The sequence below is a fragment of the Erwinia mallotivora genome (assembly GCF_000590885.1).
Classification (GTDB): Bacteria; Pseudomonadota; Gammaproteobacteria; order Enterobacterales; family Enterobacteriaceae; genus Erwinia; species Erwinia mallotivora.
The window spans coordinates 1-42,362 of record NZ_JFHN01000060.1; the positions used below are offsets into that span (position 1 = coordinate 1).

General features: G+C 52.1%; 48 protein-coding genes, 4 tRNA genes and 1 pseudogene. 39 read left to right on the top strand and 14 right to left on the bottom strand.

The window, feature by feature from the left end:
• Nucleotides 1–88 precede the first annotated feature (88 nt).
• Nucleotides 89–340, top strand: coding sequence for a DUF1493 family protein (locus tag BG55_RS22000; protein WP_268745066.1), 252 nt, complete (start codon nucleotides 89–91; stop codon nucleotides 338–340).
• Nucleotides 341–666: 326 nt separating this feature from the next.
• Here BG55_RS22000 and BG55_RS23025 read toward each other — a convergent pair whose 3' ends face one another.
• A complete protein-coding gene (locus BG55_RS23025) occupies nucleotides 667–828 on the bottom strand; it encodes a hypothetical protein (RefSeq protein ID WP_200871631.1) in 162 nt (53 codons plus the stop codon).
• Nucleotides 829–865: 37 nt separating this feature from the next.
• Here BG55_RS23025 and BG55_RS23030 point away from each other — a divergent pair, with 37 nt between their 5' ends.
• From BG55_RS23030 to BG55_RS22020, 7 genes and pseudogenes are all read left to right on the top strand, one after another.
• Nucleotides 866–1,066: a hypothetical protein gene (locus tag BG55_RS23030; protein WP_200871632.1), complete on the top strand. Its 201-nt coding sequence runs from the start codon at nucleotides 866–868 to the stop codon at nucleotides 1,064–1,066.
• Nucleotides 1,067–1,190: 124 nt separating this feature from the next.
• A complete protein-coding gene (locus BG55_RS15735) occupies nucleotides 1,191–1,634 on the top strand; it encodes an STM2901 family protein (protein ID WP_034939472.1) in 444 nt (147 codons plus the stop codon).
• A 7-nt stretch (nucleotides 1,635–1,641) separates the two neighbouring features.
• On the top strand, nucleotides 1,642–1,953 hold the full coding sequence (locus BG55_RS15740) for a DUF1493 family protein (protein WP_034939474.1): 312 nt from the start codon (nucleotides 1,642–1,644) through the stop codon (nucleotides 1,951–1,953).
• Nucleotides 1,954–2,046: 93 nt separating this feature from the next.
• Nucleotides 2,047–2,190: a transposase gene (locus BG55_RS22005; RefSeq protein WP_420889623.1), complete on the top strand. Its 144-nt coding sequence runs from the start codon at nucleotides 2,047–2,049 to the stop codon at nucleotides 2,188–2,190.
• On the top strand, nucleotides 2,159–2,281 hold the full coding sequence (locus BG55_RS22010) for a transposase (protein WP_071995044.1): 123 nt from the start codon (nucleotides 2,159–2,161) through the stop codon (nucleotides 2,279–2,281). The genes BG55_RS22005 and BG55_RS22010 overlap by 32 nt, the downstream gene beginning before the upstream one ends.
• Nucleotides 2,250–3,404 (top strand): annotated as a pseudogene (locus tag BG55_RS23310) (IS3 family transposase). The gene BG55_RS22010 and the pseudogene BG55_RS23310 overlap by 32 nt, the downstream one beginning before the upstream one ends.
• Nucleotides 3,356–3,580 carry a helix-turn-helix domain-containing protein gene (locus tag BG55_RS22020; protein ID WP_071995039.1) on the top strand — a complete coding sequence of 75 codons (225 nt, stop codon included), beginning with the start codon at nucleotides 3,356–3,358 and terminating at the stop codon, nucleotides 3,578–3,580. The pseudogene BG55_RS23310 and the gene BG55_RS22020 overlap by 49 nt, the downstream one beginning before the upstream one ends.
• Before the next feature lie 67 nt (nucleotides 3,581–3,647).
• Here the strand turns inward: BG55_RS22020 and BG55_RS15755 are convergent, their stop codons facing one another.
• The 4 genes from BG55_RS15755 to BG55_RS15770 form a co-directional block, all read right to left on the bottom strand.
• Nucleotides 3,648–4,100: a lysozyme inhibitor LprI family protein gene (locus BG55_RS15755; RefSeq protein ID WP_034939476.1), complete on the bottom strand. Its 453-nt coding sequence runs from the start codon at nucleotides 4,098–4,100 to the stop codon at nucleotides 3,648–3,650.
• A complete protein-coding gene (locus tag BG55_RS15760) occupies nucleotides 4,097–5,026 on the bottom strand; it encodes a DUF8812 domain-containing protein (RefSeq protein WP_034939478.1) in 930 nt (309 codons plus the stop codon). Before BG55_RS15760 ends, BG55_RS15755 begins: the two co-directional genes overlap by 4 nt.
• A gap of 452 nt (nucleotides 5,027–5,478) precedes the next feature.
• Nucleotides 5,479–5,555, bottom strand: a tRNA-Ile gene (locus BG55_RS15765).
• A gap of 257 nt (nucleotides 5,556–5,812) precedes the next feature.
• The gene (locus BG55_RS15770; protein ID WP_034939481.1) at nucleotides 5,813–6,382 is read right to left on the bottom strand and encodes a histidine phosphatase family protein; all 570 of its coding nucleotides are present in this window, start codon (nucleotides 6,380–6,382) and stop codon (nucleotides 5,813–5,815) included.
• A gap of 710 nt (nucleotides 6,383–7,092) precedes the next feature.
• Between BG55_RS15770 and BG55_RS15780 the strand changes: the two genes are divergently transcribed.
• The 3 genes from BG55_RS15780 to BG55_RS15790 are packed head-to-tail and all read left to right on the top strand — an operon-like array spanning nucleotide 7,093 to nucleotide 10,557.
• Complete coding sequence (locus BG55_RS15780; RefSeq protein ID WP_034939487.1) at nucleotides 7,093–8,478, top strand: MFS transporter; 1,386 nt, start codon at nucleotides 7,093–7,095, stop codon at nucleotides 8,476–8,478.
• Between the two features lie 52 nt (nucleotides 8,479–8,530).
• A complete protein-coding gene (locus BG55_RS15785) occupies nucleotides 8,531–9,577 on the top strand; it encodes a LacI family DNA-binding transcriptional regulator (RefSeq protein ID WP_420842895.1) in 1,047 nt (348 codons plus the stop codon).
• Nucleotides 9,574–10,557, top strand: coding sequence for a nucleoside hydrolase (locus BG55_RS15790; RefSeq protein WP_034939489.1), 984 nt, complete (start codon nucleotides 9,574–9,576; stop codon nucleotides 10,555–10,557). Before BG55_RS15785 ends, BG55_RS15790 begins: the two co-directional genes overlap by 4 nt.
• A gap of 51 nt (nucleotides 10,558–10,608) precedes the next feature.
• Here the strand turns inward: BG55_RS15790 and BG55_RS15795 are convergent, their stop codons facing one another.
• Both BG55_RS15795 and BG55_RS15800 read right to left on the bottom strand, forming a co-directional pair.
• A complete protein-coding gene (locus BG55_RS15795; protein WP_034939491.1) occupies nucleotides 10,609–12,060 on the bottom strand; it encodes a PepSY-associated TM helix domain-containing protein in 1,452 nt (483 codons plus the stop codon).
• A gap of 56 nt (nucleotides 12,061–12,116) precedes the next feature.
• Nucleotides 12,117–12,602 carry a DUF2946 domain-containing protein gene (locus tag BG55_RS15800; RefSeq protein WP_235192778.1) on the bottom strand — a complete coding sequence of 162 codons (486 nt, stop codon included), beginning with the start codon at nucleotides 12,600–12,602 and terminating at the stop codon, nucleotides 12,117–12,119.
• Between the two features lie 168 nt (nucleotides 12,603–12,770).
• Here BG55_RS15800 and BG55_RS15805 point away from each other — a divergent pair, with 168 nt between their 5' ends.
• Nucleotides 12,771–13,997 (top strand): MFS transporter, encoded by a 1,227-nt coding sequence (locus tag BG55_RS15805; protein ID WP_034939494.1) that lies wholly within the window; start codon nucleotides 12,771–12,773, stop codon nucleotides 13,995–13,997.
• Between the two features lie 44 nt (nucleotides 13,998–14,041).
• Here BG55_RS15805 and BG55_RS15810 read toward each other — a convergent pair whose 3' ends face one another.
• Together BG55_RS15810 and fhuF are read right to left on the bottom strand one after the other, a co-directional pair.
• Nucleotides 14,042–14,509, bottom strand: a complete 468-nt coding sequence (locus tag BG55_RS15810) for a YbaK/EbsC family protein (protein ID WP_034939495.1) — start codon at nucleotides 14,507–14,509, stop codon at nucleotides 14,042–14,044.
• A 71-nt stretch (nucleotides 14,510–14,580) separates the two neighbouring features.
• Nucleotides 14,581–15,375, bottom strand: a complete 795-nt coding sequence (gene fhuF, locus BG55_RS15815; protein WP_034939498.1) for a siderophore-iron reductase FhuF — start codon at nucleotides 15,373–15,375, stop codon at nucleotides 14,581–14,583.
• Nucleotides 15,376–15,477: 102 nt separating this feature from the next.
• On the opposite strand from fhuF, the gene BG55_RS22640 reads away from it, so the two are divergent.
• Nucleotides 15,478–15,750: a hypothetical protein gene (locus tag BG55_RS22640; RefSeq protein ID WP_152542810.1), complete on the top strand. Its 273-nt coding sequence runs from the start codon at nucleotides 15,478–15,480 to the stop codon at nucleotides 15,748–15,750.
• A 42-nt stretch (nucleotides 15,751–15,792) separates the two neighbouring features.
• On the opposite strand, the gene BG55_RS15820 is transcribed toward BG55_RS22640, so the two are convergent.
• The gene (locus BG55_RS15820) at nucleotides 15,793–16,884 is read right to left on the bottom strand and encodes a GGDEF domain-containing protein (protein ID WP_034939501.1); all 1,092 of its coding nucleotides are present in this window, start codon (nucleotides 16,882–16,884) and stop codon (nucleotides 15,793–15,795) included.
• A gap of 261 nt (nucleotides 16,885–17,145) precedes the next feature.
• On the opposite strand from BG55_RS15820, the gene BG55_RS15825 reads away from it, so the two are divergent.
• A complete protein-coding gene (locus BG55_RS15825) occupies nucleotides 17,146–17,421 on the top strand; it encodes a DUF1435 domain-containing protein (RefSeq protein ID WP_052018904.1) in 276 nt (91 codons plus the stop codon).
• Between the two features lie 109 nt (nucleotides 17,422–17,530).
• On the opposite strand, the gene BG55_RS15830 is transcribed toward BG55_RS15825, so the two are convergent.
• From BG55_RS15830 to BG55_RS15840, 3 genes are all read right to left on the bottom strand, one after another.
• Nucleotides 17,531–17,617: transfer RNA gene (locus BG55_RS15830), tRNA-Leu, on the bottom strand.
• 29 nt (nucleotides 17,618–17,646) lie between these two features.
• Nucleotides 17,647–17,733, bottom strand: a tRNA-Leu gene (locus tag BG55_RS15835).
• A gap of 30 nt (nucleotides 17,734–17,763) precedes the next feature.
• Nucleotides 17,764–17,850, bottom strand: a tRNA-Leu gene (locus BG55_RS15840).
• Nucleotides 17,851–18,062: 212 nt separating this feature from the next.
• Between BG55_RS15840 and BG55_RS15845 the strand changes: the two genes are divergently transcribed.
• On the top strand, nucleotides 18,063–18,533 hold the full coding sequence (locus BG55_RS15845; protein WP_034939503.1) for a hypothetical protein: 471 nt from the start codon (nucleotides 18,063–18,065) through the stop codon (nucleotides 18,531–18,533).
• Nucleotides 18,534–18,746: 213 nt separating this feature from the next.
• On the opposite strand, the gene rsmC is transcribed toward BG55_RS15845, so the two are convergent.
• Nucleotides 18,747–19,775, bottom strand: a complete 1,029-nt coding sequence (gene rsmC / locus BG55_RS15850) for a 16S rRNA (guanine(1207)-N(2))-methyltransferase RsmC (RefSeq protein ID WP_034939505.1) — start codon at nucleotides 19,773–19,775, stop codon at nucleotides 18,747–18,749.
• Nucleotides 19,776–19,921: 146 nt separating this feature from the next.
• Here rsmC and BG55_RS15855 point away from each other — a divergent pair, with 146 nt between their 5' ends.
• The 24 genes from BG55_RS15855 to BG55_RS15980 all read left to right on the top strand — a co-directional run.
• Nucleotides 19,922–20,359: a DNA polymerase III subunit psi gene (locus tag BG55_RS15855; RefSeq protein WP_152542821.1), complete on the top strand. Its 438-nt coding sequence runs from the start codon at nucleotides 19,922–19,924 to the stop codon at nucleotides 20,357–20,359.
• On the top strand, nucleotides 20,304–20,744 hold the full coding sequence (gene rimI / locus BG55_RS15860; RefSeq protein ID WP_034939508.1) for a ribosomal protein S18-alanine N-acetyltransferase: 441 nt from the start codon (nucleotides 20,304–20,306) through the stop codon (nucleotides 20,742–20,744). Before BG55_RS15855 ends, rimI begins: the two co-directional genes overlap by 56 nt.
• A gap of 63 nt (nucleotides 20,745–20,807) precedes the next feature.
• Entirely contained in the window at nucleotides 20,808–21,488 is a 681-nt protein-coding gene (gene yjjG / locus BG55_RS15865) for a pyrimidine 5'-nucleotidase (protein WP_034939510.1), read from the top strand.
• 914 nt (nucleotides 21,489–22,402) lie between these two features.
• Entirely contained in the window at nucleotides 22,403–22,903 is a 501-nt protein-coding gene (locus BG55_RS15875; protein ID WP_071995042.1) for a hypothetical protein, read from the top strand.
• Between the two features lie 24 nt (nucleotides 22,904–22,927).
• Nucleotides 22,928–23,434, top strand: coding sequence for a type VI secretion system lipoprotein TssJ (gene tssJ, locus BG55_RS15880; protein ID WP_034939515.1), 507 nt, complete (start codon nucleotides 22,928–22,930; stop codon nucleotides 23,432–23,434).
• A gap of 25 nt (nucleotides 23,435–23,459) precedes the next feature.
• A complete protein-coding gene (gene tssK, locus BG55_RS15885; protein WP_034939518.1) occupies nucleotides 23,460–24,803 on the top strand; it encodes a type VI secretion system baseplate subunit TssK in 1,344 nt (447 codons plus the stop codon).
• Nucleotides 24,804–24,820: 17 nt separating this feature from the next.
• On the top strand, nucleotides 24,821–26,056 hold the full coding sequence (locus BG55_RS15890) for a DotU family type VI secretion system protein (RefSeq protein ID WP_034939520.1): 1,236 nt from the start codon (nucleotides 24,821–24,823) through the stop codon (nucleotides 26,054–26,056).
• A gap of 3 nt (nucleotides 26,057–26,059) precedes the next feature.
• A complete protein-coding gene (tssM, locus tag BG55_RS15895) occupies nucleotides 26,060–29,680 on the top strand; it encodes a type VI secretion system membrane subunit TssM (RefSeq protein ID WP_034939523.1) in 3,621 nt (1,206 codons plus the stop codon).
• 16 nt (nucleotides 29,681–29,696) lie between these two features.
• Entirely contained in the window at nucleotides 29,697–30,407 is a 711-nt protein-coding gene (gene tagF / locus BG55_RS15900; protein ID WP_034939525.1) for a type VI secretion system-associated protein TagF, read from the top strand.
• A gap of 15 nt (nucleotides 30,408–30,422) precedes the next feature.
• Nucleotides 30,423–31,442, top strand: coding sequence for a type VI secretion system protein TssA (tssA, locus tag BG55_RS15905; protein WP_034939527.1), 1,020 nt, complete (start codon nucleotides 30,423–30,425; stop codon nucleotides 31,440–31,442).
• Nucleotides 31,443–31,489: 47 nt separating this feature from the next.
• The gene (gene tssB, locus BG55_RS15910; RefSeq protein WP_034939529.1) at nucleotides 31,490–32,014 is read left to right on the top strand and encodes a type VI secretion system contractile sheath small subunit; all 525 of its coding nucleotides are present in this window, start codon (nucleotides 31,490–31,492) and stop codon (nucleotides 32,012–32,014) included.
• 3 nt (nucleotides 32,015–32,017) lie between these two features.
• Complete coding sequence (gene tssC / locus BG55_RS15915) at nucleotides 32,018–33,517, top strand: type VI secretion system contractile sheath large subunit (protein ID WP_034939531.1); 1,500 nt, start codon at nucleotides 32,018–32,020, stop codon at nucleotides 33,515–33,517.
• Between the two features lie 415 nt (nucleotides 33,518–33,932).
• Nucleotides 33,933–34,415, top strand: coding sequence for an Hcp family type VI secretion system effector (locus BG55_RS15920; protein ID WP_034939534.1), 483 nt, complete (start codon nucleotides 33,933–33,935; stop codon nucleotides 34,413–34,415).
• Between the two features lie 51 nt (nucleotides 34,416–34,466).
• On the top strand, nucleotides 34,467–34,958 hold the full coding sequence (locus BG55_RS15925; RefSeq protein ID WP_034939535.1) for a type VI secretion system amidase effector protein Tae4: 492 nt from the start codon (nucleotides 34,467–34,469) through the stop codon (nucleotides 34,956–34,958).
• Complete coding sequence (locus BG55_RS15930; protein ID WP_034939538.1) at nucleotides 34,955–35,311, top strand: T6SS amidase immunity protein Tai4 family protein; 357 nt, start codon at nucleotides 34,955–34,957, stop codon at nucleotides 35,309–35,311. Before BG55_RS15925 ends, BG55_RS15930 begins: the two co-directional genes overlap by 4 nt.
• A gap of 89 nt (nucleotides 35,312–35,400) precedes the next feature.
• Nucleotides 35,401–35,967, top strand: coding sequence for a hypothetical protein (locus BG55_RS15935; protein WP_034939539.1), 567 nt, complete (start codon nucleotides 35,401–35,403; stop codon nucleotides 35,965–35,967).
• 204 nt (nucleotides 35,968–36,171) lie between these two features.
• On the top strand, nucleotides 36,172–36,777 hold the full coding sequence (locus tag BG55_RS15940; RefSeq protein WP_034939542.1) for a hypothetical protein: 606 nt from the start codon (nucleotides 36,172–36,174) through the stop codon (nucleotides 36,775–36,777).
• A 197-nt stretch (nucleotides 36,778–36,974) separates the two neighbouring features.
• The gene (locus BG55_RS15945) at nucleotides 36,975–37,967 is read left to right on the top strand and encodes a hypothetical protein (protein ID WP_034939543.1); all 993 of its coding nucleotides are present in this window, start codon (nucleotides 36,975–36,977) and stop codon (nucleotides 37,965–37,967) included.
• A 614-nt stretch (nucleotides 37,968–38,581) separates the two neighbouring features.
• Entirely contained in the window at nucleotides 38,582–38,947 is a 366-nt protein-coding gene (locus BG55_RS15955; RefSeq protein ID WP_052018909.1) for a hypothetical protein, read from the top strand.
• Between the two features lie 204 nt (nucleotides 38,948–39,151).
• Entirely contained in the window at nucleotides 39,152–39,454 is a 303-nt protein-coding gene (locus BG55_RS15960) for a hypothetical protein (RefSeq protein ID WP_152542815.1), read from the top strand.
• Nucleotides 39,426–39,821: a hypothetical protein gene (locus BG55_RS15965; protein ID WP_152542817.1), complete on the top strand. Its 396-nt coding sequence runs from the start codon at nucleotides 39,426–39,428 to the stop codon at nucleotides 39,819–39,821. The genes BG55_RS15960 and BG55_RS15965 overlap by 29 nt, the downstream gene beginning before the upstream one ends.
• A gap of 264 nt (nucleotides 39,822–40,085) precedes the next feature.
• Nucleotides 40,086–40,454, top strand: a complete 369-nt coding sequence (locus tag BG55_RS15970) for a hypothetical protein (protein WP_034939551.1) — start codon at nucleotides 40,086–40,088, stop codon at nucleotides 40,452–40,454.
• A 168-nt stretch (nucleotides 40,455–40,622) separates the two neighbouring features.
• On the top strand, nucleotides 40,623–41,024 hold the full coding sequence (locus BG55_RS15975) for a lysozyme inhibitor LprI family protein (RefSeq protein WP_034939570.1): 402 nt from the start codon (nucleotides 40,623–40,625) through the stop codon (nucleotides 41,022–41,024).
• A 238-nt stretch (nucleotides 41,025–41,262) separates the two neighbouring features.
• A partial coding sequence (locus BG55_RS15980; protein ID WP_152542819.1) for an FHA domain-containing protein occupies nucleotides 41,263–42,362 on the top strand: 1,100 nt, incomplete at its 3' end.

Genomic DNA, 42,362 nt, shown 5'->3' on the forward strand with positions numbered 1-42,362 from the left:
CTCGTGTTTTGTATAAGGATTCGACACCCATATCAAAACCGGTAACTCTCAACCTTTCAAGGCTATATGTCAGATCAAGTCGCGACTAATACAACTCAGTACTGGAAAATATCTTACTGTTCGTGAGGATGTGTATGAGCTGGTCGATAAATACGTTGAAGTTTTTAGGGTTGATTGTAGCACTATAAACTGGCGGCGTTATTTTCCCATTCTTATATTGCCGTTTCTACCTAACTGTATAATGCCTGCCCGTTTGCGCTCAGACCGGCATAAACCGGAGCCGTTTACTGTCGGAATGCTTATAGAATCAGCCAAAGCAGGTCGCTGGCTTTATGACTGAGCAGCCGGGTAAATAACTTTTTAGATTATTCGTAGCTACGTTTACCCTGTCTTTTGGCAGGGGTTCTTTATGTTTGTCATCTGTATCCTGGACAATGGCACTTAGATGTAAGCCGCAATTGGTAGTTAGCTCCCCCTGACATGGCATTTTTTTCCTGACTGACTCCCTTTGAGCGCTGATTTCACGTTTCTACAATGATCGTTATGATAAACCATGACAGGAAAAAATTGCCTGAACACCGTAATGCGAAAGTCATCAGGGGAAAAAAACAACCTGAACCACGAGGATAATTCTTATCGTAGAACGTTTGTGTAGGCTCTTGGCTTTCATTCAAACCGTTGCTCCCTTTCGCTATCTTCCCGATGTTCACGCTCTTTTTGGTGTTCGACCCACTGACTCATTTTTTCACAAACTATTTTGGCATTCTCTGCGATATCCCGACGCTCGTGTTTACTGAGCGTACTGATGGCCCTTGCTCTGGCTTGCATTATGCTCGCCAGGCTACCACTCCAGGATGCTGGAGTGATGCGTTCAGCAAAAGACTCCAGTACAGCTAGTGGCTCAGGTGAGGCTTCTAACAGTTTTATTGCAGCTTCGTGTAAGTTCATTACAGTCTCTTCATTGTTCTTTGACCAAAGGGCTATGCCACCAGCAATAGCTGGCCACTACAACGCGCTGGATACCACTGAAGAAGATATTTTGCAGCCAAAAAAGTCTGAACTGTAGCCCTGACGTGATTAGTTTTTTTTATAAATAGTTCAGGTAACCTTCTCAATTTCATGGTTTATTCTGGACCGTTCAAGAGGCAGAAGTTAGGATAGCTTTCCTCATTTGCCAAAGGGAGAAAGGCATGGATACTATCGAGCAATTAAATGGAACGTATTTTTTTGACGGAATGAGTGTTGACGCCGAGGAGCTTCTGTTCTGGTTAATACTTGATGAATTTAGAAAACGATTCTGCGGGATAACTGATATTGTCGCCGTTGCTTCGATGTTAGCCAGTCTTCCGGTTATCCCTGTAAGAGGTAAGTTGGATGTACTGAAAACGACGCGCGGCACCAGTCCAATATCCCTCATAAGTCGGGTGCTAATACGTCAACGTTTTCAAAATAAGCACCGCACAATTACATGGAAAAAATTGCTGCGCGGTGAATGGTCATACACGACAAGCGTCGGAGCGTATGTTGGTCGTTGGGTGCCATGGATTGGTGCGGTAATAACTGCTTTTGACCTCTCTATCATTACTCATAATGTCATACTTCGTTATAAACTGATTACAGGCATAAAAGGATAATACTGGTATGAATAAAGCTGAAAGTGTTCGCCGCCTTATTGCTGAATATTTTTGGGATATGCCAGATGATGCCTCACTGAGTACGGGTAAAAATGGCGTTTTGCCTGAAGAAGCTAATGATTTTTTTGAAGAGTATGCAGAATCACTTCACGTTGATATGTCTGCCTTCTACTTCAGGAAATATTTCCCAAATGAAGGTGTTCGGTTTTTGCCCGGCGCGATTCTGCCAAAATACATGCAAACCGACCATCATCAACCTGCACCGTTAACCGTTGAGATGCTTATTGAGTCTGCTGTAGCAGGGCGCTGGCTTTACTGATAATGCTGTGTTGTGTTGTGCTGTGAACTGCTCCCCGTTGATTAACACACCGCCATGTTAGTAATGTCTTCATAAGCCACATGAGGACACCCCATCAAGAAGCGTTTTTCCGACGAACAGCTCATCAGTATTCTCCACGAGGCTGAAGCCGGGGTTTCTGCCCGTGAGCTCTGCCGCAGGCACGCCATTTCCGACGCCACCTTTTATACCTGGCGCAAGAAGTCTCCACGAGGCTGAAGCCGGGGTTTCTGCCCGTGAGCTCTGCCGCAGGCACGCCATTTCCGACGCCACCTTTTATACCTGGCGCAAGAAGTCTCCACGAGGCTGAAGCCGGGGTTTCTGCCCGTGAGCTCTGTCGCAGGCACGCCATTTTCGACGCCACCTTTTATACCTGGCGCAAGAAGTATGGCGGTATGGAGGTGCCCGAGGTTAAGCGCCTGAAGTCGCCTGAGGAAGAGAACGCCAGACTCAGGAAGCTGCCTGCCGAAGCTAAACTGGACAAGAAGGCACTTCAGGTGGCTCTGGGGCGAAAGTACTGACGACAGACCAGAAGCGGTAAGCCGTTGAGTTTATGTATGATGCGACCGGTCTGCCGCAACGTCGTGCCTGTCAACCTGCCGTTATTCGGTTTAGCGTCCGGCTGCTGACGCGCAGCTGTATATACGCATCACAGAGGGCACTTGAACGCTGCTGTTTTGGTTACCGGCGTATCTGGTAGCTTCTTCGGCGTGAAGGTCTTTGCGTTAACCACAAGCGGGTTTACCGCATCTATCAACTTAATGACCTGAGTATAAAACGCAGACGACGTCGTAGAGGGTTGGCAACAGAACGTCTGCCGCTGCTCCGCCCGGCGGCACCCAACCTGACCTGGTCGATGGATTTTGTCATGGACGCGCTCACCACCGGTCGCAGGGTCACGTCCCTGACCTGTGTGGACGACTTCACGTAGGAGTGCCTGATAATTACCATCGCATTCGGGATTTCAGGCGTTCAGGTCACGCGTATTGTGGACAGCATTGCACTGTTTCGAGGCCATCCGGCGACGATAAGAACTGACCAGGGGGCCGGAGTTCACCTGCCGCGCACTGGAGCAATGCGCTTTTGAGCATGGTGTTAGGTTGCGCTTAATCCAGCCGGGCAAGCCAACGCAGAACGGATTTATTCGGAGCTTAAACGGACGATTTCGCGATGAATGTCTGAATAAGCACTGGTTGAGCAATATCGTTCACGCCAGGAAAGTCATTAATGACTGGCGGCAGGATTATAATGAATGTCATCCACATTCAGCACTAAATTATCAGACGCGATCAGAGTTTGCAGCATGGTGGCGGAATGGAAAATGTGAAGGTAAACAAATCGACATTACTAACTCAAGGTTGTATCTAATACTGGGGGCAGGTGTGTGTCACAAGGCAAAGACTGGCACCCGTCTGAGGTTTCAGCCGAACTGAAGAAAAGAGGGCGTTCCGTATTACGGTTATCACGAGAATCGGGCCTGGCCGAATCCACGTTGGGTAATGCGCTCTATCGTCACTGGCTAAAGGGAGAGATTATCATTGCTGTAGCGCTGGGGGGCATCCCATCGGATATCTGGCCTTCCCGTTGCCCAAGGCGAAAGGAAACCTGATTAGGTGCGTACAAAGCTTTGCCATTGCAATAAACATTCTGAGGGAGACCTGGGTCTCCCTCAGAATTTAGTCGGTCATATTTGTATTTACAAAATTGATTTCTTCAATGCGACGTTCGTTCATGTTAAGAATGCAACTCGTTGTTACTTTTCCTAAATCATGTGTACTTTGGGCGCTGGTTACAGCAGCCTGACAAAAAGTATCCCTGTAATTTATCCAGGTTTTTTGACTGGCTTTGAATTTAGTAATCATTTGCTGTTTCTGTTCCTCGCTTCCCATCCACCACAGATTATAGTCAAAAGATTCGATATTCTTTAATTTCTGGTCATATACCTGCTTTAATGATAATTCTGATTTGTTACTTATCTCGCTTAGACATTCATCGTTATTATCGCCGAATTTCGATGAGCAGAGATCTACTTCTTTGTTTGAAAGAATGTCTGGTAATTTGGAAGATGCATAGGAAAATCCTGTACAGGTTACTAATGAACAGATAAGCAGAAATTTAATTTTTTTCATTTTAAATACCTTATTCTTATAAGATTTCTTCTGTGATCGAAAGGTAATAGATTTTCTTCAATGTACTTTATGATTTTCTGCCGATTATTGGATGATGCCATTATTTTGACCATTAAAGGGGCTGTTCGGTTGCCCATATAAAGTGTGTCAATAAACACGTCTCTGATTTTTGACTCAATTTCCCCCCAGGTCAATCGATTAGGTACATTCCGCGAATTACGGTTATAAACTCCAATCCCATAGTAACGTTTTTCACGATAAGCTATCTCAAAAAGATTAATTTGTTGCTGGTGTGTAATTTCACCAACAAGGGGGCCATATACTTTGACGAACTGCTCGGCCTGCCTGCTTTTGAGATGTGCTGCTTTTGAGCAAATTACCGCTTTGTATTCTTCAATACCCGCCTGCCTAAGTGTTGAGTGAATTTCTCCAGCACTTCGTTCCCGCATGTCATACCCGCGCCCTAATGTGACTCCGGAACGTGCCTCAGGCCAGTGTAAAATACGGGTAAAATTGGGATACCGGTTTTGCCTGAAGGGTTCAACGGCGGTGATATAATCTGATCCTTCTGCATCAAAGGTTATTTGTCCTTCGTGAACGCGGAGAGGGCCGCTGGTATTTTTGGGCCGCCAGTGAGGGGTTATCGCGTTGCTCAGGGCCTGAATAAAAAAAGAGTCAACCGGTGTTACCAGTCCAGAAGGCGACATATTCAACAGGCGTTGATACCAGCGAATAGCTTCAATCGTGCTCTGGCCGCACTGACCGTCAACCTTCAACGTTCGTCCGGTGGCCTGCCGGTAACCTGCACCGGAAACCATTTGCTGAAGTTTTTTTACTTCATCAGGTGCATTTGTGCCGCATGTGCCGACCGATGAGAAAAGGCGATCGGGATGCAAAATCACAGGGGTGTGAGAGCGTCCTTTCATGTGAGTAATTTCCCTTTAAGTATTAATCCAGTGGTGATTCATGGTGAATAATACTTCACCTGGGATTTAGAGCAATTACAGGATTTACTGATTTGTCGGCTGTCTAACAATCCTGCTTTTCTGGTAGTGATAGCTGGGATTGTCTCCGGCCATATAACGGGGTTAACTGCTCGCGGGTTTTCTCTAAAGAAACGAGCTTAATGTTTTTTCCACAGCCAAGCGGGCAGGGGCTGAAGATTTTCCAGGCACCACTACGCGCACGACTCATGGCTTTCGCTGAAGCTCGAACTCATTCGCGGCAAGGCGATTGCAGCTCCGGGCAGACACTTTCAGTACGTGTGATAGCTGCTCAATAAGCCGCCATGATGCATCATGCTTACCGTTTCAACATATCCACGGCATATCCCCGAAAAAACAAAAGGGCCTACGTTCTCACGTAAGCCCTTGATATTTGGTGGCCCCTGCTGGACTTGAACCAGCGACCAAGCGATTATGAGTCGCGTGCTCTAACCAACTGAGCTAAGGGGCCTGTGGCGCGGGATTATAAAGGAACTTGTCACAGCGATCCAGCGGTTCGCTACCGGTTGATTGTTTTTCAGGCAGTTGAGTTTTATTTGGAACTGATTGATTAACAATACTTTCTGGCTGTTCACACCTTTCTTCACATCTCATAACGCACAATCCCGAAAAGCAACTAAACAACGTGCCGTCTTTCAGGCGCGGGGGCTGAACAGCCGATGGTCGTCTGGGTTGCCATCTCAGGCGGCGTTTTTATTGATTATGAGGCTATTCAACCTGTGACGGAATCAATGGAGGGTGATAAATAGCCGTGCTCCAGTGGCGACTACTGGCGTGTTTCTCTGCCAGCCAGCCCTCTTTACGTAACTGGCGGGCGATCATTTTATTCATAATCCCATGCCCCACCAGCAGGACATTGCCGTGGCAGGACAATGCAATCAGTCGTTCGGCTGCCTGTTTCGCGCGCCGTTGTGCCTGTCGATAAGACTCCACCTGGCCTGAATAACCGCAAAACCATAGTGCCCTGAGCAGAGAAAGCCAGAAGGCTGCGGGAAAAGCGGGGCAGCTCAACGCCATCTCCGGCAGGGAGACTTCACGAAACATCCCATCCACCAGATTTGCCGCCAGCCCTAATTTCCGCATTGATGAACAGGCGCGAGGTAAAGGGCTGGAAACGATATAATCTGCGGCAGCGGCAATCCGTGCGCTTCTCTCCGGCGCAGCCTCTTCGACCACCGACAAATCATAGGATGCGCACCACTGCTTCATTGCCCGTGCAGGCAACCAGCCAGAGGAAAAATGAGCAGGTTTGCCATGCCGCATCAGGATGATGGTCATTACCTTTCTCCGTTAAGCCCGGTCTACGCCACGACGATAAAGTGCACTCAGAGCCTGGCCCATCAGGACTGGTTTACCTGCCATTCTGAACCCGGGCAGCGCCCGAAATCCTCACCGGTTCCGTGTGCGCTACGGTTTTTGCGCGCTGTCCGTCTTCGGACCGGCTGCGACAATAACGCCAGGTGGCACAGGCTCTTATGCTGCTGAAGCCATCACACGAGAAGACATCGTCATACTGCTGACACATTAAGCTGTTCAGATGATTGCCGCCAGAGCCAGTGTAAAGCTGATTAAAAAATCGGACCTGCATGACCAACAAAGACCGTATGGCGTTTTTCCCGGTTGTTACGGAATTAACTCTCTGTACGTAAAGGGTATTTAAATAATTTTATGCCGATAACGCAGCGCATCTTCAGGGCGGGTATGGCCGCTTATCGTTCTCCGGTTCATTTTCTACGCGCGTAGATTCTGCGGGTTCGAGATCAGATGCGGTTTTCTGTTGGTCAGCAGGCCGTCTTCGTTTCAGGTGATGAATACGACTGGTTATCAAACCAGCGAACGGGAAACGAGCAGAACACCCCAACACCAGGGAACCTGTTACCGATCTTTCAGCCTGGCATCAGCAAAAGAACGTTCTCAGCGGTGAAGTTTCCTGGCTGACCAGGCCCGCGCAGAGCGAAATAAGCACGCCTTTTACCATGGGATTTTTTATGTCCACACAACAATCAATCCAGCCGGACCTTTCACGCTCAGCAGCCGATGAGCGGTTTGCCACTCCTCAGGGACGCAGCGAATTCTGGCGGGCAACACTCTCCTGCTGGCTGGGTACGGCAATGGAGTATGCAGATTTCGCACTCTATGGTCTGGCCGCCGGCATTATCTTTGGCGATGTGTTCTTTCCCCAGGCCAGCCCGGCGATGGCACTGCTTGCAAGCTTTGCCACCTGGTCGGTCGGGTTTATCGCCCGACCGATTGGCGCTCTGTTCTTCGGCTGGCTGGGCGACCGTAAAGGCCGCAAGGTGGTGATGATCAGCACCATTATCCTGATGGGTGCGTCAACCACCCTGATTGGGCTGATCCCCAGCTATGCCTCGATTGGATTGTGGGCGCCTGCCTGTCTGGTGCTACTGCGATTCAGCCAGGGGTTTGGCGCAGGGGCGGAGCTGTCAGGTGGCACGGTGATGCTGGGCGAGTATGCGCCTGCCGAAAAACGCGGTCTGGTTTCATCAATCATTGCACTGGGTTCCAACAGCGGAACGCTGCTGGCCTCACTGGTCTGGCTGGCGGTGGTGCAAATGGACCCTCAGCAGTTGCAGGCGTGGGGCTGGCGTGTGCCCTTTCTGTGCAGCTCGCTGATTGCGCTGGTTGCGCTATGGATACGTCGCCATCTGCGCGAAACGCCGGTTTTTGAGCGCCAGAAAGCGGAGATCCTTGCCCAACGTAGCCAGCCAACAAGCCCTGCGCCACGGCAGCAAGCTGAACGCAGCCTGCTGCAACGCAGTCGGGCGTTTCTGATTATGGTGGGTTTGCGCATTGGTGAAAACGGTCCCTCTTATCTGGCGCAGGGATTTATCATTGGCTACGTGGTTAAAGTGCTGGCCGTGGACAAATCTGTGGCGACCAGCGCCGTGTTTATCGCCTCGGTGTTGGGCTTTCTGATAATTCCTTTTGCTGGCTGGCTTTCTGACCGCTTTGGTCGTCGTATCACCTACCGCTGGTTCTGCCTGCTGCTGATACTCTATGCCTTCCCGGCATTTATGCTGCTGGACTCGCGAGAGCCGCTGATTGTGATACCGACCATTGTGACGGGAATGGGGTTAGCCTCACTGGGGATCTATGGTGTGCAGGCCGCGTGGGGCGTGGAGATGTTCGGGGTGACTCACCGCTACACCAAAATGGCGACGGCAAAAGAGCTGGGCTCGATCCTCTCGGGCGGCACAGCGCCACTGGTGGCGGCCGCGCTGCTCTCCTGGAGCGGTCACTGGTGGCCGATTGCCTGCTACTTTGCGCTGATGGCATTGACGGGTTTTCTGACCACCTTTGTCGCGCCCGAAACCCGTGGCCGCGACCTTAATTTGCCGGAGGATGCCATTTGATTATCACCCGATCCCGCCAGCGGCTGTGCTGGATCACTGCTTTTCAGGTGGCATGTTGGCAAAAATAAGTCGTCATCGTGCCACCAGAGCCGATGTGGCCAGAGAAGCCGGGACGTCCGTTGCGGTGGTCAGCTACGTGATCAACCAGGGGCCGAGGCCGGTTGCTCAGGCAACGCGGCTTCGCGTGCTGGACGCTATTAAAAAAACAGGCTACCGGCCAAACCAGGTTGCCCGCGCGCTGGCTTCCGGAACCAGCAAAACCCTGGGGCTGGTGGTGCCAGATATCTCCAATGCGTTTATTGCCTCCTTTGCTCATGCATTGCAGCAGGAAGCGCTAAAAAATGGCATGGTGATGTTGTTGGGGGATGCCGGAGACAGCCGCCAGCGCGAACTTGAGCTGATCAATAACCTGCTCAGTCAGCAGGTGGATGGCCTGTTTTATAACAGCGTCGATCGCCATCCCTTTATAGAGGTGATCCAGGCCAGTGGCACCCCGCTGGTGATGCTGGAGCGTGTCGATCCGGCGCTGAACGTTCATATTCTGGGGGTTGATGAGCGGGCGGCGGCTTATCAGGTGAGCGCCCATCTGCTCAGCCACGGTTACCAGGATGTCGGAATTATCTGCGGGCCACTGGCGATGTTAAACACCCAGGATCGTCTTGCCGGCTGGCGTCAGGCGCTGGCTGAGTTCGGGATAACCGAGCGGCCACAGTGGATTTTCCCGACCCTGTACACGCGCGAAGGGGGCTACCAGGCGGCCAGAACCATGCTGGCCGGTGAAAAAATGCCTCGTGCGCTGTTTGTCAGCAATGAGGCGCAGGCGACAGGATGCATACGGGCGCTGGCAGAACAGGGTATCAGCGTACCGGGACAGGTTGCGCTGGTCTGTTTTAACGGCACGGAGCAATCAGCATTTTGTGTGCCTTCACTGACCACGGTGCGTCAGCCGGTAGAGGCGATGGCCCGCCAGGCGATTGCGATGCTGTCAGCGGGAGAAAGTGAAGGGCAACTGAGTGAGTTTGCTCATCAGTTTCAGCAGGGGGAGTCCTGCGGCTGCCTGTTACAGAACAATGAACCCGGAATACGAAAAACCAGATGAGAAGAGTGATTATTGATTGCGATCCCGGAAACGGTATCACCGGGGCGAATGTGGATGACGGGCTGGCACTGGCGCTGGCGCTGGGATCGCCTGATATCTCACTGGAGCTGATCACCACCGTGGCAGGCAACACCCCCAGTGACATCGGTTTCAACGTGGCAATGGCGCTGGTGACGCAGGGAAACCTGAAGGTGCCGGTGTATCAGGGGGCCGAACAGGCGCTGGTTGAACCCGCGCAGCCGTGGCGGGAGGCGCTGGATAATCGCGTTTATGCTGCAAATCTGGCCCATCTGTGGCGGGACGTGGCGTCGCCCCAGGTTCGTCAGGCTCCCTCTCTGGCGGCGGCAGATGCTATCGGTCAACTGATTTGTGCCAACCCGGGGGAGATAACCCTGGTGGCTATCGGGCCGTTGACCAACGTGGCGCTGGCGATGGCGCGCTATCCGGCGATGATCGCAGCGGTACAGGAGATCGTCATTATGGGCGGGGTGTTTACCCTGGATGACTATATCAAGGACACTAACTTCGGGCTTGATCCGGAGGCGGCGCAGCAGGTGCTGACCAGCGGAGCGCGGATTACGCTGGTGCCGATGGATGTCACTACGCAAACGATGCTGACCCGGCAGGATTTGCAGCGTTTTGCCAGCATTGACGGCTGGCTTGCCCGCTATGTCTGTGAAACTCTGCGACCCTGGCTCGAATACTCAATGCAGACCCGTAATATACCAGGTTGCTGGATCCACGATGCGCTGGTGGTCGCCTGGCTGATTAATCCGCAGGTGGCGACGGCGGCTGACTATTATGTTGATGTCGAAGTGCGGCCGGGGATGACACGCGGTAAAGCCTGGCGATTTCGACCACCGCTGCGCGTTGATGTGGCGGTAGGGGAGCCAACGGGGAGCCGGGTACAGGTGCTGAAGACGGTGGATAATCCGTTGCTGTTAACGATGCTGGAGCAGGCGCTGAAAAATCCGCCCTGATTGCTTGCCTGCGGGTTAAATTCGGGGGTGGCGTTGCCACCCCATTACGACTCAGGCGGCGACAGACTTCCTTGCCTGGTGCCAGCGCACGATATCCACCAGCAGCAATGCCAGCAGACTGATGCCCATCAACGGCAGGCTGACCGCGAGGGTTACGGTCAACACCAGTAGCAGGAAACGGGCGCTGAGCGAGAGCTGCTGCCAGCAGTAGCACAGCGTGTCTGCCGGGTGGAGAGTCTGTCCGCGGGTGGGGCGACGCAGCCACCACAGGCGATAACCCAGCACGATCATCACGCACAGCCCCACGCCAAAAAAAGCCAGCAGCAGCTGGTTAGCCAGGCCGAACAGCACCCCCATATGTGCATCAATCCCCCAGCGGGTGAGCTTTGCCAGCAGGCCATAGTGGGCGAACTCCACTTTATCCACCACCTGAAAACGTTGCGGATCAACCGCCACGCTATCCACATGGGTGGGCCAGCGACGATCGATTTCACTCACCGTCCAGGCTTTGTCTGGCTGCCATGCCGGGCGGATCTCAATTTTGGCGGCATTAATCCCGGCATCACGCGCCGCTTTCAGCACCCTGTCAAACTGCGCAGGCTGCACGCTGACCGCCGGGTTATGGGGCATCATCCCTGACATTTTGTGCTGCTGATGTTCATCTGCCGGGTGCGGTGCGGCCATCACCATACCCGGCATCGGGTCGGTAGCGGCAGGTTGTCCGGCGGTAAGTGCGGTATTGACTACCGGTGTCTGCCAGCCAAAATGCGCCCGCATGGCGGCGATATTATCTCCGGCCCAGCGTGACCAGGTCAGCCCGGTGGCGGAGAAAAAAATCAGCCCCAGTAGCAGTAATAAGCCCAGCGTACTGTGCCAGTAGCGGTGGCGAAGTATCTGCTGGCCACGTAAGGCTTTGCCGGATCTGACTCTGCGCGGCGAGCGGCTGGTGGCCCACAGCAGTACGCCCCCCACCGCAGCTACCCACAGCCAGCTGGCGGCCAGTTCGCTGTAATTTCTGCCGACATCGCCGAGCAGCAGATTGCGATGCAGATAGTCCAGCCAGGTACGTAACGGCAGAATGCCGCTGGTGCCATAAACATCCAGCTGCCCACGAACCTGCAAGGTATCCGGGGCGATAAAGACGGCGGTGGTTTCCGACGGGCCTGATGTTGCGGTGGTAAACATCACCCTGGTGGTTTCACCCGGGCCGGGAGCAGGTCGCACCGCGGCAATTTTTGCGTCGGGTCCGATAAATTGTTCAGCGACGGTAATCTGGTCAGCAAGAGGTCTGGCAGGCCCGCTGGCCGGGGTAAACAGCTGGTCAGCATAAAGCGCATTTTCCAGCTGCGGTGTGAGGACATACAGCGTACCGGTCAGCGCGGCGATAAAGATAAAAGGCGCGATAAACAGGCCAATATAGAAATGCAGACGGCGCAGCAGCGGCAACAGCGCGCTACCCGTCTGAGCGGCACGGGCAGGCCGCGCCAGGGTTTTTTCCGACATAATGGTTCCATCCGCCTGTGTTCAGGCATTGAGCAGGTGATAACAGCACTATTTTTTCAGATCACGCGGCTCGATGCGGGTGGTGCGCGGGGACGGAAGAAGGTGGGAATAAAGCGTCTGATAACCGGGCTGAACAGAGGAACCGCATGCAGGCTGGCGGCCTGTAGCACAGACCACAGCGGTGGCAGACTGGTCAGCGCCAGCGGCAGGTGTACCAGCAGCAGACAGTAACCGCAGGCGCTGTCATCCATCACTGACAGGGGAGGATGTGACGCCTTCTGCGTGTCTCCGGCGGCCATGGCATCGTCATCCGTGGTCATACCGGGCATATCGTGCATCGCCATACCGGGCATATTCATCATCATCGCCATATGCCGGGCAGGTGTCATCGCCAGTGATTTGGAAATAACCGGGGCGATAAAAATCAGCAGCATGGCCAGCAGACCGGCCCAGGCCGCGTAGCGGTTGGGGGAGCGGTGCAGGGCGAACAGCGACAAGTCCTGAAGATCCTCGTCAGCACAGAAAGAGCGCGATTGTAGCAAAAAAGGGGCCTGATTGTAGCGAGAGTTCAGAAACAGCTGCTTACAGGCTGAAGTGAAGGCTCACAAATCCACCAGGATAGCTTTCTGTAAGCATGCTATAAACAAATGGTTAACATTTTACTAACCCACCGCTGTGGCTCCCGCACGCTGTAAGACAGGATAATCCCTATGTTCAACTGGACTTCTACCCAGCGCAATGTGGCCTTCGCCAGTTTTGCCAGCTGGATGCTGGATGCGTTCGACTTTTTTATACTGGTTTTTGTTCTGAGTGATATTGCGGCAAATTTTCACACGGAAATTTCCGACGTCTCCATCGCCATTATGCTGACGCTGGCCGTCCGACCCATTGGCGCGCTGCTGTTTGGCCGTCTGGCTGAAAAATATGGCCGCAGGCCGATCCTGATGGTGAATATCGTAACGTTTTCCCTGTTTGAGCTGCTCTCGGCATGGTCGCCCACGCTGGGGACATTTCTGGCCTTCAGGGTTATCTACGGCATTGCCATGGGGGGCATCTGGGGCGTGGCCTCATCGCTGGCGATGGAAACCATTCCGGATCGTTCACGCGGGATGATGTCCGGCTTCTTCCAGGCAGGTTATCCGGCGGGCTATCTGCTGGCTTCGATCATTTTCGGCCTGTTCTACAGCACCGTGGGCTGGCGTGGGATGTTCCTGATCGGTGCACTGCCGATTTTCCTGTTGCCTTACATCTGGTTCAAGGTGCCGGAGTCTCCGGTATGGCTGGCGGCAATAGAGCGCAAAGAGAGCGTGGCGCTGATGCCGGTACTGCGCAGCCAGTGGAAATTGTGCCTCTTTCTGGTATTACTGATGGCCTGCTTTAACTTTTTCAGCCACGGTACTCAGGACCTCTATCCGACCTTCCTGAAGGTACAGCACGGTTTTACGCCACACACGGTGAGCATTATCGCCATCTGCTATAACGTGGCCGCCATGCTGGGCGGGGTATTCTTCGGCACGCTGTCGGAAAAAATTGGACGTAAAAAAGCGATAATGATTGCCGCGCTGCTGGCCCTGCCGGTGCTACCGGTGTGGGCGTTCTCCTCCGGCTCCTTCACTATCGGGCTGGGTGCATTTCTGATGCAGTTTATGGTGCAGGGCGCATGGGGCGTGGTGCCCACTTATCTGACCGAGCTGGTCCCGGCGAACACCCGTGCTGTGCTGCCTGGTTTTGTCTACCAGTTAGGAAACCTGATTGCTTCAGTGAATGCCTCGTTACAATCACACATTGCCGAAGCGCACGGCAATAACTACGGCCTGGCGATGGCGATCGTCGCCGGGACCGTGGCGATATTAATCACTCTGCTGGTGGCCTTCGGGCGTGAGACGAGGGGCGTGGCAATTTCATCTGGCAGTGCGGCAGAGAAAGCTTCTCACTGAGGGAATAACTGAAAGCGGATCGGGCGATCCGCTTTTCCTGTGCGTCAGCCCGGTAGCTGGCAGACATCCACCCAGCTGGCGGACGTCAGTTTCGCCATCTGTTCCGGTGAGATTCGCACCGCGCTGTTAATCGATCCGGCGGCGGGCAGCACTTCAGCAAAATCCCGCAGCGAGACGTCACAAAACACCTGCAATGGGTTTTCCAGACCGAACGGGCAAACGCCGCCAACGGGATGTCCGGTCCAGTTAACCACCTCATCGGTACTCAGCATCCTGGCTTTACAGCCCAGCATCTCTTTCAGCTTGCGGTTGTCGAGGCGGGCATCGCCACGGGTAACAATCAGGATGACGCGCTCTTTGACCTTCAACGATAACGTTTTGGCGATTTGCCCCGGTTTCACGTGATGCGCGCGGGCGGCAAGCTCGACGGTGGCGGTGCTTTCCGCCAGTTCAATAATGCCAATTTCAGGGGCGTGTTCGGCAAAGAACTGCCGTACTGACTCCAGGCTCATGCTTATCTCCCTTTTTCAGAACGGCTTAAGCTGCCACAGAGTCGGCTGACTGTAAACGGGAAGAGGTGGGATCAGAGTGGATTAAGGGTGCAATTGCCGCAACGCTGAACGTCGGGCAGGCGGTAACGCTGGCAGCAGGTGCGGCGTTGCATCTCGCCGTCACGGGGCAGCATGGTGCGAAAGAACGGATTGTCGGAACCATCCAGCAGGGTGCGCGAGAAGAAATAAGCCTGCTCCAGTTCCTGGCGCAGTGGCTCACCCGTGAGTGGAGCCAGTTCACCCAGAAACCAGTGGAGAGCAAAGCCGGTATTGCTCCAGATAAGTTTGCCGTTAATGCCGTCATGCTGTGCAATGCCATTGACCACCGGGATCAGATGGCGCTGAATCAGGCGGTCAACACGCTGTCGCGGTGACAGGTAACGTGCTGTTTCATCCTCGCGCACATCAAACCAGAAAACAGCAGGGCGGCCCGTCTCGCTGAACTCCACCTGACAATATTGCGGAGAGATATCCAGCGCACGTGTTTCCAGCAGCAGCGCCATGATCATTGGTGGCATCACCAGGCCCAGATACCACTGCGCCCAGAGTGACTGTAACGGCTTGTTTTCACGTTCCATCTGCGGCTGTTCGCGGTACATATAATCACCGTAGCGCGCGTTCAGCCTGGCGAAATTTTCCGTCGTGGACCAGGCGCTGAGAGTCATACTGCCAGCGGGAGGCTGTTCACCAAGCCTGATCGAATCAAGGAAATAAGCACGATGTTCACTGAATAACGCCCGCAACGAGGCTGCCAGCGGGCGGTTGCTGTGCATAAAAATCAGTGGGTGTGAACCATACTCAGATGCCTGACGAACAGTGGTGGTCATAGGGTATCCAGTTTGAATGGAAGTGCAAAAACAAATGATAATCGTTCTTGATTCTATCTGAGGGGGAGCAGACAGACAAGCGTCTGGCAGAGGGTATGGTCGATGGCCGCGAAAGCCTGCCGTTCTGACTTATTGTGGGGGCATCAGAACAGGATTATTTTTTTGATTGCTGCGAGCTGCCTTCCCGATGGAGAAAAAAGATTATCAGCTTCAGACGAAAATGAATTTACCCCGGATTTGACGCGCTTTAAGACGTGGAGAAATTATTTAAACGCTGCCGCAGGAGCATTTAATTCAGTAATGTCCGGCTCAGGTTTATTAGAAAAAATAATAGTTCGGGGCATTTCTGCGGTAATTTGGATTAAGTGTAAATAGTAAATTCATTTAATAATTCGGTCAGCTTCACCTGTTAATGGCTCAAAGGGTATCCGCTGGCTGACTCAACCCGCTTTTCACAATATCCCGGTAGGATAAAATAGTATTGCGCCCACGATTTTTTGCCAGATAAAGCGCCCGGTCGGCGTTAGCCAGCGCGCTGTCGAAATCCGTTGCTTTCATCTGTGCGTAACCCGCGCTGACCGTTACGTGGGTGGCAACCCGGTCATTAAAACGATGGGGAATTTCCAGATCGAGAACCGACTGGCGTATCCGTTCCGCCAGCTTGTGGGCTATTGATTCATTAATATTGGTCATCAGCACCAGAAACTCCTCACCGCCATAGCGCGTGACCACATCGCGCGAACGCACCGCATCACGGATAGCTGCTGACACTCTGGCCAGCGCCTGATCGCCCATCGCATGACCGTAATTATCGTTATAGGCTTTGAAATGATCGATATCCAACAGCAGCACAAAGTGATTGCCGGTGTCGGGAATATTTTCCAGCCGGTTCTTCAGTCCGCGACGGTTATACAGGCCGGTGAGAGGATCAATCATACTGAGTCCACTGTACTTTTCTTTATCTGCATACAGCTCGTGGACCAGGCGGCGGGTAAACGTATCGCCACGGTGTTGCATCAGCTGATGCAGCGTCACGCCGATTAATGGCAGAGCGATAGTAAACAGGATCATCAGGATATTCTGTCCGTGATCCAACCACAGCACCGCCACCGAAGAGGGCGCGATATGCAGACAAAAAGCGGGTAAATGATTACCCAGAGCGATAACGCTGATAAAGAATACACCAATCAGACTGAGCATCAGAAAACTGCTGTCAAAATAAAACACTAACTGGTACTTCGCGACAATTTGCCACACCCAAAGTAATCCGGTTAATAACGATACAATATTTAATACCGGAAATTCACCTTTAGGCCTTAAAAACATCCAGATCAATAATCCGGAACTGAACACGGCCAGGATCAGTGTAGGTGTAATATAGCTGAAGGCGATTTTTTTCATATCGCTGCATAAACAAAATAAAGAGGTTGCTGCATTTAAAAAAAGAAATAGCATCAGCGAGAGCCTGTGCCTGCTGTTAAGCAATTCATCATAGCTTTGTAATTTCATTATTCTCTACTCGTTACTGCCCTGAATAATGCACGGTGATTAACAGAATTACCGTTCTTTTTTATTCCTGTAATAGTTTAATGTAGTTATTATTTTAAATTTATTTAATTTCGGACTGACTCAATTTATCACTTAATAACTTTACTGTCACCAGAAGGTTTAATTTTTCAACAGCATGATAACGATTTTTGCTGCAAGATGAGAATTATTACATTATGATATTGGTAATCATTATCATTTAAAATGGTGTGGGATTGGCTGATGCTGACAACAAAAGTGATACTCTGGCGGGGATGTGAAAGTTTAGTAAAGCGGCTGGATAGCGCCTGGGGAGTGGTGCTTCCCTGTCTGATAGTACCGCCGATTCTGCTGCTGGATCTCTCTTTCACCGCGTGGCGTGCCATGATGGTATCTGCCCTGTTGATGACCATCGCTATGCTTTTCCACCAACGTTCGCGTCATTATCTGCTTCTGCCTTCCTGTCTGGCCGTGGCGTCGGGGATGGCGGCAATCTCAGTCAATTTTTCGGTGTTGTAAGTGCTTTATAGCAGGCCTGCGGCAAAGGGCAGAGTGACATGTCAGTCGTGGCGGAACAAAAGAATTCTACGGGGGCTGGCTCAAAAGAGAGTAGTGACGGCGATCAACATGGTGCGAAGAGAGGGACTTGAACCCTCACGTCCGTTAAGACACTAACACCTGAAGCTAGCGCGTCTACCAATTCCGCCACCTTCGCGTCTTGTTGATCTGCTCATATCACCGCATTGGTGCGAAGAGAGGGACTTGAACCCTCACGTCCGTTAAGACACTAACACCTGAAGCTAGCGCGTCTACCAATTCCGCCACCTTCGCGCAGTGCTGTGCGATATGAACAATGTGGTTTGGTGCGAAGAGAGGGACTTGAACCCTCACGTCCGTAAGGACACTAACACCTGAAGCTAGCGCGTCTACCAATTCCGCCACCTTCGCCCGCCGTCAGTACAACAGTGTTGTATGACTACCACGGAGGCGCATTCTAGAGATTTTCCCCAACAGGTCAACAGTTATTTAACGCTGGTGCGGCAATCGCTGCAAAAAGCGCCAGAGACAAAAAACGTTAACTCCCCGGGAAAAGCTTATTTTGATATAAAAAATATCTTCGCCTCGCTATGGTGGTTTTTTTCAATATATCGGGAGCGATTATGAATTTACTGGAGTGTATTGGGGGGCGTAATGCAGCCCTGTCCGCGGACCATAGATCTGAAGTTGTGGTTGCAAAAAAAGACAATAGTCTGAACCGAAGAGGTAGGAATTGTATTTTGCAAAAGATAATTAAATCATGCAATTCAGTTATTCATATGAAAAAAAGAGGTGTATATAAGGTTAATGAGATGAATATCTCGTCACCGATAAGCAGTTCTGTAACGGCAACAGTTTTCAAAACGGTGCCCGAGAAATTGAAACCATATTGTAAGAATCAGCTAATAGAGGTTGATTTCAATTACCTGATTAAAAACAAAATAGTTCTTGTCACTACCAGCGACTGTTCGAATACAGGGATGGCATTACCTGAAAATCTGCAGGGTGATCTTGAGTTAATGAAGGTGACATCAGGCAAAAAAGAGTACCGGATTAAAGACTGGGACATGACCCCTGTACATGCCTGGGATTAACAGGCTGATTTTACGGAAGGCCATTCCGTTGTGATCGGCTAAAGAAGCCATGCTTATGAGTCCGGAAAAGTGAATGCCTGTCAACTCTACCTGACAGGCATTGTTTCTCCTCCTGACCGCCCCTGAATCTCACTGCACGAGTGAAACAGTGCCGGAATCGGAAACACCAGTTGGTATCCCTTCAGCGGCGGCGTATTTCAGTAAAACAGACGTCTAACGTTTTGCCGCTCGCGACCAGACCGCGCGATACACCTTGAAGCGCCCATTCTGCACCAGCACTTCGTGGCTGCCGAAGGTTTCATCCAGCACCTGTGGATAAGGGAGGAAAGCGTTGGCGACAATGCGCAGTTCACCACCAATATTAAGATGCTTAGCCGCGCCACGAATCAACTGCTGAGCGGCTTCCAGGCTGGTTTGCATCCCATCATGAAACGGTGGGTTGGAGATAATCATGTCATAGCGACCGTTCACCCCGGAATAAACATTGCTGGCAAAAACCTCCCCCTCCAGACCATTGGCGGCCAGCGTGGCTTTACTGGCCTCAACGGCGGCGGCGCTGACATCGGTCATCGTCAGGCGAACTTTCGGGGAGAAACGTGCCAGCATGGCAGACAGCACGCCTGCGCCACAGCCGACATCCAGCACCTTCCCTTTAGTGTGCGGTTTCAGGGTGGAGAGTAGCAGCTGACTGCCAACATCCAGACCATCGCGACTGAACACGCCAGGCAGGGTTTTCACCGTCAGATCCCCCAGCGGATAGTCAGCCCACCATGCCTGCACATCAAACAGCGGTTTTTTATCAAGACGACCATAATAAAGGCCACAGCGGCGGGCGCTGTCGATTTTATTCAGCGTGCTCCATTCTGCAACCATCGGTTCTGCGCTGCGCACGCCGCTGCGATTTTCTCCCACCACGAACAGGTCGCAGCCAGTGGGCAGCAGGGCGAGCAAATTTTCCAGCTGGAACTGTGCTTCCGGCTTATTTTTGGGCCAGAAGTAGATCAGGGTATCGCACTCCGCGACCATTTCCGGCGTCGCCAGCAGGCCGTAGTGAGCATTTTCTCCCAGTGTGCGGCTCAGTAGCTGCCAGTGATGATACTGCTGGGTATGCACCCGACTCAGCGCGGTATCCAGTTGGGCGGGCAGGTCGTCCTGCAAATCGCCGGCAAAGAGTACGCGGCGTTGAATAAACTCATCACTGTGACGCAGTATGACTTCACTGGCCGGGGTAAAAGCAGACATCGGTGGCTCCTTCTGAATCAGAACGGGGAGTATACCTGAATTAACCGGCGTTGCAGCCGGAAGTCACTCCGACCCCGGGGTAGTTGGCGCAGAGGGATGAGGTTTGTTAGCATAGCGCCGCAATCAAGCGGCCCGACGGGAATATGATGTCTTCCAGACGTGACTGGTTATTACAGCAAATGGGCATAACGCAGTATACGCTGCGCCGTCCGCGTGCCTTACAGGGCGAGGTTTCCATCACCCTGAGTGAACAGACACGCCTGCTGATCGTGGCCGACAGGCCGCCGGCGCTGAACGACCCCTTTATCAGCGATGTGCTGAAGGCTATGCTGCTTGATGAGCATCAGGTGATGGTACTTACGCCGGAGCAACGGGCGATGCTGCCTGATGATACTGATTGTGTCAGCTGGTGCCTGGGGCTGTCTGCCCCGGTAACCGCCGATGGTTCCCACATTGCTTCGCCGCAACTGGCGGAGCTTTCTCACAACGCGAGTGCCAGGCGCGCACTCTGGCAACAAATTTGCAATTATGAATCAGATTTCTTTACTGACGCCGGGCGATCTGCAACGCGCTCTGGTGATTGAACAGCGCAGCCACGCCTTCCCGTGGAGTGAGAAAACACTGAGCAGCAATCAGGGTGAGCGTTATCTCAATTACCGGCTGGATGTGGGAGACAAAATGGCGGCCTTTGCCATCACCCAACTGGTGCTGGATGAAGCCACGCTGTTTAACCTGGCGGTGGATCCGGACTTTCAACGGCGCGGCATTGGCCGGGAGCTGTTGCAGTTTTTGATTAATGCCCTGACGGCACGCAATATTCAGACGCTGTGGCTGGAGGTGCGGGCCTCCAATCGTCCGGCCATTGCGCTTTACGAGCAGCTGGACTTTAATCAGGTCTCCGTACGCCGCAACTATTATCCTGCGGCGACGGGTAAAGAAGATGCCATCATTATGGCGCTCACCCTCTGAAATGATCGCGTTCAGTACAAGCGCGCCACCTGCACCCTGTGAACCGATAAAGGTATAGCAATAATGTTGCAAGACTGGGACTGGATTTTATTCGATGCTGACGACACGCTGTTCCATTTTGATGCGCTGGCCGGTTTACAGCTTCTTTTTCAGCAATATGGTGTGACCTTTTCCGGCCATGATTTCGAAGAGTACCAGGCAATTAATAAACCGCTGTGGGTGGAGTATCAGAACGGCACCATCACCGCGCAGCAGCTACAGACCCGGCGTTTTGTCCGCTGGGGAGAGAAACTGAATGTCACCCCTCACCAGCTGAATGCCGGTTATCTGGCGGCAATGGCAGAAATCTGTCTGCCGCTGGCTGGCGCGCCGGATTTACTCCATGCATTGAAGGGCAGGGTAAAAATGGGGATCATCACCAACGGCTTTACCGCACTGCAACAGGCCCGCCTGCAACGTACCGGTTTTCTGCACTATTTTGATTTGCTGGTCATCTCTGAAGAGCTGGGGTACGCCAAGCCGCATCCGGCCATTTTCGACCACGCGCTGGAGAAAATGGCGAATCCGCCACGGTCGAGAGTACTGATGGTGGGAGATAATCCGGATTCAGACATTCTTGGCGGGATAAGATCGGGGCTGGCCACCTGCTGGCTGAATGTGGACAACCGTCCGTTACCCGAAGGTGTTCAGCCCACCTGGCAGGTGCCTTCCCTGGCGGCGCTGCAAGAGATTCTCATTTCTTAAGTTTGCTCTTTTCAGCTTTTTATCTGTCAATATCGCAGCGGTTACATTTTGTGTATATCGCTGCACCAACAATCCTTCTCACCACGATATTTTATTCTGAAAATTCAGAACTCAAAAATATTGCCCAGGTTTTTCAGCTAATTCAGGTCCATTTTTGCCGGCAGGTATATAATATTTGGTTATTAAAGGTTAATAAGATTTACTTTAATAAGCATAAAAATTACAAAATTCAACGATAAAACTCAGAATGTTCCTGGATGCGCCGGGCCATTGCCGACTAATTTACCTTATTTCCTTAACATAAGAATATCTGAACAATTAAGGCACGAAGTGTGCATCGTTGAATAATTGGAGTGGTGTTGTAAAATTGCCGAAAATTTCATATTAAACTGTAACCTTAGTTACGGGTCGGGTGACTGAACTCAGGCTCGTGCGGTAGCTATGGTCAGATGTTCTGAAATAATGCATTGTTTATATTAAAGTTTTTTATTTAAATTGCTGTCTGTCCGGCATTCAGTTCTACTCTGGCGGCAGTCTGAACAGGATTGATTTTTTTGGTTCTTTTCAGATCTTATGGCGGCTGACAGCCAGGAACCGGCGGTGCGATTGCAGGCAGAGTTTTTAACTTTCTGCGGCGTTGCAGGTCGTGATTGCTGATTTTTCACCTGCTGAATCATCTCTGCCGGGTACTTTTTCTGTAGTAATAAATGGTTTAACGCATTATCCAGTGCTGAAGAATAGTGTGGGCGGCATGAGATTTTTGCTCTCTGTACCACACCAGCGCTGCCTGGCGCGTTTCAGTATTTCCTTCTGCTGTGCCTGACGGGCCAACCGACCAGGATATCTCTCTTTTTGTTAATAACTACTCTCCGGACCGTTTTGCGTCTTTTATTTGATAAAACTTCATGAGGATCATGGTGAAAATTCGAATCGCATTAAGCCTGCTGTTTGTTTTAACGGTTGCCGGATGTAAGGCACCCCCCAAGCCAATAACAGACGACACCATCGTCTCCAGCACCGTTGATGGCGTAAAACTGACCTATCGCCATGCGATACAGCCGCCAACGTCATTTACGCCGGTAAATGAAGAGTATCGCGCCTTGTATAACGCCTCGGTGATGACCCGTCCTGACTTCGGCGGCAAAGTGGTCAGCTACCTGGAAAACAGCAAGTCCTACACCGTGCTGGGTACGGTTGAGAACAACTGGTTCGCTATTGCAGACCAGGGACAGGAGCAGCTGCTGGGTTATGTACCAATGCGGGCGGTAGTGAAAAGCGACCTTTACGACAAAACCGTGAAAGCGGATTCACGTCGTAAACGCGTTCGTACCAGCGCGAAAAAAACCTGCGTTGCGGTCGATGGCGACAATAAAGCCTGCCAGAACAGCAACAACGGAACCTGGATCATCAACTGATAACGCGCTAATGGCCGCATCAATATGAACAGACAACGTTATTTGCGCCTGAGTATTCAGGCGCTTTTCCTGATGGCATTTGCTCTGCTGTCCGGTTGTGGATCTTCTTCACACAGTGTGCCTACGCACTACAGCCTGGTGTTCCGGGCTCATCCGCAGGTTAATGATGCCGCGCCGCTGAAGGTGCGGGTGTTATTGCTTAAGTCGGACGCCGATTTCATGTCTGCTGATTTCTATTCATTGCAGAACAACGCTGCCGGATTACTGGGTGGCAACCTGCTGAACAGCGATCAGTTCTTCCTGATGCCAGGACAGCTTAATAAAGCCCTGAAGGGACAAACCACCCCCGAGGCACGCTATATCGGGATTCTTGCAGAATATCAGTCTCTCGATGGTAAAAAGTGGCGACTTTCCCTGCCTCTGCCCGTCCCCGATGAAGGCCATTTTTATCAAATCTGGCAAAGCTCACCGGACGAACTGAAAGCCGACATCATTGCTGACATCAGCGGGTTACGCGCCGTCAACGAATGATTCCAGCCTGAAAACGGAAGCCATTATGAATAAAGCAGATAAAGTGGTCTGGACCGAGGGCATGTTTCTGCGCCCACACCATTTCCAGCAGTCAGAGAGCTATCAACAAAGTCTGCTGCGCAGCTGGGGAATGGCTATGCGCCCCTGGCTGTGGGGCTTTCTGGATTACGAAATAGACGAAGCGATGCTGCGCCAGGGCAAAATTGCCCTCAGCTCGGCCAGTGGCCTGCTGCCTGATGGCACCTTCTTCTCATTCCGCGATGCGCGTAACGGGCCGCCGCCGCTGGCAATCCCTGATAATCAGGGGGCGGAAAAAGTGGTGCTGGCGCTGCCTGCGCGGCGCAATGGCCGCGAAGATGTCATCTTCAGCGAAGCCGCTGACTCGCTGGCTCGCTACATCACCTTCGAGCAGGAAGTGGATGATTGCAACGCACTTTCTGTCGGCCAGGCGGCGGTGCAGTTCGGCAAGCTGCGCCTGCGCTTAATGCTGGAAAGCGACCTGTCTGCTGAATGGACCGCGATGGCGACCGTTAAGGTGCTGGAAAAACGCAGCGACAATCAGGTGCGTCTCGACGGCAGCTATATTCCGCCGATGCTGAACAGCGTCGCGCATCCTCAGCTGTATGAGTACCTCAGCGACATGCTGGGCCTGCTTGAGCAGCGCAGTCAGCAGATTGGTCAGCGCCTGCAACAGCCCGGACGCTTCAATACCGCCGATGTCACGGACTTTATGCTGCTGGCGCTGATTAACCATCATTTCGGCCAGGTCAGCCATCTGAAAAATGTGCCGTTGTTGCATCCTGAACAGCTGTTCGCCAGCTGGCTGGCCTTTGCCAGCGAACTTACCACCTGGACGCCGCAACGTTTTCCGGACGGCAGTCTGCCGGTCTATGACCATGACGAGCTGGCCTGGTGCTTTGGCAAACTGATGCTGATGCTGCGTCAGGGCCTGTCGCAGGTGCTGGAAGAGAATGCTATCCAGTTGCCGCTGACCGAACGTTCGCACGGCCTGAATGTGGCGACCGTGCCGGACAGCACAATGGTGCGCGAGTTTGGTTTTGTGCTGGCGGTGCGCGCCAATGTACCGGGTGAAGCCCTCCAGACTCACTTCCCGGCGCAGATGAAAGTGGCCCCGGTGACCAAAATCCGCGATCTGGTTCAGCTACAGCTGCCGGGGATGGTGCTGCGCGCCATGCCGGTCGCGCCGCCGCAAATCCCCTGGCATGCTGGTTACAGCTACTTCGAATTAGAGAAGGGCAGCGAGCTGTGGCAGGAGATGGAAAAGTCCGGCACCTTTGCGCTCCATCTGGCCGGTGATTTCCCCGGTCTGGCGATGGAGTTCTGGGCCATTCGTAGTCACTCAGCCTGACGCAGGGAGCAAGGATCATGCAGGAACGACAGGCCACCCCGCAGGGTGACATCTTTTCAGGCGCCAGCAGCAACAACCCGCTGGTTGCGGCGGCAAACGCCTTACTTAACGCCATTCCACAAATTCGCCACTCGGTGACCCATGCCGATCCGGGCGGCTTGCGTCAGCGGCTGATTGACGAAATGCGCCAGTTTGAAATGAACTGTCAGCGCGCCGGTCTGCCCTATGAAGTGATCATTGGCGCTCGCTACTGCCTGTGCACCGCACTGGATGAAGCGGCGGCGCTGACCCCGTGGGGCAGCCGTGGCGTCTGGCCGGGGCAGGGCCTGCTGGTCACCTTTCACAACGAAACCTGGGGCGGCGAGAAGTTCTTTCAGCTGCTGGCCCGCCTGTCACAAAACCCCCGCGAGCAGATTGTTCTGCTGGAGCTGATTAACTACTGCCTGCAACTGGGTTTTGAAGGTCGCTACCGGGTGCTGGACAACGGGCGTTCACAGCTGGAAACCATCAAGCAGCGCCTGCTACAGATGATCCGTTCGGTGCGTGGCGGCTATGCCCCGCCGCTCTCTCCCCATCCTGAAGACCACCCGGTTACCCGCAAGCTGTGGCGTCCGGTGGTGCCGCTGTGGGCCTGCGCCGCGCTGGTTGGCTTCCTTGCCTGCCTGTTTTACATCCTGCTCAACTGGCGACTGGGCGATGCCACCCGCCCGGTGCTGGCTTCGGTCTGGCAGATGCCTCTGCCGGAAGTGACCATCCAGAACCCCGCACCGCCAGCGCCAGCGGCACTGAATCTGAAAGGCTTCCTGCGCCCGGAAATCGAACAGGGACTGGTCTCGGTGAAAGACGAAGCGGATCAAAGCGTGGTGACGCTGAAAGGCGATGGCCTGTTCACCTCCGGCTCTACCGCCGTGCGTGGACGCTATGAAGAGGTGCTGGATCGCGTGGCTCAGGCGATGAACAACGTCAGTGGCCGCATTCTGGTGATTGGCTACAGCGATAATGTGCCGATTCGCAGCGCGCGCTTCGCCTCTAACTATGAGCTGTCGCTGGCCCGCGCCCAGTCTGTTCAGGAACGTCTGCAACAGCATCTCAGCCAGCCGCAACGGGTGAAAGCCGAAGGCCGGGGCGAAACCAATCCGCTGGTGCCAAACACCACGGCTGAAAATCGTGCCCGCAACCGCCGTGTGGATATCACGCTGCTGGTTTCGCCGCAGAACACCCGTGCAGAACTGAACGTGCAGCAAGGAAATTAACGGATGATGAATATTCTCTTTGCCATCATGACCAACCGGTTGCTGTGGGGCTTTGTTGGCATCACCGCGCTTTCGTTCATCATCTGGGTGATTGGGCCGGTCTTCTCGATTGTTGATTCCCGTCCGCTGGAGCCGGAAGTCAACCGCCAGATCAGTATCGCGCTGCTTTACATCGCCTGGGGGCTGAGCAATCTGGTGCCGCGCCTGTACAACGCCTGGCTTAACCGCAAACTGATGGGCAGCCTGAAAAATGCGCCGGAAGAGGGTGGCGATAACGATCGTAAGCGGCTGACCAATGAAGACAGGGTGCTGGCCGAGCGCTTTACCGAAGCGGCAGAGATGCTGAAAAAGGCGCACTTCAGCCGCGCCGGTAACCGTCGCTGGACCCAGCGCTTCAGCCGTCAGTACCTCTACCAGCTGCCCTGGTACGTCATTATCGGTGCGCCGGGCGCAGGGAAAACCACCGCGCTGGTTAATTCCGGATTGCAGTTCCCGTTGGCGGAACGCTTTGGTAAAGCGGCGCTGAGAGGTATTGGCGGCACGCGCAACTGCGACTGGTGGTTTACCAACGAAGCGGTGCTGCTGGATACGGCTGGTCGCTACACCACCCAGGAAAGCGAACAGCAGCAGGACGCCAGCGAGTGGAACAACTTCATCGGGCTGCTGCGTAAATACCGTGGTCGCCAGCCGATTAACGGCGTGATTGTCACCGTCAGTGTCTCCGACCTGCTGAGCCAGTCGGCGGAAGCATCGCGCCAGCAGGCGCTGTTGCTGCGTCAACGTCTGATGGAGCTGCACGAGCAGTTAGGCATCCGTTTCCCGGTTTATGTACTGGTCACCAAAACCGACCTGCTGAAAGGCTTCCGGGCTTACTTCGCGAAATTCGACAAGGCGCAGCGCGACCAGGTGTGGGGATTTACCTTCCCGTGGGAGCGGTCTAAACATGCCGATTTCGATCTGCAAAGCGCCTTCACCCAGGAGTACGCGCTGCTTCAGCAGCGGCTGGATGCCGGACTGCCTGACACCCTGTTGCAGGAAAGCGATGGTAAAGCCCGTGCGGAAAGCTTCCTGTTTCCTCAGGAGTTCGCCGCGCTGCGCACCCTGCTGGCTGACTATCTGGAGACGGTATTTGCCCGTTCCAACTTTGAAACGCAGTTCTCACCGCGTGGCATTTACTTTGCCAGCGGCACGCAGGAAGGGCTGCCGTTCGACCGGGTAATGGGCGAACTGAGCCGTGCGCTGCAACTGCCGCAGGATGAAGGCAGTCACAGCGAAGCCTGGGACAACGTCAATCAAGCGTCCCCCATCCCGGCAAATAAAGGGCAGAGTTTCTTCCTGAAGGATCTGCTGCAAAACGTCATCTTTCAGGAAGCTGGCCTGGCAGGCAGTAACCGCTGGTGGGAGCTGCGCAACCGTGCGGTGCTCTGGTCGGGCTATCTGGCGCTGCTTGCCGCGCTGGTGATTGCCGGTCTGCTGTGGGTGACCAGCTTTGGCAACAACAAAAGCTACCTGGCCGAAGTCGAGGGCAAAGTGCCCAAAGTCACCGGGTTAAGCAAGGCGTTGCAGGCTAACAGTCTGACCGATCTTTACGCGCTGTTGCCGTTCCTCAACGGTGTGCTTGCCCTGCCGGAGAGCGAAGATTTTGACCTTAACGACCCGCCGATAACCCGCCGTATGGGGCTGTATCGCGGCACTGAAGTCAGCGACGCCAGCATGACGCTGTACCAGAAATCGTTAAAGCAGCTGCTGATGCCGCAGGTGGCGCAGTTAATCACCACCTGGCTGCGCAATGACAACGGCAGCGACGCCGATTACAGCTATGAGGCGCTGAAGGCGTATCAGATGCTCTATCAGCCGAAGCACTACGACGGTAAATTTCTGCATGCCTGGGTGATGCTCAACATTCAACGTAATCAGCCGCAGAACATCACCTCGGCGCAGATCAAACAGCTGGACTGGCACCTGATGCAACTGCTGGAAACCCAGATCCAGGCCTCGCCGTATGCCAGGGACGACAACCTGGTAAAGCGCGAGCAGGCGCTGATTAATCAGATGCCGCTGTCGCAGCGCGTTTACGGACGCCTGAAGCGCCTGCTGGAACACGACGACAGCCTGAAGTCGGTGTCGCTGGCGTCACTGGGTGGCCCGCAAAGCGAACTGGTGTTCTCCCGTAAAAGCGGTAAATCCATCGGTGACGGCATTCCGGGATTATTCACGCCGGAGGGCTACTGGGGCAGCTTTGACAAAAACATCGCGGCGGTAACCGCCTCGCTGCATGACGATGACCAGTGGGTGCTGGGCGGCCAGGTGCAGGGTGAGAACAAGCAGCAGACCGACCTTGCGGTGCGCCAGCTGTATATGGCGGATTACATGCGGCAGTGGGACAGCCTGTTGCAGGATATCACCCTGAACAGCAGCGCCGATCTCTCCCAGCGCATCAACGCGGCGCGGCTGCTTTCCAGTACCAATTCGCCGCTGCGTAGGCTGGTGATTAATCTCAGCCACTATCTGGTGCTGGATAAAGCGGTGCCGGTGGATGACAAAGCGCAGAAAAAAGAGAGCGCCTCTGACAGCAGCGCCAGCAGCACGCTGGCGGCACTGTTCCACTCCAGCCAGGCGGCAACCGCCGCCAGCCAGCAGCAGCAAACGCCGGAGCAGTCAGTAATGGCTCACTTCGCGCCGATTATTGAGCTGGCACAGCCGCTGGACAAGGGCGGAAAAACCATCGCCTTTGATGATTTTCTCAAGCAAATCGACGATCTCTACCGCTACCTGACTGCGGTACAGGATGCGGCCAACAGCGGGATGCCGCCACCGGCCGGTGACTCTATCAGCCGCCTTCAGGCCAGCGCCGGACGGCTGCCTGGCTCATTGCAGAACATGTTTACCAGCATGGCGGTGGGGGCCAGCAGCGATACCCGCCTGCGCGATCTTGACAACGTGCGCAAGCGCATCAACGTGGAAGTGGGCAGCTTCTGTCGGCAGGCGATTGCCGGTCGCTACCCGCTGTCGCGCGCCGGACGTTCAGAAGTCACCCCGGACGACCTCGCCCGCATGTTCGCGCCGGGCACTGGCCTGATGGACAGCTTCTTCCGTGACAATCTGGCTAACAAAGTCGATACCACGCAGGCCAACTGGCGCTTTACGCCGGGGATTGATGGCAAGACCCTGCCGGGCGGCGAAAGCGTGCTGCGTCCGTTCCAGCAGGCACAAAGCATCCGCGATGCCTTCTTCGCCAACGGCGCGACCACGCCGTCATTCCGCGTCACCGTCCGCACCCGTGAAATGGACAATAATATTCTGACCATGACGCTGGATGTGGACGGCCAGCAGCTGCGTTACAGCCACGGACCGCAGGCGGTCCAGCTGGTGAGCTGGCCGGGACCGGGCGGCACCAGTCAGGTCCGTATGCAGCTGGGGCTGGCTGACGGCACCACCGCGACGCTGGTGACCAACGGTGCCTGGGCGTTAAACCGTTTCTTCGACCGTGCGCAGCTGTCAGCGGGCAGCAGCAGCCTGAGCCGTCAGGCGGCTTTCAACGTTAACGGTCACCGTGTGACGCTGGAGTTCACGCCAAACAGCATCCGTAATCCGTTCCAGCTTCCTGGGTTCTCATGCCCCTAACCGCAAGGAAATGATGATGAGCCAGACACCTGCGATTGGCTGGTACGGGAAATTACCCAGTGCCGGTGATTTCCTTAAGCGACGTTTTCCTGAAACGCTCTGGCAGCAGTGGACCCAGTGGTTTCAGGTGGGACTGCTTAACTGGCAGAAAAACGAGCAAGAGCATCCGGAAAATGAAAAGCAGTTCAGCAATGCGCCAGTGTGGAATTTCGTGGTGCCGCCTATGCTGGGGAGCCAGCTGGTGCAGATGGGCTGCCTGCTTCCGGCGCGTGACAACGTCGGGCGACAGTATCCGGTTTGCGCGCTGCTGACCTTCTCACCGCAACACTGGAGCTGGTCGCGGCTGGCGCTGGCGGGCGAGTGGTATCAGCAGCTGGGCCGCAGCCTGCTGCACGCGGTGCGCAACAACTACTCTGCGGAGCAGCTCGACCAGATGCTGCTCAGCATCGCGCCGCCGGTGGTGCCGGAGCAGGAGGTGGCATCTGACATTCTGGATGTGATTGGTCACGCTGACCGGCCTGTCACCCTCAGCTGGCCGCAGGTGGCGGACAGCTTTGATCCGCAACAGTACAGCAGTTTCTGGTGGACCAATCAGACCGATGGCTATCCGCTTTACACCCACGTGCACAGCGGCAACTTCACCAGCCAGCTGTTCTCAATGCTGTTCTTCCCGGCTGCGGGTGCCAAACCCGGACGTCATGGCCTTTATCCACCGATGTTTGAGTAACTGAGCATGAACACCATGAATATTGATGCGTTACTTGCGCCCGTCAGCAGTGAACACCCCTGCGGTGAAAATCTGGAATATGACGCCGATTACATGGCGATGGAGCAGGCCAGCGCGGGTAAAGCGGAGCAGCAGTTTGGCGACACTATCATCCCCGCTGAACCGGCGGACTGGAACAAAGTGGAGCGGCTGGCCCTTGACCTGCTGAGCCGCAGCAAGGACTTACGGGTGATGCTGGTGCTGACCCGCGCCTGGACCCAGCTGCGCGGGTTGCCTGGCTACGCCAGCGGCCTGCAACTGATTCAGCAATCGCTGTTGCTCTATTGGGAACCGCTGTGGCCGCTGCTGGAAGAGGACGGAGAACGCGACCCCTTCTACCGTATTAATGCGCTGGCGGCGCTGGGTGATAAGTCAGCGCTCACATCTGCGGTGCGGCAGGCTCCGTTACTGCGCAGTGCCTCTGACCAGTTGTCTCTGCGTGACGCCAGTGCGTTGCTCGACGGCAGTAAAACCGAGTGTCCGGAATTTCCCGGCGGTCGCGCCCGTCTGACCGATGAGCTGGCGCGCGGCGAACAGCCCGGCATTGCGGCAATCATCAGCATAAGTGAGCGGTTGCAAACTATTCGTGAAACCCTGACCGAACAGCTGGGTGAAAGCGGCGTACCGGAGATGGAACAGCTGCTGAAGACGGTCAATATCATTGCCGCATCCTGCGAAGCGACCGACCTGAGCAGCCTGATCCCGACCTTATCTGCCCAGCCAGAGGCCAGCAGTGCAGAGGCTCCGGCATCCCGGCCGGTGGTGCAGAAAGAAGCCGACTGGCGCAGCGTTAAACCGACATCACGGGCCGATGCTCAGCTGATGCTGGAAAAAGTAAAGCAGTACTTTGTGCAGCACGAGCCAAGCCATCCGGCTCCGCTGATGATTGACCGCGTACAACGGATGATTGAAATGGACTTTATGGACATTATCCGCGACCTCGCGCCTGACGGCGTCCATCAACTGGAAAACATTTTCGGACGCCGCGACAACTGAGCCGCCGCGTTTACTGACACACACCTCACCTGACTTCGGAGAACAGCATGGCAGGCAAATCCAGTGGGCAAAAATTTATCGCCCGTAACCGCGCACCGCGTGTACAGATCGAGTATGACGTGGAGATCTATGGTGCGGAACGCAAAATCCAGCTGCCGTTTGTGATGGGCGTGCTGGCCGACCTGGTTGGCAAGCCGGTTGAAGGGCTGCCATCCGTTGACGAACGTAAATTCCTTGAAATTGATATCGACAATTTCGACGAGCGGATGAAATCCCTTAAGCCGCGCGTGGCGTTTCAGGCGGATAACACCCTGACCGGCGAAGGTCGTCTGAATGTCGATCTCACCTTTAACAGCATGGAAGACTTCTCGCCGGACGCGGTGGCCCGCAACGTTGAGCCGCTAAGCAAGCTGTTGGATGCCCGCACCCAGCTTTCCAACCTGCTGACCTATATGGACGGCAAAAACGGGGCGGAAGAGCTGATCTCTAAAATCCTTCAGGATCCGACGCTGCTTAAATCACTGAGCCATCTGCCAAAACAGGAAGACGCGGCCAAAGGTGAGGAGGAGTAACCGATGAGCAATCCATCACAACAGCAACAGCCGCAGGAACAGCAGGGCTGGGCGCAGGATGAATTCAGCGCGCTGCTGAACAAAGAGTTCCGTCCCAAAACCGACTCTGCCCGCTCGGCGGTGGAAAGTGCGGTAAAAACCCTGGCACAGCAGGCGCTGGAAAACACCGTTACCGTCTCTAACGACGCCTATCGCACCATTCAGGCGCTGATCGCGGAGATTGACGAAAAGCTCTCTAAGCAGGTTAACGAAATTATTCACCATGAAGATTTCCAGAAACTGGAAGGCGCATGGCGTGGCCTGAGCTACCTGGTGAATAACACCGAAACCGACGAGATGCTGAAAATCCGCTTTATGAGCATCTCCAAGCAGGAACTGGGCCGCACCCTGAAGCGTTACAAAGGGGTGGGCTGGGATCAAAGCCCGATCTTCAAGAAAATCTACGAAGAAGAGTACGGCCAGTTCGGCGGCGAGCCATTTGGCTGCCTGGTGGGCGATTACTACTTTGACCACAGCCCGCAGGACGTTGAGCTGCTGGGTGAGATGGCGCGGATTGGCGCGGCCTCTCACTGTCCGTTTATCACCGGCACCGGGCCGGGTGTGATGCAAATGGAGTCCTGGCAGGAGCTGGCAAACCCACGCGACCTGACCAAAATTTTCCAGAACAGCGAATACGCCGCCTGGCGCAGTCTGCGTGAGTCGGAAGATGCCCGTTATCTGGGGCTGGTGATGCCGCGTTTCCTTGCTCGTCTGCCGTACGGCATTCGCAGCAATCCGGTTGACAGCTTTGATTTTGAAGAAGAAACCGACGGCGCTAACCACAGCAACTACACCTGGACCAACGCGGCCTATGCGATGGCGGCCAACATCAACCGCTCATTTAAAGAGTACGGCTGGTGTACCTCGATCCGTGGCGTGGAGTCGGGCGGTGCGGTAGAAAATCTGCCCTGCCACACCTTCCCAAGCGACGACGGCGGCGTGGATATGAAATGCCCGACCGAAATCGCCATCAGCGACCGCCGCGAAGCGGAACTGGCGAAAAATGGCTTTATGCCGCTGGTGCACCGTAAAAACTCTGACTTCGCCGCCTTTATTGGTGCGCAGTCGTTGCAGAAACCGGCGGAGTATCACGACCCGGACGCCACGGCCAACGCCCGTCTGGCCTCGCGCCTGCCGTACCTGTTCGCCTGCTGCCGCTTTGCGCACTACCTGAAGTGCATCGTGCGCGACAAGATCGGCTCTTTCCGCGAGCGTGACGAAATGGAACGCTGGCTGAACGACTGGGTGATGAACTATGTCGATGGTGACCCGGCTAACTCCTCGCAGGAAACCAAATCCCGCAAGCCGCTGGCCTCAGCGGAAGTGCAGGTGGAAGAGATCGAGGACAACCCAGGCTATTACGCGGCCAAATTCTTCCTGCGTCCGCACTACCAGCTGGAAGGTCTGACCGTATCGCTGCGTCTGGTTTCCAAACTGCCATCGCTGAAAGCGGATAACGCGTAATTCAGATTAAAAGGTCACGAGTCTTTTTCATTACGGTAAATAAGGACGACGTTATTCGTCCGGTTTATTCCCGCATTAAATAAGGCGAATTTATTTATTCGCCGTTAATCCGCAGAGGTGTTCACCAATGAACACCTCTGCGTACTCTCTGAATAATCCTTGTAGCGAGCGATATTCAGGAGCAAGGCAGAGGTAAAATATGGACTGTTTTATTCAGCCCCATGCTTTCCTGTTTGCCATATCAGTGCTTTATACCCGTCATACTTCAAGTTACAGGTGCGTTGGCTGCGTTCACTCACCCGAATCACTTACCTGAGTAAGCTCATCGGGATTCGTTCGCTTGCCGCCTTCCTGTAACACGAATTATTTAGGGTATATCTAAAGCAAAATATCAATTAAAGAAGAGAAGATAATTATGGCTATTGATATGTTTATGAAGGTTGACGGTGTGACCGGCGAGTCTAAAGACTCAAACCACACCGGCTGGACAGATATTACTTCTTTCTCCTGGGGCGCATCTCAGCCAGGTAATATGGCGGTTGGCGGCGGCGGCGGTGCCGGTAAAGTTAATTTTAACGACCTGCACGTCAATGCGCTGATCGACAAGTCAGTGACGGCAATCCTGAAAAACTGCGCCAGTGGTAAACATCTGGCGAAAGTTGAAGTGTCAGTGTGCAAAGCCGGCGGCACTCAGGTTGAGTACGCGCGCATCACGCTGGAAGACGTGCTGGTCACCACCGTTAACTACAACGGCTCCAGCAACGGCGACACGCTGGGCATGACCTACTCATTCCAGGCCTCTAAAGTGAAACAGCAGTACTGGGAACAGAGTTCTTCCGGCGGTAAAGGTGCAGAGAGCACCGCTGGCTGGAATGTTAAAGAGAATAAAGAAGCGTAATTGCAATCTTAGAAACCTCCTCGTTGAGCAGGTTTAACAGTGAGGTTAACGATGACAGCAAACAGGCCAATGTTTGCCGCAGCATGGAACAGATTTATTGAAGTAAATGTTTCTGTTGAGAAGGTAGGTAATTTACTGGGAGGGAAGGTTGGAGCCAATATTTCCTCTGGTGTGTTTCAGAATGCGTGCCCTATTCGAATGAGCTATGTTCTCAATTATAGTGGTGTTCCGATCCCGGCGAATAACCGATATGCAACGGTGTCGGGAAAGGATAATAAAAGGTATATGTATCGTGTAAACGATATGATGGATTTTCTGGTGGCAACGTTTGGCAAGCCCGAACTGACGAATCCTGCTCCGACACCTGATGCTTTTAACGGTAAACAGGGCATCATAGTTTTTCAGGGAAATGGATGGAGTAATGCCAGAGGTCACGTCACGTTATGGAACGGTAATATTTGTGCTGATGCTTGTCATTTCCTTGGTGGTGCAGAAAATGGTAATTTTGTTCCAACTATCGCTTCACTATGGACGCTGAAATGAAAAAGTTTTTGATTATTACTTTGCTCGTGTCACCATTGGCGTTTGCTGTAGTTCCACCGAAAATGGATTCATTCACCCAGCCTCAGATTTTCCAAAACTGGCTCCAGAATCGCTGTGTAGGGAAAATTACTCAGGATAAGTCATTAAAAGATGATGCTTTTAAAAGTGCTTCTGCATGGTTAGAAGTCAGTCATCTACCTGTTGATGCTTTTAATGACGGTGACAGGTTAATTGATGAGTATTTAAAAATGAATTTAACTGGTTCAGTTAAAGCTGATTTTAAAGTACTTAAATGTAGTTTGCTGTCAAACAGTGAAGAGCAGAAAACAATTTATTCTAAGTATAGTAAGTAGTCTTTCAGTTCCATTATGTACAAGAGAATGTCTTCGGTGAAGTTATGATTTTTACTTTCAGAAGTAAAAAAGCAGTAGAGTAGACCGATTTGAAAAATAAAATGATGGCTGTTTATTTTCTGATTTTATTATTTTCAACAAACATTGCATCGGCATCAGCAATATTACAGAAATTCGATTCGGCTCCTTTAAAACAGCAAATAATTGAAAGTGTAAAGGCTGATAAAGTGACGAATGTCAAGCTGATTGGAAATCAGTCATTTTCAGTTAGTAAAAATGATAATTTAATCGGTTTTATTATTCCGCTAAAAGGCAAACTAAAAGAGATGCAATCTGTCTGCATGATTGCATGGTCACAGGACGGAAAGAAACTGACAAATCTTATTAGCACCGTTGGATTTGGGGACTGGCAGTCCGTTACCTGTGCTGGTGTTAATGCCGTTGGAGTTGTATCAGGAAAAGAAAGTTCGGATATCAAAATAGGTGTTATTTATCATACTATGACGCGATTCAATGACAGTTATGACTATTATATACTGGGCGTGGATGAGCAAAAAAGAGCACTTTTTTATGATAAAGAAACAACGGATAAACTTGAAAACTCAACTGCAAAAAATATTCCCGAGCTGAGGCGGGATGTGCAAAATAAAAAGTGAAAAAAGATCGCTAATATGAAGTTAGTCGTGAGTGCTGAATTAAAATTAACCGGGTAGGGTGAATTTTTCAGGCCATATTTATGCCGTTGTTAATCATATATCCAGAACGCCCGTATTATTAAATGCGATCAGAATTAAAATTGATAAAAATTTGCGTATCACTATAACGGACCGGGATCTAAAGATAAAAGCTATGATACGCAGATGGTGACTAACTATGATTATGCACGACATCATTTTTTAGAGATCAGCATGAAAGTTATCAAAATAGCTTTTGCCTTAATGTGTTCAGTTAGTAGTACCTTTGTTATTGCAGGCGTCACTCTTAACGTTTCTGGATCTGCCGCCGGTTATACTGCCCTGACGGCAAAAGCGGTAGAGGCAGGACTGGCGAATGTGAAAATTGACTCTCAACAAACGTTTGATGTTATTGAGCAGGGTAAGAAGTTGGGTACGCTGGTTCAAGGTAAGGGATGGGTAAGAGATGTGCATCCGGTCTGTTTTGTTGCCTGGATAACTAATAATCAGCATATTAGTTACTATATGGAAACTATTGGTGTTGGGGACTGGGAAACGGCTGACTGTGATGATGTAGAATCTGTCGGTTTCATCTCAAAACCGCAAGACAGTGAAAAAAGAATTGCGGTAATTTATTCTGTTGATACCCAAGGACAGACTGCTAATAACTACGTTATTTTTGGTCTGAAAAACAAGAATGAAATATTTTATGATGAAAAAACGACGGTTCGTTTTCAAAATTCTTATCTGAAGACTTTTTCGGCGCTCAGGAAAAGTTATCAGGGAAGATAATTTTGTTGTTTTTTTGAATAAATCTAAATGTATGAATCAGATTTTTAAATTTGATAATTAATATAAAGCATGAAAAAAACTATTTATAATATCGATTATTCAATTATCAATTTACTCTGTCGTAGTCTCAAAAATTTACCAGGCTTTGATTGATTTTCTTCACTGGAAATATCAGTATACCTTTTAAGGAGATAAGTATGCCAATAAACAGTACAGTTGAACCTGGATTTTGTGTTGTTCAGCAACCGGGAACATTAGCCTTCCATGCTCAGGATATTTTTCATAGCAGAAACCCGGAAGCAGCAAAGCTTTTTATGCAGCTAAATAATGATACTCAATGGGTGAAACCTGGTCAGATATTAATCGTTGCCGACCCTGAGAATAAAAATCAGCAGCATCAGATAAGAACGCTACAGGCAGCCAAAGGCAAAGTTAATTTGGCACTGGCGACAACCGATACACCTACAGCCAGTTTTATTAACGATCACTACGCGGTTATTGCAGCTTTAACATCATGGGGAGATAAAGCGAGCGGAATGATTGGTGATGCAGGGGAAAAATATTTTTCTCAAATCGAATCAACTTTAAAGAGAATCGAGCAAAGCTATCAGAATCAGTTTCGAACTCAAGGTAGCTTAATCAGTCAACAGTTTTTCGCAGAGCGGCAGGCTTTGTTTGCCGAACTGAAACCCTTGCTGAATTCAATCACGAGGCTAAGCCTGAAGTTAAAGAAATATGACAGTCTTAAGACCGCGCTTGGTTTATCAAGCCGCTCAATTGTTCATGACTGGCAAACTGCAGGAGTCGGAGCAATAAAAGGCTATTCTTCCTATATTGAGCGTGCGGCTGGCATAGCAAAATATATGAAAGCAGGTGGATGGGTTGCTATTGGCTTTGCAGGACTAAATACGACAAACGAAGTACACCATGCATGTACAACTGGAAGAGAAGGTGAATGTCGTAAAGTTGCGGTCAGAGAATATACGAAATTTGGTGTTAGTACCGGCACAGGCTATCTGGGAGGCGCCTGGGGAGCTGCAGGTGCAGGAGCTGCCTGCGTTGCTCTGGGTGTTGCAACTGCCGGGGCAGGGCTTCTGGCCTGTTCTGTACTCGGCGCGGCCGCGGGCGGTTATGTTGGAAGTGAAATTGGTAGTTCTGGTACCGACTATATGATGGATAAGCTTCTATGAGCATTGAAAAAATTATTATTTATTTTGTAATTTTTCTGTTCATTTTTTTAATTTTCTCTAATTTTTACGCGGTTTTTCTTTTTAAGAGAAATGAGAAAAAATATGATCTTCTTCTGTCTGAATTTAAACGGAATAATCTTGAGTTAGACACGCTCACTCATTTTTCCTCCTTTATGGGGTTTTTCGCAATTTATCAAAAGATAATATATTTCGTCAGGCTACGTAAAGGTGTAAAAATGTATCGGACGAAAGGCGTGCTGGTGCATAAAGAAGCATACCATTTTATGCAAGCCAGAACATCGGCGGAAATAAAATGGATATTAAAGCTACACAAGTTATATCGTATCATTTTTATTCTGACTGCCTTTTTCTTTATATTGCTCTTTGCACTGGTTCATTTTTTTCATTGATATTTTTTAAATCAGACGTCCTGATGCACAAAAAAACGGGCAGAGATTGGTTTGAAATATAATCTGTTAAACCCTCTCTGATTAACTCAGTAAAGGAAAATATTATGCGTAGGACATTAACTGCGGCTGTCGGCTCCGGCCAGCCTGGTCATGCTGAAGATGTGCGAAAAGTTCAGCAATTATTAAATCTTGTTGCTGATGAAAATGAACAGACCAGTTAATGCCAGATTCAGAGGTTGCCTGATCGCCTCATTACTGTTGATGACAGGTTGTGCTGGCGCAACCTCTGCACCTGACCTCAACCCGGTGGTTAAGCAGGTGAAGATGACCGTTGAGACAGGGAAACTGGTCAGTAACCCTGGCTGCACTGACTATCTTTTTACTCACAATGCAGAGAAGGGCATGGATTTGGTGGATGTTATGGAGAAACACGGTGGCGATTGTCCGGGGGATGTGCCGGTGCAGCATCGTCTTTTCAGCGTGTATGTCGACCAAAAAACAAAACAGATGCTCAGTGACAAGGATGATCCTGAAAGCGGTAATCTGTCTTTGTTGCCACCAGCAAAGTAATTCGTCAGTTTAATCATTCTGGTTATTCTTACTGATGAAAGAAGCTTGCATGCGACCATAGTGAAATTCTAAAAGAAAGATTAATTAAACGTCGCCAGCCGAATAAGATTTCTTTTATAAGCGTATTTATATCAAATCATGAAACTTCTCATTGTGTGTTTTAGTCTGTTAGTCATTTCATCTGCCGCGTATGCCGAACAAAGTGTGGAAGTGTTCGATGGTAAAAAATACCAGGTAAAAATAACCAGCAACTGCGAAGAAGGTGAAATGACCTGTGACAATATTGTCTTTGAATCGAAGAGTAAAAAAAGCGGTAAAAGTATCGTATTAAAGGGCGAGACTGTTAACACAGATTGCCCCGGTGTTTGTAACTTTCGCGGCTATCGTTACAAAAATGGCGACTATAGCTATACCATTTTGAGTAACCAACAGTATAAAAATGTATGGTCCCTTTCAATTATGAAAGGAGATAAAGTTATTGGCATGGATGAGGGTAGCATCAATTAAAATTTTGCTCTCACTGGTTGTTTTCCTAATCGCTGGCATTTGTCTGAATGCCAGCGCAAATGCCGAAAGCACTGAAGTATTCGATGGGGAGCGATTTATCATCACCATAACCGAACATTGCCCCGAAGGCTTTGTCTCTTGTGAGAATGTAACATTCGTTTCTAAAAACAAGAAAACAGGAAGTGGCATCACGCTGAAAGGAAAAACGGTAAATATAAACTGTCCTGCTACCTGCGATTTTCGTGGTTATGAGTTTAAAAACGGCTTATATACATATTCACTACTTACCAATGATTTTGCTGGCTGGAATTTGAATGTGTTCAAGGGTAATAAACTGCTCTCTACAGATACGGGGAAGATGGAGTGATTTTTTCTGATTCAAGAAAAATAGCTCTGAAAATTGAGCCGATGGCATAATTTCCATGCCTGTTAACGCGAGATTTTAATGAGAAGAGCATTTATATCATTACTCATTTTTTTATCATTCTGTTCTGCGGCCAAAACATCCCTTGTCGCTTTTAATGTCAGTCCTTACCAAAAGTCTCTCTACCACGAAGCGATTAAACACAACATTAACGGTGCTGTGCCACTCAACAGCCAGAGTTTCTCTGTGGTTGTTGAGGGGAAAAAAATGGGTGACTTTATCGCCGGTAAGGGGTTCAACGCGCATGATAATAACGTCTGCTTTGTTGGCTGGTCAGAGAAAAAGCCGACGGTGAAAACGGTGATCCCAACCATTGGTTTTGACGACTGGGAGGCTGAAGTATGCAACGAGACGAAATCAGTGGGTATTGTCTCCAGTGACAAGGATCCCGTCACTAAAATTGCCGTTATCTATCAGGCTGCATCGCCCAATGCCACCGCCGATGAAGCGATCATTTTTTCTGTAGACAGCACAACTCACTATATTGAAATCGATAAAGCGTTAACTGCAAAGGTGGGTTCTTCCGACGCGAAGACCATCAAAGAATTGAAAAAGAAACTGAGTGAGCAGCCCTGATTTATTTCACAAGCTGAGATTATTGCCATAACTCATAATCTCTGTTTATTCCCGTCATATTCAGGTTGCAGATAAAAAGTCATAACTGAGAAAAACAGCATTCAACTTATTCTGGCTACGCTCGTGAAAAAAATTAAAAATCTGTCACCGATAATCATCATTTATACAATGAAAAAATTTTCTTCCTTCTTTATGGCATTCGCGCTGCTGTTCACCGCTCTGGCCGTACAGGCGCAGGAGGATTGCAGTAAAAAAACCATTAGCTGGGCCGTTGATGAATGCTTTGTAAATAACAAAGAGGCCACTGAAAAGGTGCTGAACAGCGAGTATCTGGCGGCGAAGCAGCGCACGGTCGAAGAGTACAGCTATGATGACAAGGTGGTGAAACAGCAGCTGCAAATGATGCTGGATACGCAACGCAACTGGCTGAAATACCGCGAAGGCCAGTGTGAAATGGAAGCCAGCGTGGCAGATAAAAACAGCAACGCCTGGCTCAGCCTGTTGAGTGAATGCATCAATAAGCTGGATAAACAGCGCATCGCCCAGTTTAAAGAGATGCCTTACGGTTAACCGCTGGACGGTGCCGCGCAGCTTTGTTTTTTTCCCGCAGCCCGGGAATATTTCACAATATCTCATCCACCTCGTCGGGTGCCGTTAATGCCACCTGTTATGCGGGTGGGTTTTTTATTTGCCAGTCCGACTGCGGGCAGCGCCCGCGATGCGGGTACAGGCTGATAACCGCCTGCGCCTTGACGCCTGCTGGTACAGGCTCTGACTTCTGCACCCCCTCCGTTATCAGGAAAACGTTATGCGATTTACGATAATAGCGAATAAGCCCGGCCATCAGCCGCCGCAAAGCAGCTGCGATTTCCAGCCGCCGGGCGGCACCATTGGCCGCGGCGTGGATAATAATCTGGTGCTGCCAGACGATGACCGCACAATTTCCCGGTTACAGGCGATTGTGCATATTACGGCGGATGGCGAGTGCCGCATCACCAACCGTGGCAACGTGACGCTGGTGCACCTGAATGATATTCCACTGGAGCGGGGACGGCAGGTGGATTTGCAGGAGGGCGATATCCTCAGTATTGACGATTATCGTTTGCAGGTCAGCGAGCTGACCTCTGCCGCTCCGCCGGTAGCGCGTCCGGCCGCGGTTGCCCGTCCCGTCGCGCCGCAGTCGCCACCGCAGCCTGCCCCAGCTGCCCCTTCGACACCGGCGGCGATCCCCAGTGAAATCTGGGACAGCCTGGCAGAGGAGTTCTCGATCAGCGACAGCCTCTCCAGCCGCAGTAAACCGAAGCAAAGCAGCGCCAACCCGCTGACCGACGCCCCGGCCCCGGATCGTAATCCGGTCGATCCGCTGGCACAGTTTTCCGGGAAAACCGATTCGCTGAACTTTGACCGCCGCCAGCCGCAGCCTGATGCGCTGTTCAATAATGACAACCTGTTCAACAGTGACAGCATTTTTGATGACAGCACCCCCAGCACCTTGATGCAGCAACCCGCGCCCAAAACCGCGTCTGACACGAAAGATGAGATGGATCCACTGGCGCTGTTTGGCGGCGGCAGCAAACCTGCTCAGGTCAACAGCGACGATCCGCTGGGGCTGCTGATGGGGAATGCCGTTCCCTTAACCCCGATGGATCTGCCGCAAAACGCCGCGACGCCACAGCCTGAAGCGACACGACCACAGCCTGAAAAACCCGCCGTTCCGCCTGCTGCCGGGCCGGACAGCGATTTTGATCTTTTTGGTGAAAAGCAGGGTGATGCGGATCTTGCCAGCTCACCGCTGTTTGCCGCCCAGCCAGACGCACTGGCGCAGTCACCGCTGTTCGACGAACCGCCTGCCGCCTCACCGTCCGGTGGCACAGTTACGCCGCCGCCTGAGAGAACGGCAGCCGATAC

Coding starts and splice junctions, on each gene's coding strand:
- BG55_RS15930 (WP_034939538.1), top strand. CDS start 34,955: ATGAAAAAGTTTTTGATTATTACTTTGCTCGTGTCACCATTGGCGTTT.
- BG55_RS15920 (WP_034939534.1), top strand. CDS start 33,933: ATGGCTATTGATATGTTTATGAAGGTTGACGGTGTGACCGGCGAGTCT.
- yjjG (WP_034939510.1), top strand. CDS start 20,808: ATGTTGCAAGACTGGGACTGGATTTTATTCGATGCTGACGACACGCTG.
- fhuF (WP_034939498.1), bottom strand. CDS start 15,375: ATGACCACCACTGTTCGTCAGGCATCTGAGTATGGTTCACACCCACTG.
- tssJ (WP_034939515.1), top strand. CDS start 22,928: ATGAACAGACAACGTTATTTGCGCCTGAGTATTCAGGCGCTTTTCCTG.
- tssB (WP_034939529.1), top strand. CDS start 31,490: ATGGCAGGCAAATCCAGTGGGCAAAAATTTATCGCCCGTAACCGCGCA.
- BG55_RS15820 (WP_034939501.1), bottom strand. CDS start 16,884: ATGAAATTACAAAGCTATGATGAATTGCTTAACAGCAGGCACAGGCTC.
- tssC (WP_034939531.1), top strand. CDS start 32,018: ATGAGCAATCCATCACAACAGCAACAGCCGCAGGAACAGCAGGGCTGG.
- BG55_RS15790 (WP_034939489.1), top strand. CDS start 9,574: ATGAGAAGAGTGATTATTGATTGCGATCCCGGAAACGGTATCACCGGG.
- tssM (WP_034939523.1), top strand. CDS start 26,060: ATGATGAATATTCTCTTTGCCATCATGACCAACCGGTTGCTGTGGGGC.
- tssA (WP_034939527.1), top strand. CDS start 30,423: ATGAATATTGATGCGTTACTTGCGCCCGTCAGCAGTGAACACCCCTGC.
- BG55_RS15825 (WP_052018904.1), top strand. CDS start 17,146: ATGCTGACAACAAAAGTGATACTCTGGCGGGGATGTGAAAGTTTAGTA.
- BG55_RS15805 (WP_034939494.1), top strand. CDS start 12,771: ATGTTCAACTGGACTTCTACCCAGCGCAATGTGGCCTTCGCCAGTTTT.
- BG55_RS15975 (WP_034939570.1), top strand. CDS start 40,623: ATGAAAAAATTTTCTTCCTTCTTTATGGCATTCGCGCTGCTGTTCACC.
- rimI (WP_034939508.1), top strand. CDS start 20,304: ATGAATCAGATTTCTTTACTGACGCCGGGCGATCTGCAACGCGCTCTG.
- BG55_RS15955 (WP_052018909.1), top strand. CDS start 38,582: ATGAACAGACCAGTTAATGCCAGATTCAGAGGTTGCCTGATCGCCTCA.
- BG55_RS15780 (WP_034939487.1), top strand. CDS start 7,093: ATGTCCACACAACAATCAATCCAGCCGGACCTTTCACGCTCAGCAGCC.
- tagF (WP_034939525.1), top strand. CDS start 29,697: ATGAGCCAGACACCTGCGATTGGCTGGTACGGGAAATTACCCAGTGCC.
- tssK (WP_034939518.1), top strand. CDS start 23,460: ATGAATAAAGCAGATAAAGTGGTCTGGACCGAGGGCATGTTTCTGCGC.
- BG55_RS15755 (WP_034939476.1), bottom strand. CDS start 4,100: ATGAAAAAAATTAAATTTCTGCTTATCTGTTCATTAGTAACCTGTACA.
- BG55_RS15890 (WP_034939520.1), top strand. CDS start 24,821: ATGCAGGAACGACAGGCCACCCCGCAGGGTGACATCTTTTCAGGCGCC.
- BG55_RS15760 (WP_034939478.1), bottom strand. CDS start 5,026: ATGAAAGGACGCTCTCACACCCCTGTGATTTTGCATCCCGATCGCCTT.
- BG55_RS15970 (WP_034939551.1), top strand. CDS start 40,086: ATGGGTGACTTTATCGCCGGTAAGGGGTTCAACGCGCATGATAATAAC.
- BG55_RS15855 (WP_152542821.1), top strand. CDS start 19,922: ATGTCTTCCAGACGTGACTGGTTATTACAGCAAATGGGCATAACGCAG.
- BG55_RS15810 (WP_034939495.1), bottom strand. CDS start 14,509: ATGAGCCTGGAGTCAGTACGGCAGTTCTTTGCCGAACACGCCCCTGAA.
- BG55_RS23025 (WP_200871631.1), bottom strand. CDS start 828: ATGCAAGCCAGAGCAAGGGCCATCAGTACGCTCAGTAAACACGAGCGT.
- BG55_RS15875 (WP_071995042.1), top strand. CDS start 22,403: ATGGTGAAAATTCGAATCGCATTAAGCCTGCTGTTTGTTTTAACGGTT.
- BG55_RS22640 (WP_152542810.1), top strand. CDS start 15,478: ATGGCCGCGAAAGCCTGCCGTTCTGACTTATTGTGGGGGCATCAGAAC.
- BG55_RS15785 (WP_420842895.1), top strand. CDS start 8,531: ATGTTGGCAAAAATAAGTCGTCATCGTGCCACCAGAGCCGATGTGGCC.
- rsmC (WP_034939505.1), bottom strand. CDS start 19,775: ATGTCTGCTTTTACCCCGGCCAGTGAAGTCATACTGCGTCACAGTGAT.
- BG55_RS15925 (WP_034939535.1), top strand. CDS start 34,467: ATGACAGCAAACAGGCCAATGTTTGCCGCAGCATGGAACAGATTTATT.
- BG55_RS15740 (WP_034939474.1), top strand. CDS start 1,642: ATGAATAAAGCTGAAAGTGTTCGCCGCCTTATTGCTGAATATTTTTGG.
- BG55_RS15945 (WP_034939543.1), top strand. CDS start 36,975: ATGCCAATAAACAGTACAGTTGAACCTGGATTTTGTGTTGTTCAGCAA.
- BG55_RS15795 (WP_034939491.1), bottom strand. CDS start 12,060: ATGTCGGAAAAAACCCTGGCGCGGCCTGCCCGTGCCGCTCAGACGGGT.
- BG55_RS23030 (WP_200871632.1), top strand. CDS start 866: ATGCGTTCAGCAAAAGACTCCAGTACAGCTAGTGGCTCAGGTGAGGCT.
- BG55_RS15845 (WP_034939503.1), top strand. CDS start 18,063: ATGAATTTACTGGAGTGTATTGGGGGGCGTAATGCAGCCCTGTCCGCG.
- BG55_RS15940 (WP_034939542.1), top strand. CDS start 36,172: ATGGTGACTAACTATGATTATGCACGACATCATTTTTTAGAGATCAGC.
- BG55_RS15770 (WP_034939481.1), bottom strand. CDS start 6,382: ATGACCATCATCCTGATGCGGCATGGCAAACCTGCTCATTTTTCCTCT.
- BG55_RS15735 (WP_034939472.1), top strand. CDS start 1,191: ATGGATACTATCGAGCAATTAAATGGAACGTATTTTTTTGACGGAATG.